The following is a 57,523-nucleotide window of genomic DNA, read 5'->3' on the forward strand; positions in this document are numbered from 1 at the left end:
CACGATACTCGCACTACCTGTCAGCTATACATTTCCGCCACAACGGCATGTTAGGGACTTTCACCCATTAGAGCGAGACGCTGCCAAGCGCACAAAAGAGTTTATCACTTTTGATGTGAAAAACTCTCCTGTTTCTTATGTTATTGTTTGACCTGCAAACTTTTTGTGCCCTGAAGTCCGATTTGTAATGAGGTCATTAGTCCTTCAAATGTTGCTTCTTCAAGTGTTCTTGGGGCTAGGCAATCGCCGATTTGCCATAATTCAGGAGCAGAGTCTTTAATTTGCTCATACAATTCCACGTTTGGAACGCGCCCAAGTGAAAGAATGATGGAGTTCACATTTTTAATGGTCTCCTTCTCATAAGAAAATAAATTTCGGATTACTACTTCATCCTCTTTAATTTCGCCTAAATCATAGTGAGGAATCATTTTAATATTTAACTGATAGAGTTTCTTTAAATATTCATTTCTTAAATATTGATGAACTTCCTCACCTATATATAGCCTTGAAGAAATTAATGTTACTTGGTGTCCTTTTTCTGCCAAATCAATGGCTGCCTCCATTCCCGGCCAATCTCCGCCGAAGTCGAAAACCAAGACATTATTTCCAATATTTTCGCTTTGTTTGTTAAATAATTGATCAACTGTACGAACGCTTGGATTATTTATCCCAGGGATTTGCGGAATATACGGGCGGGAGCCAACTGCACAAATAATTGCATCCGGGCCAAGTTCCTTAATATCTTCGGGTTCAATGTTCCAGCCAAGTTTTACACTTATATTGCTGATCGACACTTTTTTTATAAAGTTGTCAAGCATCGTTTCCGCAAGTTCTTGTCGCATTGGAGCACGCCTTAAGGTATGCAAAAGCCCACCGACCTCATCTGATTTATCTGCTAGTATAACTTCATGGCCAAACTCATCTAACGTTAAGGCAGCTTTTAACCCTGCAGGGCCAGCGCCAATAATAAGCACTTTCTTTTTCTTACGCTGTGTCTTCTGAAGTGCTTGCACCTCCAGTTCCTTCCCTGCTGTTGGATTTTGGACACAGCCAATGGCCAATCCTTTATGATAATGGCCAATACATGCTTGGAGACAGCCAATACATGCATCAATTAAATGATGATTCCCCTCTTTTGCTTTATTGGGCATTTCCGGGTCGACGATTAAGGAACGGGTCATCCCAACGACATCTGCTTTCCCAGTGGCAACAATCTGCTCCGCCTCGACAGGGTCGACAATCCTGGAGCCAACAAACACGGGAACTGCGCCTGCCATGCGGATTTTAAAAGCTTGCGGCGAATTATAGCCATGTTTGATTGGAGATGGCGGCACAATATGTGTTGACCCTGCAAAAGTACTGGAATCACCTGATGTAACATTGATGAAGTCTACACGAACTTGATTCACTAAATACTCAACAATTTCCACGGAACCCTTTACATCCAAACCGTCCATTGTCATTTCATCGGCACTCATTCGGATCCCCACCGTGAAATCTTCGTCGACTTCCTCCCAAACCCGCTGCATCACTTCCACAATAAACCTCATTCGGTTTTCAAATGAACCGCCATATTCATCGGTACGATGATTGGTTTGGCCGGACCAAAACTGTGCTGGCAGGTATCCATGAGAGCAGCAGATTTCTACCCCATCCAGACCACCTTCCTTCGCAAGTTTTGCTGATCGAGCAAAGCCTTCGATTACATCTTTAATTTCCTCGATACTCATCGGTCTTGGCATCGTTCCGAACCGGAGACTTGGCACTGCAGAAGGAGCCAATGCTGCAGTGCGATAATCGCTTGAAACAACCTCCCTTCCCCCGTGAAATAACTGACTGAAAACCTTCGTTCCAAATTGATGGACTTCATTTGCGAGCTCTAAATAGGCCGGTACAATCCTTGGATCAAACCCTGCAATTGTATGTGTCGTCAACATTCCTGATTCGTGTACAGCTGCTGCTTCTAAAACAATCAGCCCCACTCCACCTTTTGCACGGGCAGAGTGATAGGCAGTCATCTCCGGCGTGGGTATCCCGCAGGCAACATGATTTGTCTGATGTGCTGTACTAAGAATTCTATTTTTTAATTCTGTGTGACCAATTTCGATTGGGCTAAATAAATGCTTATAATTCGTCACGGATACTCACTCCTATTTGTTTGTATTTAACAAGTAACCTAGCAAAATTCATGCCAACCAATCTACCCGTGAAAAGTTTAGGATACTTTTTAAAAATTCGCAATAATCTGCAGAACTAATTGTATAATGAAAGAAATAAGTGAATCTTTTTTGCATCAATCGTTGCAAAAAAGATTCATCCCGATAATTTCCTCCTTTCTATTTGCTGAAACCATATTTTTAGGGGATCACCGCTTATTTCCGATGCAAAATGTGTTCAAATTTTATAAAAGGACGGGTGGATAGATGATCAATGAATGGAAATACCAACAAAAAATAATTGGACTAAAGAAATTAAATGATTCTCTAAAGGAACAGCTAGATATATCACTAAAAAAGATTAAAGAACTTACCCAAATATTGAACTCTTCTTACGATGAGATTTTTGTAACGGATTCTGAGGGAGATGTCTTATTTGTAAGTGAATCCTGTAAACATTTTACTGGACTTCCTCCAGAAGCCTTTATCCATAAAAGCATCTTTGAACTAGTAGAGAAAGGTATCATTAACGACTCTGTCACGATTAAAACAATGCAAACCCAGACTGTTCAATCAAATGAACAAAATTATCCTAATGGAAAAACGGTTCTCGCGACTGCCAAACCTGTTTTTGATGAAGAAGGAAAATTGTATCGGATTGTCACCAATTCTCGTGATATCTCAGAATTAGTAGAAATGAAAAGAAAATTGGCAGAAATACATATACTACAACAAGAAAATGAAGATGAAGCCATCATTGAAAAAGCGATTGGCACCCAAAAGTTTATTACGCAATCCAAAAACATGGTCAATACACTGCAATTAGCTGAAAGAGTGGCCCCTTTAGACTCCTCCATTTTCATTCATGGTGAATCGGGGGTTGGAAAGGGAGTTTTAGCCCGGATCATTCATGAAAATAGCCCAAGAAATGCACTGGCATTTGTTCAAGTGAATTGCGGGGCAATTCCCGAAAGCTTACTGGAATCAGAATTATTCGGTTATGAAGCCGGGGCATTTACCGGAGCAAACAAACGGGGAAAGCCCGGCCTTGTTGAGATGGCGGATGGCGGTACATTGTTTTTAGATGAAATCGGGGAAATGCCGCTCGAGCTACAAGTTAAAATCCTCCATTTAGTTCAGGACAAAACATTTAAAAAAGTGGGTGGAACCTCAGAAAAGCAGGTCGATATCCGCATCATTTCAGCCACCAATAAAGATTTATTACAAATGATTGAGGAAAAAAAGTTTCGTCAAGACCTATACTACCGCCTTCATGTGGTCCCACTAAGAATCCCGCCATTAAGAAAACGGAAGCAGGATATATTAGTATTAATAGATTATTTTCTAAATCATTTTAATCAAAAATACTCGCAGCGGATTGAATTAGATGAAAATGCTAAACTATTGCTGCAACTACAGGAATGGCGTGGGAATGTTAGAGAATTAGAAAATTTTATTGAACAAATTGTTGTCACGGCTAATAAACCTCTTATAAGGATTGAGGATTTACCATTTGCGATCGACCATCGAATTCACCATGAAAGCAACCTATCACTGCAGCAGCTCCCATTGAAAAGGGCCGTAGAAGAAACAGAGAAACAAGTCCTTACCTATGCATTAAAGAAATACAAATCCACAAGAAAAATGGCCAAAGCATTAGGAGTAAATCAGACAACTATTATGCGAAAACTACATAAATATCACTTATCCTCAAAAGAGACGACTTAATTGTTACAATTGACCGAATTTTTAGAAATTGGCACAAATATTGCATTATATTTCAGTGAACGATTAATTGACAAGGAGTGATGATAGTGGGAGAATTACTTTTTTGTTTCGGCTATGGAGGTTCACTTATTATTTTAGGTCTTATAACCAAATTTTTCGTCGGCAGAATGGAGAAAGATGTAGTAACTACCACAACTATATCGAAAGATGAAAAGGCAGGGATGTAAAAAATGATCTATACAATCGGTATTATTGTTTCCTTTCTTGTTTACATCCTTATCGGTGTTTTTCTTTCCAGACGAGTTAAAAATTCTGAGGAATATTATGTTTCCGGAAGAAAAGGCTCGACGCTGATGGTCACTGGTACACTGGTTGCTTCGTTTTTAAGTACTGTTTCCTTTATGGGTGAAGCTGGATTTTCATATGAAGGCTACCCGATCCTTTTACTCATCCTGGTTATTTTCAATGCAACCGGCTATGTAGTGGGTGTGTTCTTTTTCGGGCGGTATTTACGAAGAAGTAAATCCTTGACTGTGCCTGAATATTTCGGTAACCGCTTCCAATCTAATAAAGTAAGAATGGCTGCAGCAATTACAACAATTCTTGGTATTGCTGCCTATTTGGTTGCTGTTACACAGGGTGCAGCCGTATTGCTTTCGGAAATATCCGGGATTTCCTACACCTTTGCCTTACTGATTATGTGGGTCGTATATGCTTCTTTTACCGTTCTTTCCGGTGCAAAAGGAGTTATGGTCAATGATACCATCATGTTTTTCATCTTCTCGATTGCTACTTATTTAGCTTTCCCGTATATTATTCATTCTGCCGGAGGATTCCCGGATGCCATTATGAAAGCAGCAACGAACCCTGCTCGTCCTAATTTATTAAGCTGGCATGGTATAACTGGCCCGAATAACTATATGGGTGCACCGTGGGAAGCATTTATCTGGGCAGTCATCTTAGGTTTGGTATGGTCAGCGGTTATTTCCATCAGCCCTTGGCAGAGCAGCCGTTATTTAATGGCTAAAAATGAACATGTCGCGATTCGCTCTGGTGTATGGGCAACCATTTCTATCATTACGATCTACTTGTTCCTTCACATCAGCATTTCTACGATCACTACGATTAATCCAGATATTAAACCAACGGAAAAAGTGTTCATTTGGGCAGCAATGAATATCGTCCCTAAATGGCTCGGAATTATTATCGTGAGTGGAATCATGGCTGCAGCATTATCATCCTGTGCCAGCTTTCTGCAACTCATTGGCAGCAGTATTACACGTGATATCATGGAACAATCCCGCAACAAAAAGTACTCTGACAAACGCCTGCTTGTAACAAGCAGAATTTCGATGATTCTTGCTAGTATTGTCATTCTTCTTATCGGGCTTTGGCAGCCGCCATCCATCATGTGGATTGGCTATTTTGCGGCGACGTTATTTGCCGCTTCCTGGGGTCCTGTTGCGTTTGCAAGTGTCTTCTCAAAAAAGGTAACAAAAACAGGTGCTTTGTGGAGTATCATATTTGGATTTTTGGGAGTAATTCTTGGCGAATCCCTGAAAAAATACGGTGTTAAACTGCCAGTTTATTTAGATCCAGTTATTATCGGCGTCATTTTAAGTTTATTAGCTCTGTGGATTGGTTCTAAAGTTGGCGAAATCTCTAAGGAAGAACGAGAATTCCAAGCAAATATTTTAACACGGCCAATTGAAGCCGACGATAAAGAAGAGATGGCGATCACAAAAAGATATCCTGCCTATTTAATGATTAGCGGCGTTATTATCATCATTATTACTTTCATTTTCTACTACTACCCTTTGACATTGGCGATGTAGAAATAATAAATCTACTTTTTTGGGTATAAAATTATACTCAAACTCTTTTTAACAGCGATTTTTCAGGTTTTATCAGCGGTTCTACCTATTATATCAGCGAATCTATAACCTTTATCAGCGAATCAAAAAAAAGTTGACGCAGATTTTGAATTTGCGTCAACTTTTTTATTCTACAAAATCTATTATTGTCCTTCCGCCAGCTCAGCGAGATAGGTCCAACGTTCAATTAACTGCTCAAGCTTCTCATTTAATTCTGCTTCTTGTTTCATCAAATCCTGTGCCTTTGTAAAATCACTGCCAACCTTTTCGAGTTCCGCTGAAGTTTCTTCCAGTTTCTCCTCTGTTTTAGCAATCACGTCATCAATTTCTTCCCACTCTTTTTTCTCCATATAGCTCATTTTTTTCTTTTTTTCCTTTTCCGGAGATTTAACGGTTTGAGCAGAGACGCTTACAATTTTTTGTGCATCGGTTAACGATTCTTTTTCAAGATATTCGGTGTAATTACCAAAGAACGAATTAATGGAACCTTCCCCTTGTAGAACAAGCAGCTGATCGACCACCTTATCTAAGAAATAGCGGTCATGTGATACGGTAATAACAACCCCAGGGAATTCCTCTAAATAATCTTCAAGAACGGTTAATGTTTGTGTATCGAGATCATTTGTCGGCTCGTCCAAAAGTAGAACATTTGGTGCGGTCATTAATATTTTTAACAGGTATAAGCGGCGTTTCTCTCCACCGGAAAGCTTTCGAATGGGTGTTCCGTGACTAAACGGCGGAAATAGAAAACGCTCAAGCATTTGCGCTGCTGAAATTGTTTTTCCATCGGAAGTCTCGACAATTTGCGCCGTTTCCTTAATGTATTCAATCATCCGCATGTTTTCATCCATGTCTTCGCTTTCCTGTGTGTAGTAAGCGATTTTTACCGTTTGCCCCATCAAGAATTCACCTTCATCAAGTGGAATTCGTTTGGCAAGGATATTGAGCAGCGTGGATTTCCCTGTACCATTTCGTCCAATAATCCCGATTCGGTCACCAGGCTTCACCAATAGGTCAAAATGGTTAAGGATGGTTTTGGCCCCATACCGTTTTGAAGCATCCTTTAATTCAAAAACCTGCTTGCCCAGCCGGCTCCCGTTTAACGAAATATCAAGCTTCTCCCCAGATGGTTTCCCTCCGGCTATCTTATCGTCTAGCTCCTCAAAGCGCTGAATCCGTGCCTTTTGTTTTGTTGTTCTTGCCTTTGCACCTCTTCTAATCCATTCAAGTTCCCGGCGGAAGAGATTTTTTCTTTTTTCAAACGTGGCTGCCTCATTTTCTTCCCGGATGGCTTTGGATTCCAAAAAGGCTGCATAATTTCCTTTATAGCTGTAAAGATTGCCACCGTCTAATTCAAACATTCTGTTTGCAACACGGTCTAAAAAGTAACGATCATGTGTGACAAGCAAAATCGAGCCACTATATCTACTCAAATAATCCTCCAGCCATTTGACAGTATCAAAATCAAGATGGTTGGTCGGTTCGTCTAAAATGAGTAAATCAGGTTCAGCGATTAAAACCTGCGCCATTGCGACACGTTTTTTCTGCCCCCCAGAAAGCTCGCCAATCTTCTTTCCAAAATCCTCAATCCCTAATTTAGTTAAAATGGATTTGGCATTGGTGCTCGCATCCCAAGCATTTAGAGCATCCATTTGTTTTTGTAAGTGAAAAAGCTCGTCCTGAATTTTGGAGTCATTTGGAGAGGCGTTTAGCTTCTGAAGCGTTTTTTCATAATCACGCATTAATTTTAAAATCGGTGCTTCACCATGATAGACCTGCTCAAGAACCGTCCTGTCCGTATCAAATTCAGGCTGCTGCGCCAAAAAGGCAATGGAATAATCTTTCCCGGCAATAATCTTGCCCTCATCCGGTTGGTCCAATCCGGCCACAATTTTTAATAAAGAGGATTTCCCCGTTCCATTTACCCCGATTAGGCCAACACGCTCTTTTTCTCCGATTGTAAAAGAAATATCGTTAAAAAGTTGTTTTTCCCCGTAGGTTTTCGTGACGTTTTCCACTGTGAGCATTTTCATGATTGACCATTCCATTCTTGATAAAATTGTTCTAAAAATATCTCCATCATTTGATGACGGCTTACAGCCATTTTTTTTGCCGTTTCTGTATTTAACAAGTCTTTTAATTTTAGGAGTTTTTCATAGAAATGATGAATGCTGGTTGATTTCCCTTTTCGATATTCCTCTATCGTCATTTCTTCTCTTATTTGGTAGGAAGGGTCATAAATCTGCTGACCCTTTTTTCCCCCATAGGCAAAGACACGGGCAATCCCAATAGCACCAATTGCATCCAAACGGTCTGCGTCTTGGACAATTTTCGCCTCGACGGTTTCCAGCTCTATTTTCCTTCCACCCTTGAAAGAAATGGAAGCGATAATCTTTTTGATTTGCTGTATGTCTTCTTTTGATAATTCAATGATTCTTAAAAATCCATCCAGTTTTGCTTCGCCTTTTTCAGCAGTTTCATTTAGTTTTTCATCAGGTATATCATGAAGGAGCGCTGCCATTTCGATAATAAACGGGTCTCCTGATTTTTCCTGTTCGTATATAAATAATGCATTCCGTCGGACGCGATCCACATGGAACCAATCATGCCCTGTAGCATCTTCAGCTAATTCACTTTGCACAAACGTTTCTGCTTGTTCAATGATTTGTTTTTTCAATTAAAACACCTACCCTCATCCTTGCTATTCTATCATGAAAAAGAAGGATTGTTGAAAAAGATTGGTTAAATCCTCCCCCTTAAAAAGAAAAAATCCGCGGGAAGCCCACGGATCCAAACACTATTCCATACTATTAAACCAGCTAATCCCCAAGGTGTTCTCGCCTGCGTGAACACCGATTACCGCTCCTAGTGGGCAAGTAAGAATCGAGAGCTCCGGAAATATCACCCGTAACTCCTTCTGCCAATTCTCTGCCTGATCCTCATGCAAACCGTACAAAATATAAACTTCCTTTATTCGATATTTCTCATAGGATTGTCGCAAATAACCAACAATCTTCTCTTTCGCTTTCTTCTCGCTGCGGACTTTTTCCTTTACAGTTAAAGCGCCATCCTCAATCGAGATGATTGGTTTTACATTCAGCATACTGCCAAGAAAAAATTGCACGCCTGACATCCTCCCGCCGCGGTGGAGCTGTTCCAGGCTGCCGACCAATACAAAGGCTTCATTAGTTTCCCTAATCGTTTCCAGCCTGTTCACGACATAGTCCAAGCTTTTTCCTTCTGACAGCCACCCCATCCCCTTTTTAATCAAGGCTGCTAAAGGATAGGTTAGAATTTTTGAATCAATCGTCGTGACCGGGATCGATACAAGATTCGCCGCCTGACAGCTTGATGAAACCGTACCGCTTAATTTCCCGGAGATAAGGACCGTAATGACCTGATCATACTCTTTCTCTAATCGCTCATACATCGCTTGAAAGGCTCCCACAGAGGGCTGTGAGGTTTTTGGCGGTGTCTTTAAAGTTTTTAATTTTTCAAAAAGCTGTCCTGCCGTTAAGTCAATCCCATCTAAATATTCCTCGCCATCGAGAACAATCAAAAGCGGGACCGTATATAAATCCGGATGTTTTTTTAGTTCATCATCTAAAAATGCTGTGCTGTCGGTCACCCAAGCCGTTTTGACCAAAAATGATCACTCCTTATCCCAATAATCTATAGCTTTAGGAATATCATTACTTTAATGGTAACCTCTAACAATTGTATTGTAAATATTTAAAATTTTCAAAAATTACCTATAATAGACCTTCAATATCTTTAGCAATCTCAAACGGTTTTGTACTTGGAGCATAACGTTTATGGACATTCCCAGTTTGATCCACTAAAAATTTGGTGAAGTTCCATTTTATTGCTTTAGATCCCATGACCCCGGGAGCTTGTGAAGCTAAATAATTGAATAACGGATGTGCCTGACTGCCATTTACATCCACTTTTGCAAACATCGGAAAAGTAACACCATAATTTAATTCACAAAATGATTTGATTTCTTCTTCATTGGCGGGCTCCTGGTTCATAAATTGATTGCAGGGAAAACCTAAAACGGCAAATCCCTTGTCCTTATACTTTTCATAGATTTGCTGAAGTTCATTAAATTGCGGGGTAAATCCACACTTACTTGCCGTATTGACAACCAATAGTACTTTCCCTTTAAATTGCTCAAGTGAAACCTCAGCACCATCAATAGTTTTAGCATTAAATTCATAAATTGCCATTCTATTTCCCCCTATAAATGATCATTTCAAGCCGCTTTAACGATGAAATTACATATTCAATCATCTCAACCAAATCATCTAATTGTTCTTCCCGTACCATCCGATCGAATTCAACCGTAACGGTATGCAGCCCTTCTATTTCCATATGAAGTGGATTCATTAGTACCCTTTGCGTAATTTTTCTCGATGGCCCCCATATATCTGAAAATAGTTTCTCAACTTCATTATGATCTACATTGGGACTCTCGTAAAAGAATTCCAGTTTCAAGGAACATCCGGCTTTTGTTTCCGACCCCATAGAAGGAATAAGTTCAGCCGCTAAATTCATTAGACTAGAGTCTAGTTCAATTTTAACCGAAGCACTCTTTCCAGAAGATTCAGCTATTTTAAAAGAAATATCAAAATTCCGCGACATTTTAGCCATATTTATACTATCGTTGCGATCGGTAATCACGATTTCGCCGCCCAGGTCTAAGTCATATATTGCACCCTCGATGACGACTTTCATGTTATCGAAAGCAGTTGGATCAAACATAAATTTCACCCGCCTCTAATTCATTACTTTTATTTTATCAAAAATTATTTTCTTTTCTGTAAGAGAGATAATGTTTATAATGTTATTGACCAAATATTATAAATTTATATTTAATTAAGACATAATTTTGTTTAACAGAAAGAAGGAGATGGTCACTTGCCTATTAATATTCCAAGGCTTTTACCCGCACGGGAAATACTTGAACAAGAAAATATTTTTATCATGGATGATGAACGTGCGGTCAGCCAGGACATTCGTCCGTTGAATATTTTAATTTTAAATTTAATGCCCATAAAGGAAAAAGCTGAAACACAGCTATTAAGATTATTAGGAAATTCACCTCTGCAGGTGAATGTGAAGTTTTTAAAAACACGTTCCTATGAATCTACCCATACAAGTAGGCAGCATCTTGAACAGTTCTATACCACGTTTCCAGAAGTTAAGCCGCAGAAGTTTGATGGGATGATTATTACAGGTGCTCCAGTCGAACTTTTAGAGTTTGAGCAGGTAAAGTATTGGCAGGAGTTAACGGAGATAATGGACTGGTCAAAAACCAATGTGACTTCCACGTTACATATTTGCTGGGGAGCACAAGCTGCGCTTTACTACCATTTCGATATTGGTAAATTTGAGCTGCCGCGTAAATGTTCTGGTATCTATTCACATCAGATATTTGATACAAATGATATCTTATTGCGCGGATTTGATGACCTTTTCTACGCACCGCATTCAAGGTATACAGATGTATCCATCGAAGAGATAAAAGATCATCCTGAATTAAAGCTGTTAGCCGCATCAGAAAAAGCAGGGCCATTGTTAATTTCCTCCCGAGATAGAAAGCATGTAATGATCACAGGTCACTTAGAATATGAATCTGAATCATTAGCAGAAGAATATATGAGAGATGTTGACAAAGGGCTGGATATCCATATCCCAGAAAATTATTTTCCAAATAATGACCCAAGCAATCCACCGGTAAATCGTTGGCGCTCACATGGACATTTATTCTTTTCAAACTGGCTGAATTACTACGTCTACCAAGAAACTCCATTTTTATGGGATTAAACAAAGCATCGGTTCAAGCGAACCGATGCTTTCGTTTTATTTTATCTTGAACATAAATACCCACATAAAGGACAGGGACTGCCGCAACTCGAGTGGAAGATGTTCAACAGGAAGTTTTTCTGCCTCACGCTTGTACACTCCCATTTCGGCTATTTTTTTAAAGCCATTTTCCTCTGCAAGCTTTTCGAATTCCCATGGCATCATCGTATTACAAATGACCTTTTCTCCGTAAAGTCTTCGAAAGCTATTGATTCGCGGCATGGCAGTCGGTCCTAAAATGGCCATACAAGCAAAGCCATCATTTTTTACGATTCGCTTGATTTCAAAAAGAACCTTTAAGGGGCTTTCCGTCCATTCCAAAGAATTAATGGCCATAACGGCATCGAAAGAATTTTGCGCCTTTGGAACCTCTGAAATATCTGCCTTGATAAATTGAACGGAACTGCCCTTTGCCAGCACTGACGCCTTTTCAAGCATTTGCTCTGATAAATCGATCCCTGTTACATGATGCCCCAGTTTGGCAAGCTTAACGGAAGCATAGCCGTCCCCGCAGCCTAAATCGCAGATATCTGTCCCGGCCGGCAAATATTTTTTCAAAAACGGGATTATGTCTTTCCTGCTGCCTGATTCCCACATTGCCCTGCTGCTGGCATGCCAACTTCCTGCCCGATTATCCCATTGCTTTTCGGCTTCTTCAACCCATTTAATTTCCACAGTAAACCTCCATAAAAGAATTTATATCTATAATTCGTTTAAAATTTAAAATACCCTTCTTGATTATTATCTCTTCCATTTAGAAAGAATAATGGAAAAAGGAGGAATAAGAATGGAGACGATTGTCGGGCTTCACCGGAATCATCTTGGTGAAATCATTAGCTTCGTTACTTCGGAAGGGAGAGTCATCTCTTACCGCAAAGCGTTATTGGAGGCTGAACATGGCTTGTTGGAAGGCATACAAACTGAAGAGGATTCTGAAGGCAATTTGACCTTAAGCTCTGGACTGCAACAATCCTTTGACCACTATCCAAATTTATTTTAAAAAGCACCTGGCTTTGAACCAGGTGCTTCTCTTTTGTACTAACCGTTATTCCAATTCGGTTTCATTCTGCTTTTGAATATCTCTTAATGCATCGATTCTTGAAATGTCTTCCTCAAAAAACTGAACGAGATCACCAATCCGGTCAATTGAATCCCAGCTTAAATGATGTTCAATTCCTTCGACATCATTATAAATATTTTCGTCCTTAACACCGATTATTTTTAGCATTTGCTCAAGAAGTGCATGACGAAAAACTAACCGTTTTCCTATTTTTCGTCCTTTTATCGTTAAAGTCAGACCTCTATACTTTTCATAAACTAAATATCCATCTTTATCTAGCTTTTGAACCATTTTTGTTACTGAGGAGGGATGTACAGATAATGCTTCCGCAATATCAGAGACTCGAGCGTATGTTTTTTCTTCAATCAGTTTATAAATTTGTTCAATATAATCTTCCATACTAGGTGTTGGCATCCCGAAACCTCCAAAAAATTACTCCATTAAAAGTTTACTATAGATAAATTTGAGTGACAAGGTGCATTGTCACTTCATGGATTATCTTTGCGGCACTTTTTCAAATAAAAATTTCACTTTTTTATCCTGGTCATCTAAATAAAGCCGAGCATTAAAGGTTTTTTCATTTTTTGTAAACCCTTCAATCAGGTCTGTTTTTCCCTCAGAAAGCAGTAATTTAATATTTTTTTGAGTGATATTTTTCCCAAGAATTTTTTTTGATATCGTAAAATCACATTGATTTTTCCGAAAATTACTGCAGCCATAAAAGCTTCCTTTATCGATCACCGTACCATCACATTTTTTACATGATCCTAGTTTAGTCACCGTTTTTGTTTTTTTCTTTCCCGGCGAAAAATTGTCCCTCATCTCATCCGAAAAGCTCCAATTTGTTGATTGGTCAACACTTGAATTGATAAGATGTACAACCATTTTATTGGTTTGCTCCATAAAATGTTTGGGTAAAGCGGATCCTTCTGAGATTTCTTTTAATTTCTGCTCCCATTTTGCCGTCATTTCCGGTGAGGCCAAGATTTGCTGTCCAATTGCCTCAATTAAGATTTTTGCCTTTGCCGTAGCGTAAACCAAGTTTTTGGTCACTTGAATATAAAGACGATCCTTTAACATGGTGATAATTCCTGCTCTTGTTGCCTCAGTTCCAAGTCCTTCCGTTCTTGTCAAAACTTTTTCGAGCTCTTTATCCTCAATATGCTTACCTGCCGTTTTCATCAATGTAATTAATTGGCCCTCAGTATAACGCTTTGGAGGCTGGGTCTGACTTTCTTTTACATTTATCTTTTCCGTTTTACCCTTTTCGCCTTTTTCTAAAAATGGAAGTGACGGTTCATCCTCATGTTCCTTTGGCGGCTGTAAAACCTTTTTCCATCCCTCTTCAATTTGCACTTTCCCTTTTGATTGAAAAGAAGCACGCCCGTCCACTAAGGTCGTTACCGTTGTATATTCAGCAATTGCCTTGTTATAGTGAGCGGCAATTAAGCTTGTTACCACCAAATCGTAAATTTTTCGTTCATCCGCATCCAGTCTCTCAATATTGGGGATTTGTTCAGTCGGTATGATGGCATAGTGATCGGTTACTTTTTTTTCATTCACATACCGTTTGTTATCGATTAGAGAAGGATTAGGCAGAGGGAAGAATGCTTGATATGTTTTTATATGGCTTAATTTCCCCAAAATTTCCGGGAAAGTATTTGCCTCTTCTTTCGTAACATAGCGCGAATCGGAACGTGGATAGGATACATTTCCTTTTTGATAAAGCTTTTGAAGGACATCCAGTGTTTTTTTCGGTGAGAATTTATAACGTTTATTTGCCTCCGCTTGCAGAGCTGATAAATTATAAAGAAGAGGAGGGTAAAATTCTTTTCTTTCAGAAACTACCTCGGCAACTTCAGCTGGTTTTCCCTTACAAAATGCAGCTACTTTTTCGGCTAAGTCCTTTGTTTTTACTCGGGTTTCCCCATCATTCTGCCATTTACCGCTATAACGTTTGCCGTTAATTAAAAAATGAGCGATTACTTCCCAAAACGGTTCGGGTTTAAAATTCTCAATTTCCAGTTCTCTTTTCACAATTAGGGCTAAGGTTGGTGTCTGGACTCTTCCAACCGAAAATACATCTGAAAAGCCTTGTTTTTGCAGGAGAAGACTATAAAGTCGGGATGCGTTCATCCCTACTACCCAATCGGCACATGCCCTTGTATAGGCTTCAAAATACAGGCTTCGGGTATCATTTTCATCTAAAAGCTTGGTAAACCCCTCTTTTATTGCGTTTGCAGTCAAGGAAGAGATCCACAGTCTTTTCATCGGTTTTTTACATCTAGTTAACCGAAGAATATTCCGGATGATTAGTTCACCTTCCCTTCCGGCATCCCCGGCATGGATAATTTCATTAACTGCCTGATCGGAGATTAACTTTTTAATGACTGCAAATTGCTTTGCTTTATCTCTTGTCACTTCATATTCAAAGTGTTCAGGAATCATCGGCAGGGATTCCAGCGACCATTTTTTCCAACCCGGTTGATACTTTTCGGGTGAAACTAATTGGCATATATGACCGATAGCCCACGTCACGTAGGCACCATTTTTAAAAATTTCATTAGGAAATATTTCAATAAAGCCATTTTGTTTTTTATGTTTAAAAATTGAAGCAAGCGTTGAGCCCTGGTCCGGTTTTTCGGCAATAATTAATTTCATGCAGATTGCTCCCTTTTTACAAACTATCCGACATTCATTTTCCCACTTTGCCCCCGCAACGTAAAGAGTAAAAAATCACTCAAAAAATAAAATCCCTTCCAGTTACCGTAGTTTCTGGAAAGGATTTACCAAAGTTACAATTTTCTCTTCAATTTAATAGTGGTATCCTGAATATACCAATGGTCTTCATCGACAATATTGGAAACCGTCAAAATGAATGAGGGAAATCTTTCAACTTCAAATACAATCGCGCCAATTTTCTTGGAGAACATAATAAATGATTCACCATGTGAAAAATTGGATAAATGGTTACCGATATGGAGCAAAGACATCATAATTTCCTGTTTTTCATCTGTTTCGATTTGTAAATGCGGCGAGAATCTTAATATCCAATCCTCTCCGTCAATGGAAAATCGGAACATCCCCTCACCCTTTTTCATTAACTTTTTTATAAATATACATATGTTGAATCTTGAATTTTATGTTTAGACGCGCTGATGTTGTCCCTTCTATCTTCAGACCCTTGTAATTTGGATAAAAAACCGCTTTCATTCCTTGACTGTCCAATTCTGTTATTGTATATTTAAAGCATCATGTTACATAATTGCTTGGCAAAATTTTGCCCTATTAGCTGCATGATAATTATTTAACTTAGGCACTAAAGAAGGTGTCTTGATAGGCTTAGGAGGAAGAAGTACATGCAAAACGGTAAAGTAAAATGGTTCAACAATGAAAAAGGTTTTGGTTTTATCGAAGTTGAAGGCGGAGACGACGTATTCGTACACTTCAGCGCGATCACTGGTGAGGGCTTCAAATCTTTAGAAGAAGGTCAAGAAGTTTCTTTTGAAATCGTTGAAGGAAACCGTGGACCACAAGCAGCTAACGTGGTAAAACTTTAATCTCAAATAATCTAAGGCTGGTCATTTGCCAGCCTTTTTATTTTACCCTTTAGGAAAGCTTTTTCCCAAACTCCTTGATTTGTTGCCCGACAGTACATTGTGAAATACAAAATTGGTGCGCTTTCCTGCGTCCACCGTCTTTAATTAACTGGCGATGCAAAAAACACCCTTCACAGTATTGAGCCATTAAAGATTCTACAAAGGTTAATACTTCTTTTCTTGCTGGACTCTTCACTTGACTCTATCCTCCCTTTCTTAAAGAATTTGCGTTTTAGCGAAAATTTCTTTTCCTTCTAAGGCCTGTGTGGCTAATTTATCGGCTTCTTTATTTTCATTTCTTGATATAGCTGTGTATCTCGGCTGTATTCCTAGCGATTTAATTTTTTCCTCAATCCGGTCCAGCCAACGATTTAAGTTTTCTTCATAGCATGGCCATTCTCCCTCGAGCTGCTTTAATACAACCTGAGAATCACCTTTAAATTCACAAGGGAGGTGATGCACACCTAAGTCTTCTAAAATGTTCAATGTATAATAGAATGCTGCATATTCTGCCTCATTATTGGTATCCATTTGATCAATATGTTCATTTGCCCGGATACGATATTTCTTCTTTCCCTGCCGGAAGAAAATAACGGCACCAAGACCGGCCCGGTTCGTTTCTTTGTAAAATCCTCCATCAAAATAAACCGTCACTTCATGGGGATCTTCTTCGATTTCAACGGTTAGTTTCTTCATTTCCTTTAAAGTCCAAGATGTCCCCATCTCATCATAGTAGGTTAATTCTGAAACTTTTCCGGACTTATCAAGTTCCTCCCCTGTTTGAAGGGCTAATTCTCCTGAAATCCAGTCAGAGGTAAATTGGACTTTTTCATTTCCCTTAGGTTGATATTTCCACTCAATTCGATATTTCATTTTTTCCAGCCTTTCTTATACTATTTCGGTTTTAATGCAACAATTTATACGTTCTTAAATATTTATCCTTCATTTTACCTTATGTTGATATGTTCTTATCATACCCAGTTATTAATAGTTGTGATAGAAAAAACTTTTTCTCCAATATGGTCATTAATTATGATAAACTTTCATTAGCTTACAAATGGAGGAAATTATCTTGATTGAAGTTTATATTGATGGGGCGAGTGCCGGTAATCCTGGACCAAGCGGAGCCGGCATTTTTATAAAAGGACAGGGAACTGCAGATAAATATTCGATTCCGCTTGGGATTATGTCCAACCATGAAGCAGAATACCATGCCTTTATAAAAGCATTAGAAATTTGTTTAGAAAAAGGCTATACCAATACAGTCGTATCGTTTCGAACCGATTCGGAATTAGTCAATAAAGCTGTTGAAAAGGAGTTTGCGAAAAACAAACTTTATGCTCCATTGTTAGAAAAAGCAATGCAGCTATCGAAGGAATTCGATTTATTTTTTATGAAATGGATTCCAAGCATTGAAAATAAAGTTGCAGATGAACTTGCAAGGCTTGCAATCCGAAAAAATAACATGGAGGAACAATAATCATTATGAAAAAACCGATTATTGCTGATATAAGTTTGCTGCTCGTTACATTAGTATGGGGAACTACCTTTGTTTTAGTCCAAAATGCAATTGATTTGCTAGAACCCTTTTCCTTTAATGGCGTTCGTTTTTTAATTGCAGCCTTGTTACTTTTTATCTGTCTTATCCTTTTTGACAAAAAACAACTGAAACTGCTTAATGGTAAAATGTTATTATCGGGTGTTTTTATCGGATTTTGGTTATTTCTTGGATATGCAACCCAAACAATCGGACTTTTATATACAACCTCTTCCAAAGCAGGTTTTATTACAGGCTTAAGTGTTGTTTTAGTGCCATTATTCTCGATTTTTTTAGCAAAACAGTATCCAAGCCGTAATGCCATTTTTGGTGTGTGTACCGCAACTATTGGTTTATTTTTCCTGACAATGACGGATGTAACAGGCCTTAATATTGGCGATGGTTTTGTTTTGGTCTGTGCCATAAGTTTTGCCATGCATATCATCATGACCGGCAAATTTAGCAGTAAGTATCCAAGCCTTTTATTAACAGTCATTCAAATTACAACGGTTGCCGTCCTTTCCATCATTTCTTCGTTCTTTTTTGAAGATTGGAAGAGATCTTTAGACCCTGGTATTTTATTATCCAATGATGTACTAATCGCCATCATTATTACTAGTGTGTTTGCAACAGCTGCAGCGTTTTTGATTCAAACAAATTTCCAAAAATACACAACTGCAACAAGAGTTGCTCTAATTTTTGCCATGGAGCCCGTTTTTGCTGCAGTAGCTGGTTATTTTTGGGCACATGACCGATTATCCATCAGCGCTTTATTTGGCTGCATCCTTATTTTTGCGGGAATGATTATTGCAGAATTTCCTACGGATAAACTTTCTTTTCTAAGAAAAAGTAAAACCATTGAAGGCTAAGAAAAAAAACTCCCTGATAAAAGGGAGTTTTTTTTCTTTAAATAGCAAGAAGTTCTTTTTCCTTTACAAACCGAATTGCATCTTTTCTGTTTTTTACCTTGTTAACCATGAGTGTTTCAAGCAAAGAAATATAAAAACTTCCATCAAAGCTTTTTTGCGCTTTTAACGTTATTTCTACTGCTGTATTGATTATTTCATCGGAAGCATTCGTGTAACGTTTTCCGAAATAAATAAATCCAATCGCATCTTCGTGTAATTGGAAGCCCTTTCCCTGCAGATAATCCAAATAATCCTCCAACGACTGCACTGACTTTCCCCTCTCTATTCTAAAAAAATCCCCTCTAAAATCTTAACGTAAATTTCTTTGGTTTTCTATGATTTTTTGTACATAAATGGCCCGTAATCCCAATGAGTACACCTAAAAGCGCCCCTCCCACTACTTCTTCGGGTTGATGTCCTAACATTTCTTTCAGTCTTTTCGGCGTATTTTGTTTAAATTCCAGGCTTTCTTCTTTATGAATTTTTTCTATTAAATCATTCATGGAATTAACCTTTAAAGTGAGCTCGCCTGTTTGGCGGCGGATCCCCTGGGCATCATACATGACGATTAATCCATAGACAAGTGAGAGAGCAAAATCAAAGGTGGGCAGCCCTCTTTTCAATGCAATGTACGTCGTTAAAGTGGAAACCCCCGCTGAATGCGAGCTAGGCATCCCACCTGTTTGAAAGAATAGTTCAGGACGCCATTCCTTCTTTTTAACATAATGGATAGGAATTTTTAATCCTTGGGCTAACCCAATGCTAAATAGAGCTAAATAAACACCTTTATTCATTTCATCACCCCTTCCATTATTGTTAAGAAAGACGTGTTTTATTATTCTTGCTGGAAATACTAACAAAACAGGAGGTGATCGTTTTGAGTAAAAATAAAAATTCCGACCGTGGAACAAAGGCTCCAGGGGTTACACCCCAAGGATATGGGCAAGATGCTGAATTTGCTGAGGAACCAAAAAGCAAGTTAGAAAATGCAGCAAAAAAGTCTAACACGAAAATATAAAAAATGAGGCTGATTTACTCAGCCTCATCCTTCTTAGGAAACAATTGCCTCGTCAACAGGCAGCAAACGCTGCACACCGCGAAGTTCTAGTTCGGTTAATTTATTCAATGCTTTTTCTTTTACAATCTTTAAACCGGCATCTTCAAGTGCAATGTTGACCGGAACATCACATTTAATTTCTGCTAATCGTCTTGATAAATGGAGCATCTCTAAATCCTGCTCAATTTTGGCCTTAATTGATTTTGAAAGTCCGTCAAGGTTTGAAATAATTCCTTCAACATGGTTGTACTCTTTTAAAAGCTTGAGGGCCGTTTTTTCGCCGATCCCTTTTACTCCCGGATAATTATCACTAGGATCCCCCATTAATGCTTTTAAATCAATCATTTGACGAGGTGATATACCTTTCTCTTCGAAGAAAGTTTCAGGTGTATGAACAAGGTAATTGCCATAGCCTTTTTTCAACAAAATAACCGAAATACTATCATCTAATAACTGAAGGATATCTTGATCACCCGTTAAAATGGAAACATTTGCATGCCCACTTAATTGTCTGGCTATGGTACCGATACAATCATCTGCCTCAAATCCCACCATTCCAATATTAGGGATATCAAATGATTCAACTACTTCCTTTACTAAATCAAACTGAGGAATTAATTCCACCGGTGCTTCCCCACGATTGCCCTTATAAGCGTCGAATAGCTCTGTGCGGAAGGTTTTACTACCCATATCCCAACAAACAGCTACATGGCTTGGCTTAAAGGAAGATACAGCTGTGAATAAATGCTTGATGAAACCATGAATTCCGTTCGTGGGAATTCCTTTTGAATTTATCATAAACTGCCCGGTTACTGCCGTGGCATAAAAAGCACGAAATAATAGGGCCATACCATCAACGAGCATAAGTGAAGGCTTTTGATTTTCCAAACTAGAACCTCCTTAAAATTTAGGGTCATAAAAATAATACAAAATCCATTATAACATAGTTCGGCCCTAAATTTTACTCAATTTCGTTCTCTTCATAGGAGATCCAATCGCTAAAACTTCCTAAGTACAGCTTAACACTTGGAAAACCAGCTTTCTTTAAAGCGATAAAATTAGGAACTGCTGTTACACCTGAACCACAGTAAACGATTATCTCATTATTAGGATCAATATCTAAAAATCGCTTTTTTTGTTCAACCTCTGACTTATAAAAGCCGCTTTTTAGCCCCTCAAACCATGGTTTGTTAACTGCACCCGGAATATGTCCAGCTTTTTTGTCAATTGGTTCCTCAATCCCTAAATATCTTTTCTCTTCTCGCGAATCAATTAAAATGATATTGTCTGGCCGATTTTGAACTACAGTTTTTACCTCTTCCACTGAAGCCAGCCATTCAGACTTAATGGTTGGGATGAAGGTAGATTTGGCAAATGAAGGGACTTCAGCTGTTAGAGGGTAGTTGGCCTCGAGCCATCCTTTATACCCGCCTTCAAGAACATAAACATTTTCATGTCCAAGGTATTGCAGCATCCACCAAAAACGTGCAGCAAATGCACCTTCTCCCTGATCGTAAGCGACAACAATCGTATTTTGATTGATTCCCGCTTTTTCCAGTTTACCGATGAATTCAAAAATTTCCGGCATTGGATGCCGCCCGCCATGATGAGTAACAGGACTTGATAAATCTTTTTCAAGATGAAAATAAATAGCCTCAGGGAGATGATTGATCTGATAATCGAGACTGCCTTTATCAGGTTCCGCTAAAGAAAACCGGCAATCAATAATGCGAACATCTGAATTGTTTAATTTTTCCAACAGCCATTCCTTGTCCTTACCAAAGTTCAAAATAATCTCTCCCCTTAAATTAATTATTATTCACCTAGCTTTTGCTGTACATCGGTTAACACTTCAAGCGAGACTCCACCTTCTAATGCGGAAAGAAGGCTCAAATAAAATTCATTTGCTTGCTCTTCTATATGGCTTAACAGCTTGTTAAATTCGGCCATTAATACATTTGCATAATGATCATTAATACGGGTTAATTCATCGTTTAGGTATTCATCTGCAGGTATAGTTAATACATTCATTAACTCATCCAACATTAATTTTTTATCGTCTTTTTCAAAGAAGGCTCTTGGATTTTTAAAATAAGACATTGCCTTAACAAAACTTTGTTTATTCATGTCTTTAAAGGCATTTTGAAATTCTAATTCCACTCCCTGCTCTAATTCAAACCTGGAGAATGACAGGTCTTCATTTAAATCAATCAAGCTTCTTACAAAACTGATCTCGAAATCTGCCATAATCTTTTCAGCAAAACGGTCTAAACGGACTGTGGTTGCTCTCATTTCCTGAGCAAAATCAAATCCCAAGCTTTCAAGGAATTCATCAAGGGCTGCCTGCAATGCTTTTTTCAAATTACGTCCATCATCCCGTAATGTAGAAGGATTAAAGGCTTCTTTAAAGAAATCACTAAAACGAAGAAATACCCGCTGTTTTATATAATAGATTAATTCCTCTGCTTCTTGACGCATACGATTTTGCAACCCCTCAACGGATTGCCTGTTAAGTAATTCTTTGATTCTCGTCTTTTGATTTTCAATTGCTGAACGCTTCTGTTCTTTTACAGATTGATCCTCTTTTGCGCTTTGAATCAGCTTGTGGACCAATTCATGTACACGGCTAAGTTCGTTATCAGCTGAAGCAATTGCCATTTGTGTAAGGTCATTGGAAATAAATTGATAGAATGACCTTTCAAAATCAACCATATTGGAAGCAGGATTAGCAGAAGGCTCTTGTTTTTCCTTAATCGCTAATAAACTGGATAACGGATGAAGATGCGGATTTCTTATTCCATATTTTCCAAGTTGATCTTTTACATAATCGACTACTGTATTTTTCTCTTCCTCATTCTCGGCCAAGTCAATAGCATTAATGATAAAGAACATTTTATCGAGCTGGAACGAATCCTTTACCCGACCCAATTGAATTAAAAATTCACGGTCTGCCTTTGAAAAAGCGTGATTATAATACGTTACAAAAAGAATCGCATCTGAGTTCTTAATATAATCAAAGGCAACCCCGGTATGCCGTGCATTGATAGAATCTGCTCCAGGAGTATCCACAAGGGTAATTCCCTTTCTGGTTAGCTCACAATCATAGAACAATTCAATCCATTCAACATAACAGGATTTCTCCTCTTTTGCGACAAAGTCGGTAAATTCGCTTAAATCTGTTTTCAAGACTGTCCCTAAGAGACTATTGAATGAATCATACCCTTTCTTAAAGGCTTGCAAAAATGCAAAATGGGTTTTCTCCATTACTCCGTCTTGCTGATTTTGTAAAAGAACTTTGTCAATTTCCCCACAGGCTTCTGCTAAATTTCTAATCTGTAAATCAAATACCTTCAAGGAACGATTTACATCTTCAAGCATTGCTTCAGGCTCTTTAAATTTTACAAGAACCATTCCATGCGGATTTGATTCAGTCACAGGCTTTATTTTATTAATGGCCGCAGTGGTTGGGTTCGGTGAAACAGGAAGAACCTTTTCCCCCATTAAAGCATTGGCGAAAGAGGATTTCCCCGCACTGAAGGCACCAAATAGGGCAACCGTGAATCCCTTGTTCTCCAAGCGAGACGCCTTTTCTTCCAATTCCCTTGCAAGCTTTTTAAAACCTGGCAGATCATGTACAAGGCTGGAATTTTTCCGAAGTCTCTCCACCATTTTCTTTAGCTGGTTTGTTTCTTGTATAGATTCTTTTTGTACTGCAGGTGTAGTATTTAATTGCTTGTTTTCTTTAACTTTGCTTACACTTTCTGCCGGCTTAATATTCGTCACACCACTTTGAACCACTTCATATTCTTCATCCTCAAGATCAAATAAATGGTATGTGTCCAATCTCGCTTGATTTGAAAGGGTAATGATTTCATCAACTTTATCGGCTTTTAATCTTAGTTCCTGTTGATATTTCTCGATTTCTTCAATTGCCTGGACATAAGGCTCGATCCTATTGAATTCCTGTTGATACTGATGTTTCACCTTGTTGTTTCTTTCCAATAAAGCATGCAAAAATTCAGCTTTTAATTCTTCTACACGTTCTCTCGCTAATTTTTTAATTTTTGAGGCTACCTCTTCTGTGTAATTTAAGACGTATTCCCCTGATAAACGTGCACCAGGCTTAACTGAAGACTTTAACAAATCGACAGGAAAATCAATCTTAAGTGCCTGAGCAGAAGCGGTTAAATTAGGTTGATCAATTTCGTATTCTTTAAGAAATTTTAATAAAAATTCACGGAGGTGCCACTCAAGCTGTTCTTTTGATTTTTCCAGCATGTCCTGGTAAAAACGCTCAAGTCTCGAGTCTCGTTCCTCCTGTGTTTTTTGTTTTGAAAACAAGAAGCCAACTTTAAATTCCGATTGGCTTGATTCCAAATAGGCCTCTGCCAAAGATCTTGTTTGAAATGGCATTAGATAAGCATTCTTAATAATTTCAGTTAAATCTTCATCAAATTTCTTTTCAGATTGTTCTAGACTGCCTGCCGCATTGCCCATTTTCGATTGTAAAAGCTGATGTAGCTCAAGTAGTTCCTCTCTTTCAGCTTCCGATAACTCATTGAATTTTTCTAAAATGGATGAAAGTTTTTCTTCCTCCCCTTTTTTTGCTTGATTCAAATGGTCTTGGGCAATCTTTCTTAAAGAATGAAAAATAGATGGAAGCAATGCTTCATCTTTCGCAGCTAATTTTTCCGCAATAAATTGTTTTAGTTCGGCAAATTCATTGTAGCGGTGACTTTGGTTTTTTAATGATGTATAAAAAATCCGTTTCGGACGTACTCCCCATGTTGCAAAAGAATCAATAACACTTTTCTGGAAGTCAGCAAAGCTAAGTTCATCATCCTTATGTTTATCAATTTGATTGATAACTAGATATACTTCTTTCCCCGCCTCGGCCAGCTCTTTTGTGAATAAGAAATTTAATTCAGCTTGAACATGATTGTAGTCCATTACATAAAAAATCAAGTCAGCTAAATGCAATGCGGATTCCGTTGCGATTCGATGGGCATCATCGGCAGAGTCAATTCCCGGTGTATCCATAATCACCGTATTTGCCGGCAAACTCGATTCGCTGTGGCTGATTTCGATTTCCTCGATTTGATCGCCGTCTTTACAATAATTTTTTACCAAATCATAATCATATGGTGCTAAGTAAATCCGTGGTTTGTCATTTTTGAAAAAAACCTTTGCGTATTCCTCACCTGTTTTCACTTTTACAAGATTGGCACTGGTTGGAATTGGACTTGATGGCAGTAAATTCTCTCCGATTACCTTATTAATCATCGTCGACTTGCCTGCTGAAAAATGGCCGCAAAATGCAACAACAAATTCCTGAAGCTCCATTTTCTTAGCTAATTCCTTTAGCTTTCCGGCATTTTCAGCGTCTTTTTCGTTTAGCAAATAATCATAAATCCCAATTAATTTATTTCTTAATGATTGAGCAGTTTCCTGTTGTTTGGTTGTTTGAACCATGAATCTTATTCCCCTTAACTACATAGTAATAGTTTTATTCTATACGATTATTCACACTTTTCCTATCTTGACAATCGATTATCTTAGAAAAAAATAAAAGCCAAGGAGATTTCCTTGGCTTTTTAAGATGTTAATTAATGTGTTACATTTTTTAAAACGTGCTTCATGACAAATGCATAAATAATAATTGTACCGCCCACAAAAGCAAAAGTCATCATAACACCTTCCTTCTCCGTACTTGTTGAGAATGATTTTCATCGTTGATTAGATTTTAGCACAGGTGATAATGATTTTCAATAACACTTTTTTATTTGTCACATTTATTTAACAATTTAGGAAGAAAACGATTACAACTTTCGAAGGCTCCTTCATACGGGGTATGGTTCCTTAGCGCTTGTTCCTCGATTGGAATTCGAATCGAAAGCATACCGATATTTAAAATCGTGAATATGGCTGCTGTAAAGTAGGCATTAAATAACAGCGGAATGACAAGCAATTCTAATGATACAACCAGATAATTTGGGTGCTTGATCCACCGGTAAGGCCCTTTTCTAATCACCTTCGCATTTGGGAGAACAATGATTTTTGTATTCCAATACTTCCCCAATGAAAATAACGCCCATACTCTCACCAACTGAGCAAGAATGAAAACAAAAAGTAACCAGTGCCAAGCAAAAGACATTTCCCGATTAAGGAGGATTTTTTCACTGAAAAAAATGAGAAAAAAAAGTAAGTGCATCCAAACCATTAAACGGTAATGCTCCTGCCCATACACTATTGCTCCCCGCCCAAGCATCCATTTCTCATTTTTTCTGGCGATCATTAATTCAACGACACGCTGAACAATAAGGAGACACCAAAAGATAAGGAAAGGATAAAAATCCACCATTTTATTGCCACCTCAATAATAATAACTCTGAACTAAAGCCCGGACCCAGTGCCGTACACAGGCCATTCTCTCCTTTGTTTGTTTCCAGCTCCATAAACCTTTTCAGGACATACAAAATGGTTGCTGATGACATGTTTCCATAATCCTTCAAAACCTCGAAGGAAATACGGGTCATGGACGGTAAAATGCCCAAAGCAGAAACGTACGCATCTAAAACTTTTTTTCCGCCTGGGTGGGCAATAAAATAACCAAATTGACTTAGTTTCATACCGTGTTGTTCAAGAAAATCATTCACATTCGGCTTTAGCCAGCTTTCAATGATTTTGGGAATATCACGAGAAAAAACGACAAATAAGCCTTGGTTTCTTATATCCCAGCCCATTACATCCAAGGAATCGGGCATCAGTGTTGATTGAGTTGCGATGATAGCAGGCGAGGTTTTACGTGAACGATGGTCTTCAATATTGACATCATCCCCGCAAATAAGTGCACAAGCAATCCCGTCTGCAAAAAGAGTCGTCCCGATTAGATTACTTTTTGAAAGGTCGTTTTTCTGAAAGGTTAAACTGCAAAGTTCAACAGCCAGGACAAGAACCTTTGCCTTTGGAAATGCTAAACAGTATTCAAAAGCTCTAGAAATACCGGCAGCTCCCCCTGCACAGCCGAGCCCCCAAATGGGTATTCTCTTCGTATGCTGTGAAAATGGAAGTTGGTTCATAATTCTTGCTTCAATACTAGGAGTTGCAAGTCCGGTGGTGGAAATAAAAAAAATGGCATCAATTTCTTGATAGGGAATCGGTTTTTTCAAAAACAATTGGCTTGATAAACATTCCTTAATCGCTTGCGAACCAAATTCAACTGCATTTTCAATATACGCATGATTTTTTTCTTCGAAGGTATGTTCTTCCTCAAACCAATTGATATCTTTAACAAAATTCCTTTTCTCAATTTGTCCATTAGAAAATGCTTTTAATAATCGTTCAATATCTTTAAACGAATCAGAAAAAAGTTTCCGGGCAAATTCTTCAGCTTGATCCTGTTTTATTTCATATGGTGGAAGTGCTTCCGCAACTGAAATAATCGTCGGCATCTTCATCTCCTCCAATTCAATGAGGTTATTTTTACCAACTGCCGATGGATTATTCTTTTATGTACAAAAAATGAATTTTTTCACAAAAAAAAAGCTCCCCTTATGCTGGGAAGCCAATCGTTTTGAAGGTTGTTGTTGTGCACTTAAATTATAACGCGAAACGAGGCATTTGTTCATTATATAATCTTTTCCAATTGGGTAATTATTTATGGTTTATCAGGCTGTTTTTGAACATCAATCTTAATTTTATTGGTTGCCAGCGATCCGCATATTTTACAGTATTCCTGCTTGTTATATAAAAGACGGCATAATTCACAATAATATTTTTCCACTAAGGAACACACTCACTTTTTGAGATTATAAGCACTATATTTTCATGTTATTTTCAAAATCTTAGAGTGTGACAATATTTCATTTCCGCACTTACATACATCTATCTAACTCGTTAATCCGTTAGCTGCATCACAGGGGACGTGTGAGAATTCACAGTTTTTTCACATTTCCTCCCCCTTCATTGTGACTTTCCTCACTGTTACATCAACATTTTAACATTAACATGATACTTAACTAAGGAATGAACAATTTGTGAATTTACAAATTTTATCTTTTTCTTTCTAAATTGTTTTGTATTATGAAAGTGAACTTATTATTTTCCAATTATCCGAAGGGAGTGTAAGGGATGGCAAAGGCGGAAGTGAAAACAAATCAAAAAACAGAAATAGAGGACAGTTCCTCACTAAAAGGTACATTAGCGTCCGTTTTCTTTTTAGGACTTTTTATCGTGGTCACATGGGTAAGTGTCTATTATCTATTTGTAGAAAGATTTTAAAGATATAAGGGGGGAAAATTTATGCATATGCATAAATTTGAAAAAATTTGGCTTATTTTCGGTGTTGCAACATTGATTGTCTTCTTATCAACGATCGGTGTTAGTGCATTCTATCTCGGAAACAAGCCGCCTAGCTGCTTAACCACCATTAACCCGGATAAAGTAGATCAAACAAAACCATTTGATAAACCTGGTCTTCATAAGGTTGAAGGGAAAGAATGGGACTATGAACTCGTTTATGTCGCATCCACATTCTCTTATAATCCGACAGAAGTGAAGGTACCGCTTGGGGCAAAAGTAAGAGTAATTGCCACTACCAAAGATGTTGTTCATGGCTTTGAAGTTGCTGGAACCAATATTAATATGATGCTTGAACCTGGATATGTCAGCGAATACACAACAACATTTGACAAAGAAGGCGAATATTTGATTGTTTGTAATGAATATTGCGGTGCCGGGCACCATTTAATGAGTTCGAAGATTGAGGTGGTAAAATAATGGCTAGTGTTTCAGCAAATATAAAAGTAGACCCTAGGGATGCGAAGCTTTCAATGGCCCATTTTTATGTGGCTTTTACAGCACTTGCTCTTGGCGGACTAATGGGACTCTTGCAGACCCTTGTCCGTTCTGGAAAATTCGAGTTGCCTGCTGGGATTGGATACTATCAACTTTTAACCGTTCATGGTGTCATGATGGGACTTGTATTAACAACCTTCTTTATCATGGGCTTTCAATATGCAGCTGTCAGCCGTACAGCTGGTACACACTCACCTGCAGCAAGACGCGCTGGGTGGATTGGTTTTTGGGTAATGACCATTGGTACTGCGATGGCTGCAACAATGGTCCTATTAAATAAAGCATCCGTACTTTATACATTTTACGCACCACTGCAAGCACATTGGATCTTCTATCTTGGGATGACCTTCGTTGTGGTCGGAAGTTGGATTGATGGTGCAGCGCAAATTATGACCTATGCAAAATGGCGGAAAAACAATCCTGGTAAACCAAGCCCGCTGTTAAGCTTTATGGCAGTCATTAATACAGTTATGTGGATTGTTGCGACACTGGGTGTTGCTGCAACAGTATTGTTCCAATTACTACCTTGGTCTTTAGGATTAGTTGATACGGTAGATGTTCTTGTAAGCCGTACATTATTCTGGTATTTTGGCCACCCGCTTGTTTATTTCTGGCTGCTTCCTGCTTATATGTGCTGGTATGCAATTATTCCTAAAATTATTGGCGGCAAAATTTTCTCAGATTCTTTAGCACGGTTATCGTTTATTTTATTCCTGCTCTTCTCCATTCCTGTTGGCTTTCACCACCAATTAACGGAGCCGGGAATTGATCCAGCTTGGAAGTTTATTCAAGTTGTTTTAACCTTTATGGTTGTTATTCCTTCATTAATGACCGCCTTTTCTTTATTTGCAACTTTTGAAAGATACGGACGTTCTAAAGGCGCTATTGGTCTTTTCGGCTGGTTCCGGGTTCTTCCATGGAATGATGCACGTTTCACCGTACCTTTTATCGGAATGGCTTCATTTATTCCAGCCGGTGCGGGTGGGATTATTAACGCATCAAACCAAATGGACCAAGTGGTTCATAATACCATCTGGGTTACAGGACACTTCCATTTAACTGCGGCCACATCAGTAGTGTTAACATTCTTTGGAATTTCTTACTGGCTTGTTCCGCATTTAACCGGCCGTAAATTAACCAAGGCCATGAACAAATTAGCGATTATCCAAGGCTGGGTTTGGTTTATTGGAATGGTCTTTATGTCAGGTGCGATGCATATAGAAGGTCTTCTTGGCGGTCCAAGGCGTTCTGCGTTTTCAACCTACAATGGTGCCAAGCAGGCGGCTGAATGGATTCCATATCAAATCGCACAAGCTGTTGGTGGAACCATTCTTTTCTTAGGAATTATCTTAGTATTAATCATTTTCATTAATCTTGCCTTCTTTGCACCAAAAGGGGAAGAAGAATTCCCTGTTGGTGAAGCAGAAAATCTTAAAGAACAAGCACCAATGGTATTCGAAAACTGGAAATTATGGCTTGGAATGCTTGCCGTTCTCATTATTTTCGCTTATACAATTCCATTTATCGATATCATACAGAATGCACCGCCGGGATCGAAAGGATATAAAACCTGGTAAGCATTAAGGCTTCAATCTATGTGATTGAAGCCTTTTCATTTTGCGTTTTAACGAGCGGGTTTTTTGGCAGGTTCACCAATAATACAGATAAAAGGATAAAGAAAGAACCAATAAATTGAATGAACACAAAGCCTTCTTTATAAAGAAAAACGCCTAATAAGGTTGCCACGACCGGTTCTACGGTTGCAATAATGGATGCCTTGCTGCTATCTATTTTTTCCAACCCTTTTGTATACAATAAATACGCCACCACGGTAGGAAATAATCCTAACCCTAGTCCATAAAACATAACCTCTCCACTGAAAAGGATGCTTCCCTTATTCCAAAGGCCCGTAACCGGCACTAAAGCAATTGACGCAACAATAAAGGTATATAGAGTAACCGTGAACGGTGAATATTTATTTAACGCAAATTTTCCAAATATAGTGTATAAAGCATAGCCGAAACCTGCGCCAAGTCCGGTTAATAATCCTGCCGCACTAATAGATGTTGTTTCATTCAGGTTACTTCCTGCAACCAATATGCACCCCAAAATCGTCCCTGCTACTGAAAGAAGTTTAGCAGCATTCAATTTCTCCTTAAGAAATAACCAGGAAAGAACTGTGACAAATGCCGGGGCTGTATACAATAAGATAACCGCTAGAGAAAGATTCATTTGTTGAATCGATGAAAAATAACACCAATTAAAGAGTACGATACTGCAAACACCCGTCCCAACAAATAACCAAGTGTCCTTCCATTTAATTTTCATTTGCGCTGGATATTTTACTAATCCAGTAATTCCTAACAAAACCGCTGCTGTCACAACCCTGATTGTCACAATTTCCATGGATGTAAAACTGAAGGCATCTAATCCTCTTACAAAAATAGCTATAATTCCCCATAGTGCCGCACTGATCGCTACTAATAGAATCGGAAGAATTTTCTTCATGATAACTGATACACTGCTCCGTATTTTTGATAGAGATAATCAATTAAATAGGATGGATTAAGGCCTTCACCGGTCACATCTTTCAGGATTTCAAGCGGCTTTTTCAATTTACCATATTGATGAATATTTTTTGTCAGCCACTCTTGAATAGGCAATAACTCTCCATTTTCAAGCAGTTGATCGAAGTTTGGAAGGTCTTTGAGCATTTTATTTTTAAATTGTGCAGCATACATATACCCTAATGCATAAGAAGGAAAATAACCAAAGCTTCCCCCAGCCCAATGAACATCTTGCAGGACTCCCTCTGCATCATCTTCCGGCCTGATCCCTAAAAACTCTTCATATAAATCGTTCCATACTTTTGGCAAGTCACGAACCTTTATTTCATCATTAAATAATTTTTTTTCTATTTCATAGCGGATAATGATATGTAACGGATAGGTCAATTCATCCGCCTCGATTCGAATAAAGGAAGGCTTGGATTCATTAATGGCACGATAGAAATCCTCTATTGAGACATCATCAAACTGACCATCAGCATATTTTTTTAGCGGCTCGTATTGATACTTCCAGAATGGTAAACTTCTTCCGACAATATTTTCATAAAAAAGAGATTGTGATTCGTGAATTCCCATTGAAGTACCTGAACATAAAGGTGTTCCAATTAACTTTCTGGAGATATTTTGTTCATATAATGCATGACCGCCTTCATGAATCGTTCCGAAAACAGCGGTACGGAAATCGAATTCATCATACCTGGTTGTCACACGTACATCGCCGGGATTTAGTCCAATTGCAAATGGATGGATGGTTTCATCTAATCTCCCTGCCTCAAAGTTGTAGCCCATTTTTTTTAAAACCTCTAAACTAAACAGACGCTGATTTTCCTTATTAAAATGGTTAAAGAGAAAATCTGTTTGCGGCTTTTTTGACGTTTCCGAGATTTTTTTGACCAATGGGATAATTTTATTGCGGAGTTCGCCAAATACCCGGTCTAACACTTCCACAGTCACCCCAGGCTCATATAAATCTAACAGTTGATCATAGACCTTCTCTTTTGTTCCCCAATACCCAACAAACTTCTTTGTCATTGTGACGATCTTTTCCAAGTATGGGCTAAACATGGCGAAATCAGCATTTTCCCTCGCTTCTTCCCAAACACTTTCTGCCTTTGATTGAAGAATGACATACTCTTTATATTCTTCTGCAGGAATTTTCTTGTTCCGCTCATATTCTTTTTTGCATTCCTTGAGAATTTTTCTGGTTGAATCGGATAATTCGATCTTCGATAAATTTGCAATATATGCAGCCATTTCCTCCGAGATTGACATTTTAAACACTTCTGAGGAAAGCATTCCAATCACTTCTGACCTTTGCTCTACGGCTTGCTTCGGAGCTCCCGTACGCAAATCCCAATAGATTAATCCAAGTGCCTCATTATAAGCAGCTATTTTTTTTACATAATCTAAAAACTCTTTTTCAAGTTTTGCTGTCTGAATGCTCATTAAGTTCCCCCCTCTTTACAATGTTTAAATTTTATCATATTTTTCTGAAAAAAGATTTGGTTTCGCCCTCTTAAAATGGCAAAAAAAAACAACAGAAATAGAATTCTGTTGTAAAATAATCTATAGGGAAAAAAGAGATGTTTCATGAAAATAAATATAACTCAAGTAAAATGATTAAAGAGGGTGTGCTTTATGGGGCTGAAACCCTTTGGCACGAGAAATTATTTTTTACCGATAGCGACTCTCCAAGTATCGGGACCTTCTTCAAGGTATTCCCAAGTAAATTGGTCGGTTCTCTCCATCATAAATTGATATTGAAGCGGTCTTGGGTCATGGTCATTCACAATTTGCATAAATTCTCCTGATTTTAACTCATCAAATCCATTCAAAATCGTTGGATGTTTTTCACGTGGTGGATAATCAGGAACATGGATGACTTTAGCAAAAGTTTGCATCATTTTCACTCCTATTAATTTGTTAACTTCTCTTATATTATAAGAAATCTTTTTTAACAACCTAGTGAGTGGTATCACACCCTAAACATGATTTTTTAGTAAATAAATTTTTTAGGAGGAATTTAGAATGAGAGAATTGGTTGGAAGCTGTAAGTGCTGTAATAAGGAAATCTATTGCTTAGATGGATTTTTTAACGGGATCCATACAAAGGATAAAGAAATTTATTGTTTTGACTGCTATGAATCAGAAGAAAAAAAAGAAAAAGATCCGCAAGACTAAGCTTTACGAATCTTTCTCTTCCTTATTACTCTTCATCAAGCGTTAAATCTTTAACTGGAAGTTTTTCTTCTTCCTTGTGTGTAGGCTTGCGTAGATTGAATAGACATTTCACACAGAACGCCATCAGAATAACCACACCGATTAAGAAGATTGTATCTGGGACAGCACGCCAGGTTAAAAGTGTTTTAACTAGTTCATCTTTTAAGAAGGATGATGAACGGCTTGCTGCATATCCATGATAGAATGCTTTCTTGATTTGAATGAAACCTACTGGAAGTAGGGAGAAGAAGACCATTCCTGCCAATCCAATATTTAAAAGGATACAGCTGACTTTTAGCCACTTATCTTTCCAAACTTCTGGTTTTACGATATTTCTTAAGGAATATAGAAGTAATGCAATTGCAAACATTCCGTAAACGCCCATCATCGAAGCATGGCCATGAGTAGGTGTTAAGAACTGACCGTGTTCAAAATAGCTGACTGCTGGCAGGTTGATTAAGAACCCAAGAACACCTGCACCCACCAAGTTCCAAATCGCAACAGAGATTAAGAACCAGAAGGAAGATTTATATGGGAAGTCAACACCACCGGAACGCATCATTTTATATTGTTCATATGCTTCAAGAATTAACAAGGTTAATGGAATAACTTCCAATGCTGAGAATACAGCACCAAGTGCAAGCCAAACTTCTGCCGAACCATTATAATAGTAATGGTGGCCAATTCCAATTACACCACTGCCTAAGAGTAAGATTAATTGGAAATATAGTTGTCTGACTGTTGATTTTTTCGTTACTAATCCTACTTGAACTAATAAGAAACCAATGACGACTACTGCAAATACTTCAAAAATTGCCTCAACCCATAAATGGATAATCCACCAGCGCCAGTAATCAGCAAAGGTAAAGCTTGTATCCGGATTAATAAATAGTGCAAAGATATAGAATGCTGGTACCGCAATCGCGGAGTAGAATAATAGGTGGATTAAACCGCCTTTGTCCGTTTCTTTTTTAAGACCTGCTTTAATACCTCGATAAACAATAAATAACCAAATTAACATACCTACAATGAGGATCAGCTGCCATAAACGACCTAATTCAATATACTCCCAGCCTGCATGACCTAATAAGAACCACTCATTACCTAAGTATCCGTTTGCACCAAGCCATTCTCCGACCATACTTCCGCCAACAAGAACAACCAATGCCCAGAAAAGAATGTCTACCAAAAGACCTTGTTTTTTAGGCTCGTATCCACCTACAAGCGGCGCTACGTAAATCCCCATACCTAACCATGCAGTTGCAATCCAGAAGATCGCCAATTGTAAGTGATAGCCCTTCGAAATATTAAATGGCAGGATATCATGAATCCATTTTATACCGAAGAAACTGTCTGGTTCGATATAATAGTGAGCAAGCAATGCCCCAAACATACATTGTACAAAGAAAAGAATGGAAACAATAACAAAGTACTTCCCTGATTTTACTTGTGAGTTTGTTACCGGTATTTTTCGCAAATCAATTTTAGGGAAATTTCCTTCCTTATATGCCTCTTGCATACTAAATTGATAACGATAGAAAACAAATAGGATAATTCCAACCATCAAGACAAAGATTGTTACACTTGCGCCGCTCCACCAAACAGCCGAGAAAGATAAATGGTTACCGGCATCTTCATAATATGGCCAGTTGTTTGTATAAGTAATTTTATCCCCAGGACGAACCGTACTTGAAAGCCATGCTGTCCAGAAGAAGAAATCGGAAATCTGTTTAATTTGATCGCCTTTTGCAACATACGCACGATCATTTTTCGGCATATCACTATCTTTGATCAGATTTGCTTTTAATCCCCAATGATCGCCTTTTGTGAATATATTCTTATAGTAGGCTCTTACTCTTTCAAGTCCAAAAGCTTGTGCATCTGTTAATTTTAATGATTCTTTACTACTATCATAACGATTTTTACGCATTTCTTTTATTACAGCATTTTTAATCGCAGATTTTTCATCTACACTTAGACTGGCAAACTTTTTACCATACTGTTCATTTGCTTTAAAATCCTGCATTCCTTCTGTATAAATCTTTAAAGATTCAGCCGTATAGTCTGGACCCATATATGATCCGTGTCCTAATACTGTACCATAATCCATCAAACCATATTTTTGCCAAACTGCCTGACCACCCATGATTGTAGCCTTAGTAAAGAGAACATCACCCTTTTGATTGGTAACCTCCACTGGTCTTGGGGCTTGCTCTTTAAAAATCCAATACCCACCGCAAAGTAATACAGTAAAACTTACTAAAATAACTGTAATTAAAACGGATTTTAACATTCCGTTTTTATTTGTTTTTACCTTTGTAGGCGTTCCCCGCTGTATTTCCACTTTCGCTCATCCTCTCTTGTTTCAATTACATATCGAATTGTAATAGTTATGAAAAATTCATAGTGTGAAGGAAATCACACACATGGTGTTATTTCTCCCATTTGTGTGTTGTTTTCACAAAGTTGTCACATTGAGAATCATTTTCAATAAAATTTCACTTACCTATGATGGAGGTCACATATTTGTTGTGAAACCACTGTTAAAATGGGGCTATATCGAATTACTAATACGAAGGTGATGTTAATTGAAGCAAGAAGACATTATAAAGAGACTTTCTGCTGTCCCAATTTTTAAAGAGCTGACGGCAGTTGAGCTGGCACCTTTTGTTGAGATTGCCCAGACTCGTTTCTATAAGCATAAAATGTATGTATTTATGCAGGATGATCCGATGGACCGGGTATTCTTTATCCACAGCGGTAAAGTAAAAATTTATAAAACGGATTTTTCCGGTAGGGAACAAATCGTCTCCGTTCTTGAACCGGGAGAAATGTTCCCACACGCAGGCTTCTTTCGAAAGGGCACATTCCCGGCTCACGCAGAGGTCATGGAGGATGCTAACCTAATTGTCATCCCAATTGATAAATTCGAGGAGATTTTAATTTCTTATCCTGAGCTTTGTATTAAATTATTTAAAGTTCTTGGAGAGAAAATCGTTGACCTGCAAAATCGACTGGAAGAGCAAATACTTCATAATACCTATGAACAAATTGTTCTACTATTAATTAGGCTCTGTAAATCAAATGGTGAAAAGCTCGATGACCAATTTAAGCTGACAACTCAATTTACCAACCGTGAGCTTGCCAATATGATTGGAACCTCCAGAGAAACCGTCAGCAGAACCATCAATCAATTAAAAAAGAAAGAATTCATTTTTCTTGATGATGACGGTTATTATTTCATTGACCACGAATCTCTTAAACAGGAACTATTCTATTAATTACAGGCTTTCGTAAGTTTTTATTAAATATAATGAAGAGGAGTTGTTTCGTGATGGAACAAAGAATTGTTGAACTTGATGTACGTGAGGATTTAAAAAATAAACTGGAGCCCTTTCAAAAAATTATGGGGGCGATTAAGGATTTAAAGGAAAATGATATTTTCATCCTTCATGCAACCTTTAAACCAGTCCCATTATTCGCGGTATTAAAAACAAAAGGTTTTAACCATGAGGCAGAAGAAATTGCCGAAGATCACTGGAAGGTAACATTTATAAAGAATTCAAAGTAATAGGAATGAAGGGTGATATAAAATGATTTTAGACAACCGCGGTTTAGAACCGCCACAACCGATGATGCGAACTCTCGCTGCATTAGAGACACTACCTGATCATGAAGTATTGACGATCATTAATGACCGCAGACCCATGTTTTTATATGAGCAGTTAGAGGAACTTGGATACAATCAAAGAACAAAACAACAAGAAGACGGAAGTTTTAAAATTGAAATCTTCCGATAAGAAGGTGTAAATGATGCTTCCACAAAATATGGGGAGTGAGACCAATGTTAAGCTTCCCTTTTCATTTATTTTCTTTAGTTTAATTGCCTTAGTATTATCACAAATTGTCCTTTTATTTAATGGAGATTTACTTATAGGCGGCAGTTTTCGGATCCCTGCCATCTGGTCTGCAGCACATATACTAGTTTTAGGCTGGGCATTAATGGTAGCAATGGGTGCAATGTATCAGCTTGTACCGGTTGCTTTCTTAACAAATATCTGGAATGAAAAATTTGGATTCTTGCAGTTTTTTGTTACGGCTTTTGGAATTATTGGCTTTGCCAGTTTGCTCTATGCATCACCCCAAAATGCTATTATTCCCGGAGTACTTACCCTGATTGGAATATTAATGTTTTTATTTCAAATGATGATGACTCTAAAAAAACAAACTAAGCCAAACATCTTGACGGCTTTTGTTGGCACAGCATTATTTTGTTTATTCATTACTATTTCCATGGGTATTACATTAATTTATTTCCTTAAGACCGGCAGTGGCGCAGGAACCTATCAAGCTGTATTTAAAAGTCATTTGTTAATGGGGGTTACAGGCTGGTTTACCCTATTGATTATTGGTTTTTCCTATAAAATGGTGCCAATGTTTTCTTTATCCCATGGTTTTCCAATGATCCAGGCTAGATATGTTTATGGATTTTACGCAGCCGGTCTTCTTGTTACATTGATCGCATTTTTGAGCGGTTCGGGCCTCCTTGTAAAGCTAGGTCTATTCTTGCTGCTGGTGGGCTTTTCCATCTTTAGCTGGCATATACGAATCATTGTCAAAAAAAGATTAAAGAAAAAATTAGATAAACCATTCTCATTTGCGTTAGCTGCGATTCTGTTCGGCAATATCATCCATTTAGCTGCATTCATTCTAGTCTGGACTCATTGCTTCAGCTCGGTTATTGGTCCACTCATCTATGCTTATATCATGCTCTGGATTGTATTGAGTATTGTTGGTTATCTATTTAAGATTGTTCCATTCCTTTGGTGGACTTTTAAATACAGCAAGGAAATGGGCAAACAATCGGTTCCAACATTGAAAGAAATGATGAATGAAAAACTTGTTCCGCCGCTATTTTCATTATTTATTCTTGGAGTTTTGATTGTTTTTTCTGCACTAACCTTTAAAATTACGCTTCTCTTTACGATTGGACAATTAATTTTATCCGTAGTTTTAATTATGATTGCAATCAGTATTATTAGCGTTCTAAAAAAATAGTGAGGTGTTTATCATGAATTTAAAAGAAAAAATCCTTAACGAGTTAAAAAGTGTTTATGATCCAGAACTTAATATTAATGTTGTTGATCTTGGCTTAATCTATGATTTAGATGTTTCAGGTGAAGGGGATGTTAAAATTACCATGACCTTAACAACACCGGGATGCCCACTGCATGACAGTATTACAACGGGTGTTCGTTATTGTGTGGAAGGAATCGAGGAAACAAGGAATGTTGACGTAGACCTCGTTTGGACACCAGCCTGGAGCCCGGAAAAAATGACACCGGAAGGTCTTAGACTGCTAGGAAGATAATTTAAAAAGGGTCACGTTTTTAGCGTGACCCTTTTCGTTTACATTTCTTTTGCCTCTACAGGCAGTATCTCTTTTATTTTTTCTAAAATATTGGATCCCATATCATTTTCAAGCAAAATATGAACAGTTCCCCGGTCATTTTCACTACGAATTAACCTTCCAATTCCCTGACGGAGCCTGAGAAGCATATAAGGTAAATCAATTTCTTCAAATGCCTTTTGCACACCATCCCGCTTCGCAATAAAGACGGGGTCATTCGGCGGAAACGGCAGAGAAAAAATTATAACATTCTCTAAGGATCTTCCAGGTATATCCAGCCCTTCCCATAGATGGAGGGAGCAAAGGATGGAATTTTCCTCATTTTGAAATTTCGATACAAGTGTGCTGATTTCTTCATCACCTTCGAAATATATAGGATATGGAAGAGTCTCTGCCAATTTTTCCTTAAGAAATACCAACTCATTTTTATTGTTCAAGAGAATAAGTGTACGACCCTCTGACTCAATCATTTTCTTTGTTAAGTACTCAACTTTATCTGTAATTCTTTCTTTTTCAAACCTCGGAAGATAAATCTCCATCAATTCCTCATAGTTGAAAGGAGAAGAAACAGAAAAGGATAGAAAATCATGAATCCCAAGACTATTAGCTATATAGTCAAATGACTTTTGATTGGATAAGGTTGCGGATGAAAAAACAAATGGAAGTTTTTGTGAAAATACTTCATCCCTTAATACTTCTTCCACCATTTTCGGCATAATCACAAGTGTCCGTTCACCCATATTTTCTTCAAACCATGTAATCCCGTTCATTTCCTTAAGAAATAGTGAAAGGGAATAAGTGATTTGCTCAAGGTATTCCTCAACTATCTTTAAATCGTATTCATTAATAACAAACAATTCGCTTTCAAACACAAGTTCTTCTTCAAGCTTTTGCAAGGTATCGAGCAACTTTCTTCCCTGTTTAATTAGGGTTGGATGCTTAGAAATGATTTGTTTTTCAGAACCTAGTGAGACTTGGGAAAACTGGGCGATTGCGTTGAAAAATACATCATTTTCGAATAAAGCCTCTTCAATCGTGTACAGTGTATTTTCACGAACTTCATTTTCCATCAATCTGGTCAGCAGCGACTCAAGCAGAGTGTCTGTAAAGCGATAGCTAAGTGCCTTCTGCGCCGCAAATTCTAATAGGTGACCTTCATCAAATACAACGGAAGAATACTCTGGTAAGAGCGGCAGCTGCCCTTCTCTTTTCCTTGATTCCTTTGTCCATACATGTTCCATATAAAAGTCATGAGAACAAATGATAAGATCCTTTGCGTGACGGTAGTAATCTCTGTGTAATGTAAGACCGCAGCGATGACGTTTTTCGCAGGAAAAACAATCCTGAACAGGGTCCCAGCTTATCTTTTCCCAAGTTTCATCGGAAATGACCGGATAATCCTTGCGGTCACCATATCTTTCAAATGTCTGCATCGAACCATCCGTATGAAGAAATTCAGGTAATTTTTCATAAATATCGCCTAGTTCATCGGAAAGGTCTAAATCTTTTACTTGATCCAGCTTTTTTATACATAAATATTGATCCCTCGATTTTGCAAGCCGGACATCCATATTTAACCCTAAAACGGATTCAAGTTTTGAGATATCTCCTTCTTTTTTTACTAACTGTTCAATTAATGTTTCATCTGCACAGGCGATAATAGCCGGGCGATTGGTGTAACGTGCATACATAATTGAATAAAGCAAATAAACAATTGTCTTCCCTGTTCCAACTCCTGCTTCAGCAAACATTATTTTTTTATCCTTAAAAGCCTTTTCGAGCTGAAAGGCCATATAAATTTGCTCATCTCTTAATTCGAAACCAGCGTCAGGGAGAATCTCATAAAATAAATCACCAATCCATTCGCCTAGTTTGTCATAAAAAGATTCAGTTTTTGACACAGTAAATGGAAACCCGCTTTGCATAAAATCCTCCTCTATAAAATGCAGCGCTCGGAAAAGAGCGCTACACATTGAATTGCAATATATTATCTAGAATTCCTGCTGCCTTGGCGGCCGCTTTCCCCAATATTGATATAGGTCTGTACGAATAAACCCATTAAAAAGCTTTCTTTTTTTCGTTGCAGGCTTTCCATATAATTGTTCAAAGTTTTCATTTGAAGTCATTATATAAATGGACCAGGTATCAAGCTTGCTAAAAGCTAATCCCATTTCTTTGTACATTTGCTCTACTGCATTTTTTTCCCCTAGTCGTTCACCGTAGGGTGGGTTCCCACAGATAACACCATATTCCTTTTTAGTCGAAATATCTTTTACCTGCATTTGTTTGAAATTAATTAATTCACCAAACCCTGCTTCAAAAGCATTCTCCTGAGCAATTTTCACCATACGGTGGTCAATATCTGAACCTGTAATATCAAGGGGCTGATCGTAATTTGCCAAATCCTCCGCCTCTGTTCGAACATCATCCCAAACCTTGGAAGGAATCCAATTCCAACTTTCAGACACAAACTCTCGATTAAATCCAGGAGCAATATTTTGACCAATTAAAGCAGCTTCAATTGGAATCGTTCCAGAACCACAAAAGGGGTCAATAAACGGACGATCAGGCTTCCAATTCGTAAGCATGATCAGAGCAGCAGCAGTAGTTTCCTTTAACGGAGCCAATCCTTGATCAGCACGATAGCCGCGTTTATGAAGTCCTTCACCGCTGGTATCAATCGTAATCGTAGCAATATCCTTTAACATAGCCACTTCAATACGGTATAATCCACCTGTTTCCTCGAACCAGGAATTCCTTTTATAATGAGTTTTCATTCTTTCAACAACGGCCTTTTTTACAATCGATTGGCAATCTGAAATACTAAAAAGCTTGGATTTCACTGACTTGCCGATTACAGGAAACTCTGCATCTTCCGGTAGATATTTTTCCCAAGGCAATGCCTTTGTTTTTTCAAATAATTCATCAAAAGTATAAGCTTTAAATTCTCCAACCTTTATCTTTACCCTTGCAGCCGTCCGCAGCCATAAATTCGTACGGGCGATTGCATACTCGTCTCCAGTAAATGTTATTTTCCCATTATCCACTTCGCATTCATAACCAAGTGAACGAACTTCTTTCGCAACAAGAGCTTCTAGACCCATCGCTGCCGTTGCGATTAATTGATATTTTCCCATTATTTCACCCTTAACAAAATATGTATGTTCTCATTATAGACCAAACGCAAAGCTTGAATGCACTCGACAATTGAAAATAAAAAAGCCCTCCCGATTAGGAGAGCCGTTCAATTCTTCATACTTTCCCATTAAAAACGTTCTGTAAGCCATGTTCTGTACCATTGTACTACAAACGACTTTGGAGTCTCGTACTTAGGTGGTAATCATCTATCTACAGAATCTTAATGACTCTGTCCTTCTCCTTGTTCAATTCCTCAGAGAAAGTGCCCCTACCATAATTTGGGTTTCTCGCTCGTGGGGTTTACCGCGTTCCACCCTTTCCATTTCTAGAAAGGCTCCGTCACTGTGGCACTTTTATAGGTATTCATACCATATCCCAAGGGACTTAGGTATTTTCCCGGCCGTCAACTGGATAACCCAGCTGCCCTAGCTTATGAATTCGCTAGGCACGAACACTACGAGCATCGCAGCTCGTGCGAGCATGGACTTTCCTCTACAATTCGCCAATGCGATTGTAGCGATTACCCGAACGTAATTAATGAAGACAATTTTTATTATATGTATTTCATGGTGTTAATTCAATGGTTTTTATTAGGAAATCCGGGTATTTTCTGTTAATCGTATAATTTGCTGCCAAATACATGCTTTTCAAGATTGGATAATCGTTTTAAAATATCAAAATTCGTTGTACCGGCTGGCTGGGAAATCGGCTGCCTTCTTGATGTTTCTTCAAGCTGCTTACGTAAGCGAAGATTTTCCTGTTGCAGATCATCAATTTCTTGATGAAAGACTTCGTAATCCTTAATAATTAAATCCAAAAATTTATCCACATCTTCTTGTTTATACCCTCTAACTGCTGTTTTAAACTCTTTTTCCAATATATCCTTTGCCGTTAATTTCACTTTATCAGACAGCATTCAAATCACCTCAAAATTCGCCAATCATTACCTATTATTTTTTCAAAAATATACGCTTTTGTCAATTTATCTTTCCTAAATGATTAAAAATCAGATCTTTTTAATTGTTCCTCTTCAACAATCAACTGTAAATCATAAAAGGTAATCAGTTGGATAGGATAGGACCTCAGACTTTGGTATTGAAGGGCTAGTTCATATAGGTATTTGGGACTTCCCTCTTTATCCTGATCGTAAAGAAGTAATAGCGCATCACTTTTCTCAAGAAAAAATTGATTTTTAAGCCGGAATTGCCATGGCTTTTCATAACCTTTTTTTGTAACGGAGTCTACAAAATCTGCTTGCATCAGAACTGATTCATACCACTCTCTATTTTTTTCACTCCAGTTTGCCTCTTGTTCCAAAAATGGTGTAATGACAGCTAGTCTTAATTCAGGAAATTCTTCTTGCAGTTCAAAAACGGCCTCCCCTGCCCAAAGTTCAACTCCTAATTGGCCGCTGATTAATACCCATTCGAGTCCTTCCTCGAGCAAACGAAGCAATTCTTTTTTGATGGCAGCCTTTATGAAAATGACAGAAGGGTGATCATTTTGAAAAATCCCTAATTCAAAGGCCTTATAACCGGAAATCGTAAGTACCTTCGGCATAACTACTCCCTCTAAAAAAATTTTTATAAATAGGACAAACACATTTTAAAAGATAGCATATTATGTAGTAAACCAAAAAGAAACAAGGGCTAAAAAGCCCTTGTAAAATTCGCTTTATTCTTAGTAAAAACCAGGTCCCATTGGTCCAGGTCCCATCGGTCCAGGTCCCATCGGTCCTGCTCCCATCGGTCCTGCTCCCATTGGTCCTGGGCCAAAGCCTGGTCCGCCTGCACCTGGCATTCCACAAGGTGAGCAACAGTTGATGTGTTGATTGCAAACCTCTTCACAGCAAGAAGCGGACTGCGGACAATAGTGTTTATGTTGATACATATGATGGTTCACAGTTGTTGTGTGAACGGGATGAATGTGTGGCACCACCGTTGATGAAAACGTATGGTTCACAATGTTAGTTGTCGGATGAATGACTGGCGGCGTAACATTAGTACCTAAATACATATTGATTTCTCCTTTCAGATAGTTATTCTATTTACACTAATAGGCTATGTTGAAAGAAGGATTCTTGTACTAAGGAAAATACCTAATTTTAAGCCGGACAGATTTTATTTTTGAAAAACCTAAAAGATTGAATAAAAGCTATCTTTTAAGCTTGTAAAAAGGACAGCAGTCAAACAAACGACAGCAAAAAATAAAAACAAAATTGCCTTATACATATTACCAGCTCCATATTTATTCTTGAGTCGTTTTTACTCACACAGTTTTACATTTTACCTTGTTTAACAAGGATAAACAATATAGAATTGCTGGTTTTTGCGTGAAAAAAATATGAAATTTTTATTACAAAAAATCGAAATACGGCGAAATAGCGTTTAAGAAGAAGTTTTATAGCGAATTTTGCGCTTACCCAGGAAATTTACCGAGTTTTTTCTCCAATCGTTTTAGTCTTACCTCAAGTTGATAAAGAGAAAGCGGATGGTTATCCTTTTTTTTCCTTTGCAATTGACTGACAGTGTCCATCGCTTTTATACAGTATTTTCTTGCAATCTCCACATCTTTTATTCTATGTTCATATATCTTTGTCAATTCAAGGCATGATTCTTGAACAATCCCTAGGTCTTCTGATTGAACTGTTTCACTTAAAAGGTTCACAACCTTTTCCCATTCCCGTTCCTTTTTTAATTGAAAGGCAAGAGCCAGTTTCGCGTGATCTGAAGGAAGATCATTCCCGCTTGTTAGCTTCGTTAACACCTTTTTTGCTTCGTTTTCTTCACCGAGTGCAGCAAACCATCTTCCAACTTCAAAAGTTTCCATCCTAGACCGATTCGGATCAAAACCGCAAATTTGAAAGGTTAAATGAGTATATAGGGTGACAAGGGAAAGGATATCCACTTCATTGTGTTTTAAGATGCCAATCATTCCGTCAGGCTGTTTACTCTCGATAAAATCAAAATAAATCATCGGAGCCAAAAAACCCGGAATATCATCAATCCTTTCAACACCTAATACCTCTTTTTCAACAACTGCCAATTTTAAACGGTCTAACCTATGTTTCCAGAGTCTTCTTGCAGAATGGAACAAATCAAAATGTCCAAAGGATGGCAGTTTTGGAACATGGTCCCTGACAAGAGTATGCCTCGTTTTTACCTGCGGCCAGTCAAACGATTTTCCATTATAGGTGACAAGCGTCTTATAGTTTACTTTTTCCAAAAAACTGTGATATAAAGGGACCTCCGCACCCGGATTAGGCAAAATATGCTGTCGTAAAACTAATTCATTTCCTGATACACTGGCATAACCAAGTAAAAAAATAGTATTGCCGACTCCACCGCCAAGACCTGTTGTTTCTGTGTCAAAAAAGAATAATTCTTCGGCTCGATGTCCTGCAGCAGATAATGGATGGCTAATAGATTGTTTGTTCCATATTTCAACGGCTGTAAGAAAATCTTGAAAATGATAATGCCCATGCATCTGCGATAATGGATATTTCACCTCGCGGATGAGACAGTAGTTTTGATCCAGCGCGTATGGAAAAACATTTTCACTTTCCCATTGCTCCCGAAATGGAATCTCCAACACGGAAGACTTAGGAACACTTAAGTCTTTTTCTATTTGAACTCCTGTTGAAATATGTGGTTTTAACCGATTTAGTTTATTTTTTAAGGACACTTTTTACACTTCCCTTATTGACCCAGAAAACTTTACAAATACATTTATAATTTTAATTGCATCTTTTTTGGACTGCTCATTAATCGTTTCAGCGCCAATACAGGATGGACAACCGGATTCACATTGGCAATGCTCAATCATTTTTTTAGTTTCTTCAAAGACCTCTGGCATCCCTTGATAGATTTTTTCACTTAGGCCAATCCCACCAGGATAGCGGTCATAAAAGAATATCGTTGGTTTTTCGTTATGATCTGCTTTAACCTGCGGGACAACATGGATATCTTGTGGGTCTGCCATCACAAACAATGGGGCTATATGGTTTAGAGCATGGGCGGCTCCAATCAATCCTTGTTCTAACCTTTCCTGATCCATTTCAGCAAAAGACTGATCCAATGAAATCCACGCTGCATTTGTATGCAGTTCTTCTTCGGGCAGATGGATTGGACCGGAACCGATATTTTCATGAGTTTCAAATTTGATTTTTTTAAAAATCGTTGCCATAGCGCGGACACTTACATCGCCAAAACCGATTTCAGCTTGAGTTTGCAAGGTAAGCTTATCGACCTCAAGGACCTTTAATTGGACAGCTAGATTTGCATCAGTAAAATAGTCAACGTCTACTTCTCGAACAAATGCCTTTTTTTCATCCCAATCCAGCTTTTCAACTTGGTATTGACGGCCTTGATGCAAATAAATGGCTTCATCATGAAGTAATGTCATGGCGGAAAAACGATCCATTTCGCCTATCACCTTTACATTCGCAGTCTCTGATTGATCCACAATTACAATATTTTCCTGAGAAGCAGACCGAAGGCTAATATTGTGGGCAGGAAAGGAATCATTCATCCAATACCATTTATCCCCATTTCGATAGAGAATGCGCTCCTCTGTTAAATATTCTAACAGCTCCTCTGTATCCACAGACCCGAATTTCTCCTCCTTCTTAAAAGGAAGCTCATATGCAGCACATTTCATGTGGTCAATTAAAATGATCAAATTATCGGGATTGATTCTCGCTGTTTCCGGACTTTTACTGAAAAAGTATCCCGGGTTCTGGATAATATATTGGTCAAGAGGGCTTGAACTGGCAACCATAATAACCAGGGCCTCTCCGTGCCTTCTTCCGGCTCTTCCTGCCTGCTGCCATGCACTCGAAATGGTCCCCGGATAGCCGGTCATAATACAAACCTGAAGCTGTCCAATATCCACTCCAAGCTCCAGAGCATTGGTGCTTATAACCCCATAAATATCTCCTGAACGCAGACCCTTCTCAATTTTTCTTCTTTCCGTCGGAAGATATCCGCCTCGATATCCCATAATTGACTTAGCTCCTAATTGGTTTTTCACCAATTCCTGAAGATAGGTTAAAATGATTTCAACCCTTACCCTGCTTCTCGCAAATACAATCGTTTGAATTTTATTTTTTAATAATTCTCCGGCAATTTTCCTTACCTCGAGTGTGGCACTTCGCCGAATATTTAGCGGTTTGTTCACAATTGGCGGATTATAGAATAAAAAGTGTTTCTTGCCGCTGGGGGCACCATTATTATCAATTAAACACATCTTTTCTTCCGTTAACGCTTCTGCCAGCTCAAGAGGATTTGCAATCGTTGCGGATGTACAAATAAAAACAGGATTGCTGCCGTAATACCGGCAAATCCGTTTTAACCTTCGAATTACATTGGCAACATGACTGCCAAACACCCCCCGATAGGTATGGAGTTCATCAATCACAACAAATTTAAGATTTTCAAAAAGGGATACCCATTTTGTATGATGGGGCAATATTGCAGAATGGAGCATATCTGGATTGGTAATGACGACATGTCCCGCCTTCCTCACTCTTTGCCGAATAGTCGCAGGTGTATCTCCGTCATATGTATAGCTGTTTATATCCACACCCGCTGCCTGAATGATTTCGTTAATTTCACTTTTTTGATCCTGTGCCAGTGCTTTTGTCGGAAACATATATAAAGCCCGCGCATTTGGATTTTGGAGAATCGTTTGCAAAACGGGCAGGTTATAACAAAGGGTCTTACCTGAAGCAGTTGGTGTTACTGCAACAATGCTTCTCCCATCCATAACGGTTTTATAGGCAGTGCTCTGATGCGAATAAAGTTCTTTTATTCCCTTATTATTCAATGCCTGACTTAAAACAGGATGTAAGGATTTAGGCATTGAAACGGTTTGGGCCGGTTTTTCTTCAATTGTCTCCCATGTCACGATATTTTCTTTAAATTGTTCATTTGTCTTTAACTCAGATATAATTTCCTGCAGGTTTTTTTTCAACTTCATAAACCTCACCTCAATACTTCTATTTTATCGAATAAACGTTCGTAATTAAAGAGTTAAACGGATATTTTTCCTTATTTATAGTCTGGATAATTATCCCAACCGGCCTTTCTTTAGCCACAATTTTGTAACATTTAAAACATCTTTTTTAAGTGAATACAGGTAATGATTAAAAAAAGGCTTGTTTTTTTGATACAATAGATTAAAACTAATTTAATGTGGTGAAAGAATGAAAATAGAAGAAATTAAAAAGGTACTTTCAGAATTCACTCTTTTTCGAGACTTAAATGACTATGAATTAACAAAAGTAACCGATATCGCGATTGTGAGGGAATGGAAAAAGCATAGCCACGTTTTTTTACAGGGAGACCCGCTTGAAAATGTCTACTTTATTAAAACTGGGAAAGTAAAAATCTATAAAAGCGATATTAGCGGGAAAGAACAACTTGTTAACATTATGAAAAAAGGTGAAATGTTTCCGCATGTCGGCTTTTTTAGAAAAGGAGACTACCCTGCCTATGCTGAAATCCTCGAGCCATCAACCTTAATTGCAATCCCCATACTAAAGTTTGAATCTGTGCTAATTGAAAACCCTGAGTTATGTATAAAAGTATTTCGTGTCCTTGGGGAAAAAATTGTTGATCTGCAAAACCGGTTGGAGGAACAAATTCTTAATAATACGTATGAACAAATTATTAAATTACTCATCCGCCTTGCACAAAAGTATGGCAAAAAGCTTGAAAATAGCACCATCCTCTTAAAAGCGGAATTTACCAATAAGGATCTTGCCAACATGATTGGAACAACCCGCGAAACGATAAGCCGGACACTGACAAAAATGAAAAAAGAGGAATTAATTGAAGTTGACGATGAAGGCAATATGATGCTTGATATCGATACTCTGATGGAAGAGATTCATTTAATCTAAGGAAAGTTTAACCGCTGTCTCACTTGGCAGCGGTTTTCATTTATTCTGTTCCTATCCGAGGCCAGGCCGGCTCTGTTATTCAGGCACATACCTAGTACCGTTAGCATATGATGTTGTGTGAAATTCTTGAAAGTGAGGGAATTGCAATGTCATCCATGCTTCCGGGCGATCAAAATAACAAAAAAAAATCAAAAACCGAGCCGTTCAGCGATCTATTCAAATCTATGAATGACTTGTTTCATGAACAGCCTATCAGAGGTTTTTTACAATCGATTGATGAATTTTTTAAAACCCCCTTTCCACTCAGTGCGGCTTTTCCCGTTGAAACGGTTGAAACCAAGGAGGAATATATTATTACGGCAGAACTTCCGGGAATTAAAAGAGAGCAGATTCATTTAAATATTTCCGGCCATTACGTAACGATTTCCATTGATAACAATGAAATGATCACCGAGGAAGATGAAAAAAATCAGCTTTATCATAAAAGGCAATTGCGTCAGCACTCCTCTAGAACCATTTCACTTCCCTACCAAATTAATGAAAAAAAAGTTAAAGCCTCCTACCGTGATGGCTTACTTCAAATCCGAATTCCTCAGGAAAAAGGAAAAGTCATCAGAATTGAAGAATAACATACATGAACAAAAAAGACGGCTTAAGCGAAGCCGTCTTTTTTATGGTTTGAACATGCCGCCAAGCCCCTTTACCAGTGTAGATACTTGATTTACTGCATTCATCATTGTACCGGCAGTATTCATCATTTTATTAAGATCTACTGTCCCATCCTGGGACTTAAATGAATTCATAATCGATTTCATTCCCCCAGGTTGTTTGGGGATCATGTTTTGTTTTGGATAGGGATTCATCATTGGATACCCGTTCATGGGCATATACTGGTTAGAAACCTTTTTCTCTTGTGGCTGAAGCGGGTTTTGGAAAAGAAATTGCGAATCCTTCTGTGAAAACTGCTGATTTGGATAGGGCATTGGCTGTTGAAACATTCCTTGTTGATAGGTTTGGCCAACCATTTTCGGTAAGTATGGGTTTTGCTGTTGGTACTGGTTCCAATCGTAATTTTGTGTTTGGGACGGATACGGAAAGGGCTGATTTAAAACAAACCCTTGATGATTTCTTTCATAATCAACTGGCCACCCTTGCTTCCTTTGCCCTGGTAATCCATGATTAAAGAAGGGATTTGGCCTATAGTTACCATACATGGGCAAACATCTCCTCCACACTTTCATTACTTCACTTTATGATAAAAACCTAGGAAAGGTGATTATTTTTAAAAGCACAGCGATTTGTCAAAACGAAGCGAATTTTGTCTGAAGTTTAAATATTTCAAAAACAAAAAATCTTTTTTTTTCGTGATACGATAGATAAAAGGTGAAGGAGGAGAAATCTATGGATATTCATGAATTAAAAAGCAAATTTATTCAAAGTCGAGATTACAGCACAAATGATGTTAATACACTAATGGATTTTGCCAAGAAAGCCTATATTCACAATGAAATTAGCATTAAAGAATATCGCCTTCTTGTCCGTGAACTTGAATCTCAAGGCGCGGTTATTCCTGAAAATTATACGGAAAACTCCCTCATCGAAAATTCTAACTAAATCACTTTAAAGAGATGCCATTTGGCATCTTTTTTCTATTTTTCTAACTCCATTAATAGACTTGTTAAAAAATATTCTACCGTTCGATTTGTATTCGTGAACCTTGTTCGGCTTGTTTCTGGGAAAAAGGCTTGGATGGATAGATCAGAAATATGTTCGGCGGTAAGATCTATTTGCTTTTCATGAATATGCTTACGAGCGTTTTCTCTTAGCCATTTTTTCATTAACTCCTTCCATTCATCCGTTACCATCTTTACTTCATCGGCAAAAGGTTTTATCACCTGATGAAAATCCTGTTTTATCCCTGTTTCACGTACTTCTTGATAATATTTCAAAAATAATTGATTGTTTTGAAGTAATTTTTGCGTTAGTTCTTTATGTCGCTCTTTCATATGCTACCTTCCTTTTTTGGCAAAATAAAAAGTAGCTGTGAATGACAAAGCTACCTTAAAAAGATATTCTCTATTTTACTGTTTATTAAAAGCCAAGTTCAAGCTTTAGCCTTCCAGAGACATGATTTTGCTTTAGATCTGTATGATTACAGGTATCAGGGAAGAGATTCCCCATTTCCTCTTCTATTGCTGATAATTTTTGTTTAGGCATTGTCAATTTATTGTGTTCATCTTCCACTAAACTGTTTCGAAGGTCTGAGAATGATGCCTCTAGAACCGACTCTAATTCTTCCAACTGATCGTATATATCTGTTAGCATCGTAAGCAGCATTTCTTTTTCAGACATTGGCTTATTCATTATTAACAGCCTCCTCAAGTTTTCTCTAAGATAGTAATTCTCCCTCTTTTTCCTGCTTCCTTCTACCCTGACAAAACTAGAAGTTATTCGTCAAACAAAGTGTAATTTTGGCATTTTAAGCTTATGTTTTCGACAAATCGGATTCCGAATGAAATTAGTAAAAACGTACAAGCTAGAAGTGGAGGTGTTTTCGATGACAAATAAAAAACAGCAAAATAAAAATCCTAGACAATCAGAGACTGAAAAAAGGGCTGGCTATGGTGACAAAAAACTAGAAGGCCCAAATCGGCCAGCAGAATAACGAAAAAAAGCAAGGAACTCCTTGCTCAGGCTATTGAAAATCTTTCGATAGCCTTTTATTTTATTTGCTCTCTTAAATGATTAATTACGTTATATTATTGTAAAACTAAAGATTTTGGTCTTTGCAATAAGTGTTGATTTCCGCTCCAGGCACTTCGCTCCAATCAACAGGTGCATCAATAAAGCCCACAACATTTTTGTGAGGATTATAGAGAATACAAGTCTGTTCCAAAGAAGTGTGGGAACTCAATTGGGCAATGAATCCACTTTTCTTTTCCCTTTTAACAGTAATTTCATATAGCAAGGTTTGAAAAAGTGTGTGCGATACTTTAGGTTGATTGTCCCCTGTTGATTGGAGTGGAGGGCACTCGACTCCTGCGGGATAGAGAGGGCACTGGAGACCCCACAGGCGCAAGCGCCGAGGAGGCTCCAGGACCTCCCCGCGGAAAGCGAGTGACCGGAGCGGAAATCAACAGGCCCTTTTGCAGGGACAATCTGTAAATTGGTATTTAGATTTGCAATCTAAGCAAGGTCTCCATGCATTTTTTCGTTTATAAAAAGGAATTTTTTAGAGCAAGCATGAGTTCCAGTTGACTTAATTTCTTGAAATACCAATCTGTTAGGTGAATTGAATGTTTATGACTGACTGGTCCATGGAGCCATATTGGGGATACACGTTGGTGTTTATTCCAATCCTCATAGGTATGTTGATGATGTTTGATAACAGGAAAAGATGCTCTTAGTATGGGTGTTTTTCTTACAATCTTCGTTTTAAAGTACTGTTCATAATCATACCTTGAACCTGTATGAGGTGTACGATTGGCAAATTCAAAAAAATAAGGAAATAAACGTGGATGAAAAAGAATATTTGCAAGCCGTTTCCCCAAATGAATTCTTTTTGAAACCGATCGGAATCCACTCACACAGGACCCATATACTTCTCCCCCACAGGTCGGAAACAATACACAACTGAAATGAAGCCAATCTTGAAAAGTGAAAATCATCGAACGAAACACTTTCTTCTTATAAATTGGATGCTCAATAATTGGTTGTTGAATGACATTTTGTTCATTAATAATTAAAGCCGTCATCATTCTGAACTTATCTTTTTCATTCCAATAGTGAACCCATTCTTTTTGAATAAATGAAGAAACATTGAAATATGGAAGTAAATGAAACATCGGACGGTCTAATCTCGTCGAATATTGATAGAGCAACAGCTGGGGGAAAACATCGTGGAAAATTAACCAATTAGCCCGCTCATAGGTTAGGAAAAGCTGCTTTCTTATTTTCGGCTCCAATAAATGCGGGAATATAGATCCTTCAAGGTCACACATATTCCATCCCCCATTCCTTGAAACCATATGGGCAAGAAAGGACCAAATAATATCAGGATTTTTCTTGAAATACCGAAAATAGGCATTTGTTCTTGAAATATTATCGAGATTTTTCTTTTCCGTTTCAGTTATTATTTGACGGATAATCTCCTGTTCCTGTATTGTAAAATGATTCATTATTCTCTTCCCTTGTTAAAATAAAAGTTGTAATGATTAGAATACGGAACTTGCAAATTTTTATGCACTCAACTCGGCTTTGATTTGTTATGATAAATAATAGTTTGAGAGGTGCAAAATATGAGTGTGAATTATCCAAACGGAAAACAGTATATTCCTAATGCAGCAGCAAACACCACAATTGCTAATAAGAAAAAAAATGAATCTTACAGTAATCGTGGAATGACTCTTGAAGAAGACTTAAATATAACAAATGAATTTTACAGAGAAAAAAAAATTGCGGTTGTACATAAAAAACCTACACCTGTTCAAATTGTTCAGGTAGATTACCCGATGCGAAGTGCAGCTGTAATAAAGGAAGCTTATTTCAAGCAAGCCTCTACTACAGATTATAACGGGGTATATAAAGGTAAATATATTGATTTTGAAGCAAAAGAAACACAGAATTCTAGTTCATTTCCCTTAAAGAATTTCCATGAGCACCAAATCCGACATATGGAAGAAGTACTGCTTCAGGGAGGAATATGTTTTGTCATTTTAAGATTTACAAAACAGGAACAGGTTTATTTGCTTGAAGCGAAAAACTTATTACAATTTTGGGATAGAATGAAAACAGGAGGAAGAAAATCAATTACCAAGGAGGAAATTGAACAACTTGGGTATTATATTCCGCTTGGATTCCAAGCAAGAATTGACTATATTGGAATAATAGATACGCTTTATCAATTGTCTTAAATAACCTTGAGTGAAGTTGGAAAGGATGGACTTTAAAATGGCTGATCAATATCAATCAAGAGAGGAGCGCCGAAAACAGCAGCAAGCAAAGGGCAACCCAAAAACAAAAACAAAAACAAACAAAAAACCTAAAGGGATTATAAAAAAAATATTTTTAACCCTTGTCGCCCTTGGAATTGTCGTGATTTTGGCCGGGGTTGGAACTTTTGCCTACATGGTGAAAGACGCTCCAAAACTTGATCCAAAGGTTTTAAAAGATCCCATTTCATCGAAGATTTTAGATATGAATGGCCACCTGCTGACTGAAGTCGGCGCTGTTAACAGGGAATATGTCGACTATAAGGATATACCAAAGCTTTTGGAGAATGCCGTCCTGGCTACGGAGGATTATCGCTTTTATAAGCACCATGGAATTGATCCTATCCGTCTTGGCGGTGCTGTGCTGGCTAATATTAAGCATGGATTTGGGGCTGAAGGTGGAAGTACCATTACCCAGCAGGTAATTAAAAATTCATTTTTAACACCTGAAAAAACAATAAAAAGAAAAGTAGAAGAAGCGTGGCTTTCCTATCAGCTAGAACAGAAATATACAAAACACCAAATTTTTGAAATGTATGTCAATAAGGTAAATATGTCAGAAGGCAGCTACGGGATGGCAACGGCTGCTGAAACTTATTACGGAAAGAAACTAAAGGATTTGACATTGCCTGAAGCTGCCTTGCTAGCGGGAATGCCACAAAGTCCTAATAATTACAATCCATTTACAAATCCTGACTTGGCAGAAAAAAGACGTAATATCGTATTATCCTTAATGCATCAACACGGTTTTATTTCAAAGCAAACGATGGAAGAAGCCATGAAAGTTCCGATTAAAAAAGGATTAGTAAAAGAAGACAAGCGCAAGATTGATGAAAAACCTTTCGATTCTTTTGTTGATGCGGTAATTGATGAAGTGAAACAGCAAGGAGATTTTGATATTTTCTCCGATGGTTTAACTATTTATACAACAGTGGATCCAAAGGCACAAAAATATGTTTATAAAATGCTGAACACTCAGGATGTTATTAACTATCCTGATAAAAAATTCCAAGCTGGTGTTTCACTTCTTGATACGAAAACTGGAGCGATCCGGGCAATCGGGGGCGGTCGAAACCAGCAAGTAAAACGCGGTTTCAATTATGCAATTGATACGAGACGCCAGCCGGGTTCAACCATCAAGCCTGTCTTGGATTACGGCCCTGCCATTGAATATTTAAAATGGGGAACATATCAGACGATTGATGATAAACCGGTAAAATATTCAACTGGCCAAACCTTTGGAAACTGGGATGGTCGCTACATGGGGAGAATGACCATTCGAACTGCATTGCAATTATCTAGAAATACCCCAGCTGTTCAAACCTTACAGCAGGTAGGATTGGATCGTGCCAAAAAGTTTGCTAATAATTTAGGGATTCCTTTGAAAGAAATTTATGAATCCTATGCAATCGGTGGATTAAGGGACGGTGTATCTCCTCTTCAAATGGCCGGTGCATATAGTGCTTTTGGCAATAATGGTTTATATACAAAACCATATGCAGTGATAAAAATTAAACTACGTGATGGAACTGTCATTAACACCACACCAGAAACACAAGTTGTGATGAAAGATTACACAGCCTTTATGATTACCGATATGCTTAAAAGTGTCCTCCAATATCCGGGTACAGGGACGAGGGCTAACGTCCCAGGTCTTCATATTGCAGGGAAGACAGGAACAACTAATTATACGGATGAGGAAAGAGCCCAATGGAATATCCCGAGCAGCTCTTATATTCCGGATGCCTGGTTCTCCGGTTATACACCAAATTACACAGCATCGATTTGGACCGGATATAAAGACAGGTCCACCCCAATTGCACCTGGGGAGGGTCAAAAAATTGCTCAAGATATGTTTAGGAATTTGATTTCCTATGTATCTGAAGGGAAACAAACATCCGATTTCCCTGTTCCAAATAGTGTTCAAAGGGTAAGAATTGAAAAAGGCTCAATGCCGCCGGTACTTGCGAGTCAATATACACCATCCAATTTAGTCATTACAGAATATGCTGTTAAAGGGAACGCACCTAGCAGGGTATCAACTAGATATGATAAATTGAATGCACCTGGAAGTGCATCTGTAAAATACGACGAGAAAAATAATCAGCTTGTTCTTAAATGGAGCTATAAAAATAAATCATCAGCAAATATTCAATTCGCTATCTCTGTCGATAATGGTTCTGGACAAACAAGTTTAACAACGGGCAAAAAGTCAATTACAATTCCAAATGTTACACCAGGAGCAACTTATAAATTTACCATTGTTGCAACCGACGGTAGCCGGAAGAGTGATTCGGCTGCTGCAAGCTTCACCGTACCAAAAGCACCTGAAGAAACACCCCCTGGAAATGAAAACAATGGTGATAACGGCACTGAGAACGGCACACCATCTGATACGAATCCAGGACAGGATACCGGTCAGGACCAGGGCAACGGTACTGGCACTGGTACTGGTACTGGCACTGATACTGGTACTGATACTGGCACTGATACTGGCACTGGCACAGACACTGAACAAGGACAGGGTCAAAATCAGGGTACTGGGACCGAACAAGGAAATGAACAAGGTAATAAGGATCAAGGAACTGGTGACACTAATACCGGCACAACAGACGACGGTACCAATACGCAAGACACTGAACAGCCCGGTACCTAATAAGTCCACGAAAAAAGCGTCTAGCCCTTTGGCTTTGACGCTTTTTCTTTAATATTCTTTTTAACAAACTGTTTTTCTTGTTCAAGAAAAAGTTCAGAAAGCTGACGATAGGAATGAAAAAGGTTGGGTCTTTTGAGGATAAAGCCAATCCTCTCACCAATGTTAACAGGTCTGTATGGTAATGAATCAAGTGGCAGTGGTTCTTTATCAACCACTTGCAATTCATTCGACCAAAATAAGAATTTAAGAAATAAGTTAATCCCTTTTTTCATTCCCAGATTCGTATTCTCTTGATCACGATTGCGATAAAATTTTTCAAGATCTGTTTTGATCTGTCCCCATTCCAAAAGAAGACTTGGGATTACTTCGGAAGGGTTCTCCCAAGGTTTTTCAGTATCAACTCGATTTTCCATTAGGAAACATCCTTTGCCTTCATCCGCTTCTTTCCTTCCCTGCATAGCTCTAATAAAGGACAAGAAGGACATTGCGGGTTTTGTGCCTTACAATGGTATCTTCCAAAGAAAATCAGGCGATGATGGGTTACTGACCATTCCTCGGCTGGTATTTTCCTCATTAGCGTCTTTTCCACCTCAAGAACAGAATCTTTCCAGCGGCAAATGCCTAACCGTTTACTCACTCTTTCGACATGGGTATCAACGGCAATAGCCGGTATATTATACGCAACAGAAACCACGACATTTGCAGTTTTTCTTCCAACTCCAGGGAGCTTTGTGAGTTCATCACGATTCATTGGAATTTCTCCATTATACTCTTCTAGTACCATTCGGCACAGGCTCTGAATATTTTTAGCTTTGTTGCGATACAGACCAATCGAACGGATATCCTTTTGAAGCTCTTCAAGCGAAACGCTTAAATAGTCTTCAGGTGTTTTGTACTTTTGAAATAAGGTTTTCGTTACTTTATTGACGAGTGCGTCTGTACATTGGGCTGATAAAGAAACTGCGATGATTAATTCAAAGGGATTAGAATGATT

59 protein-coding genes and 1 other RNA gene (1 of these 60 cut by a window edge) are annotated in these 57,523 nt (G+C 38.1%); 23 read left to right on the forward strand and 37 right to left on the reverse strand.

The features are described 5' to 3' along the window. Positions 1-140: 140 nt before the first annotated feature. Complete coding sequence (locus M028_RS29550; RefSeq protein WP_051590956.1) at positions 141-2,138, reverse strand: oxidoreductase; 1,998 nt, start codon at positions 2,136-2,138, stop codon at positions 141-143. A gap of 285 nt (positions 2,139-2,423) precedes the next feature. Between M028_RS29550 and M028_RS29555 the strand changes: the two genes are divergently transcribed. From M028_RS29555 to M028_RS29560, 3 genes are all read left to right on the forward strand, one after another. Then, positions 2,424-3,884, forward strand: a complete 1,461-nt coding sequence (locus M028_RS29555; RefSeq protein WP_051590957.1) for a sigma-54 interaction domain-containing protein — start codon at positions 2,424-2,426, stop codon at positions 3,882-3,884. 86 nt (positions 3,885-3,970) lie between these two features. Next, a complete protein-coding gene (locus M028_RS32690; RefSeq protein ID WP_155925500.1) occupies positions 3,971-4,111 on the forward strand; it encodes a hypothetical protein in 141 nt (46 codons plus the stop codon). 3 nt (positions 4,112-4,114) lie between these two features. Beyond that, positions 4,115-5,719, forward strand: a complete 1,605-nt coding sequence (locus tag M028_RS29560) for a sodium:solute symporter family protein (RefSeq protein WP_035423881.1) — start codon at positions 4,115-4,117, stop codon at positions 5,717-5,719. Positions 5,720-5,901: 182 nt separating this feature from the next. On the opposite strand, the gene M028_RS0106600 is transcribed toward M028_RS29560, so the two are convergent. The 5 genes from M028_RS0106600 to M028_RS0106620 all read right to left on the reverse strand — a co-directional run bounded on the left by M028_RS0106600 (position 5,902) and on the right by M028_RS0106620 (position 10,522). Next, positions 5,902-7,791: an ABC-F family ATP-binding cassette domain-containing protein gene (locus tag M028_RS0106600; protein WP_026573194.1), complete on the reverse strand. Its 1,890-nt coding sequence runs from the start codon at positions 7,789-7,791 to the stop codon at positions 5,902-5,904. Beyond that, positions 7,788-8,435: an HD domain-containing protein gene (locus M028_RS0106605; RefSeq protein WP_026573195.1), complete on the reverse strand. Its 648-nt coding sequence runs from the start codon at positions 8,433-8,435 to the stop codon at positions 7,788-7,790. The genes M028_RS0106600 and M028_RS0106605 overlap by 4 nt, the downstream gene beginning before the upstream one ends. Before the next feature lie 120 nt (positions 8,436-8,555). Continuing rightward, the gene (locus M028_RS0106610) at positions 8,556-9,404 is read right to left on the reverse strand and encodes a DegV family protein (protein WP_026573196.1); all 849 of its coding nucleotides are present in this window, start codon (positions 9,402-9,404) and stop codon (positions 8,556-8,558) included. A 106-nt stretch (positions 9,405-9,510) separates the two neighbouring features. Continuing rightward, the gene (locus M028_RS0106615) at positions 9,511-9,987 is read right to left on the reverse strand and encodes a glutathione peroxidase (protein WP_026573197.1); all 477 of its coding nucleotides are present in this window, start codon (positions 9,985-9,987) and stop codon (positions 9,511-9,513) included. 1 nt (position 9,988) lies between these two features. Continuing rightward, a complete protein-coding gene (locus M028_RS0106620; RefSeq protein WP_026573198.1) occupies positions 9,989-10,522 on the reverse strand; it encodes a hypothetical protein in 534 nt (177 codons plus the stop codon). A gap of 156 nt (positions 10,523-10,678) precedes the next feature. On the opposite strand from M028_RS0106620, the gene metA reads away from it, so the two are divergent. After that, a complete protein-coding gene (gene metA / locus M028_RS0106625; RefSeq protein WP_026573199.1) occupies positions 10,679-11,587 on the forward strand; it encodes a homoserine O-acetyltransferase MetA in 909 nt (302 codons plus the stop codon). A gap of 36 nt (positions 11,588-11,623) precedes the next feature. Here the strand turns inward: metA and M028_RS0106630 are convergent, their stop codons facing one another. Next, on the reverse strand, positions 11,624-12,301 hold the full coding sequence (locus M028_RS0106630; protein ID WP_026573200.1) for a class I SAM-dependent methyltransferase: 678 nt from the start codon (positions 12,299-12,301) through the stop codon (positions 11,624-11,626). Positions 12,302-12,413: 112 nt separating this feature from the next. On the opposite strand from M028_RS0106630, the gene M028_RS0106635 reads away from it, so the two are divergent. Next, positions 12,414-12,626: a hypothetical protein gene (locus tag M028_RS0106635; protein ID WP_035423883.1), complete on the forward strand. Its 213-nt coding sequence runs from the start codon at positions 12,414-12,416 to the stop codon at positions 12,624-12,626. Between the two features lie 45 nt (positions 12,627-12,671). Here the strand turns inward: M028_RS0106635 and mntR are convergent, their stop codons facing one another. From mntR to M028_RS0106650, 3 genes are all read right to left on the reverse strand, one after another. Then, positions 12,672-13,100, reverse strand: coding sequence for a transcriptional regulator MntR (gene mntR / locus M028_RS0106640; RefSeq protein WP_026573202.1), 429 nt, complete (start codon positions 13,098-13,100; stop codon positions 12,672-12,674). An 81-nt stretch (positions 13,101-13,181) separates the two neighbouring features. Then, positions 13,182-15,347: a DNA topoisomerase III gene (locus tag M028_RS0106645; RefSeq protein WP_026573203.1), complete on the reverse strand. Its 2,166-nt coding sequence runs from the start codon at positions 15,345-15,347 to the stop codon at positions 13,182-13,184. Between the two features lie 134 nt (positions 15,348-15,481). Then, positions 15,482-15,769 (reverse strand): hypothetical protein, encoded by a 288-nt coding sequence (locus M028_RS0106650; RefSeq protein WP_026573204.1) that lies wholly within the window; start codon positions 15,767-15,769, stop codon positions 15,482-15,484. Between the two features lie 276 nt (positions 15,770-16,045). Between M028_RS0106650 and cspD the strand changes: the two genes are divergently transcribed. Further along, the gene (gene cspD, locus M028_RS0106655; RefSeq protein ID WP_026563856.1) at positions 16,046-16,246 is read left to right on the forward strand and encodes a cold-shock protein CspD; all 201 of its coding nucleotides are present in this window, start codon (positions 16,046-16,048) and stop codon (positions 16,244-16,246) included. Positions 16,247-16,295: 49 nt separating this feature from the next. Here cspD and M028_RS0106660 read toward each other — a convergent pair whose 3' ends face one another. Continuing rightward, entirely contained in the window at positions 16,296-16,481 is a 186-nt protein-coding gene (locus M028_RS0106660; RefSeq protein ID WP_026573205.1) for a zinc-finger domain-containing protein, read from the reverse strand. Positions 16,482-16,501: 20 nt separating this feature from the next. Continuing rightward, complete coding sequence (locus M028_RS0106665; protein WP_026573206.1) at positions 16,502-17,158, reverse strand: ribonuclease H family protein; 657 nt, start codon at positions 17,156-17,158, stop codon at positions 16,502-16,504. Between the two features lie 199 nt (positions 17,159-17,357). Here M028_RS0106665 and M028_RS0106670 point away from each other — a divergent pair, with 199 nt between their 5' ends. Together M028_RS0106670 and M028_RS0106675 are read left to right on the forward strand one after the other, a co-directional pair. After that, the gene (locus M028_RS0106670) at positions 17,358-17,765 is read left to right on the forward strand and encodes a reverse transcriptase-like protein (RefSeq protein WP_026573207.1); all 408 of its coding nucleotides are present in this window, start codon (positions 17,358-17,360) and stop codon (positions 17,763-17,765) included. Positions 17,766-17,770: 5 nt separating this feature from the next. Beyond that, the gene (locus M028_RS0106675) at positions 17,771-18,691 is read left to right on the forward strand and encodes a DMT family transporter (RefSeq protein WP_026573208.1); all 921 of its coding nucleotides are present in this window, start codon (positions 17,771-17,773) and stop codon (positions 18,689-18,691) included. Positions 18,692-18,728: 37 nt separating this feature from the next. On the opposite strand, the gene M028_RS0106680 is transcribed toward M028_RS0106675, so the two are convergent. Together M028_RS0106680 and M028_RS0106685 are read right to left on the reverse strand one after the other, a co-directional pair. Further along, a complete protein-coding gene (locus M028_RS0106680) occupies positions 18,729-18,998 on the reverse strand; it encodes a DUF6123 family protein (protein ID WP_026573209.1) in 270 nt (89 codons plus the stop codon). 34 nt (positions 18,999-19,032) lie between these two features. Then, positions 19,033-19,524: a divergent PAP2 family protein gene (locus tag M028_RS0106685; RefSeq protein ID WP_026573210.1), complete on the reverse strand. Its 492-nt coding sequence runs from the start codon at positions 19,522-19,524 to the stop codon at positions 19,033-19,035. Positions 19,525-19,607: 83 nt separating this feature from the next. On the opposite strand from M028_RS0106685, the gene sspL reads away from it, so the two are divergent. Beyond that, positions 19,608-19,748 (forward strand): small, acid-soluble spore protein L, encoded by a 141-nt coding sequence (sspL, locus tag M028_RS0106690; RefSeq protein WP_026573211.1) that lies wholly within the window; start codon positions 19,608-19,610, stop codon positions 19,746-19,748. A gap of 33 nt (positions 19,749-19,781) precedes the next feature. Here the strand turns inward: sspL and M028_RS0106695 are convergent, their stop codons facing one another. The 5 genes from M028_RS0106695 to M028_RS0106720 form a co-directional block, all read right to left on the reverse strand. Next, positions 19,782-20,675: a 5'-3' exonuclease gene (locus M028_RS0106695; RefSeq protein WP_026573212.1), complete on the reverse strand. Its 894-nt coding sequence runs from the start codon at positions 20,673-20,675 to the stop codon at positions 19,782-19,784. Positions 20,676-20,748: 73 nt separating this feature from the next. Continuing rightward, entirely contained in the window at positions 20,749-21,576 is an 828-nt protein-coding gene (locus M028_RS0106700; RefSeq protein WP_026573213.1) for a sulfurtransferase, read from the reverse strand. Between the two features lie 26 nt (positions 21,577-21,602). Beyond that, entirely contained in the window at positions 21,603-25,259 is a 3,657-nt protein-coding gene (locus M028_RS0106705) for a dynamin family protein (RefSeq protein ID WP_026573214.1), read from the reverse strand. A gap of 307 nt (positions 25,260-25,566) precedes the next feature. Next, positions 25,567-26,148, reverse strand: a complete 582-nt coding sequence (locus tag M028_RS0106715; protein ID WP_035423885.1) for an isoprenylcysteine carboxyl methyltransferase family protein — start codon at positions 26,146-26,148, stop codon at positions 25,567-25,569. A 1-nt stretch (position 26,149) separates the two neighbouring features. Then, the gene (locus M028_RS0106720; RefSeq protein WP_026573216.1) at positions 26,150-27,238 is read right to left on the reverse strand and encodes a type III polyketide synthase; all 1,089 of its coding nucleotides are present in this window, start codon (positions 27,236-27,238) and stop codon (positions 26,150-26,152) included. A 679-nt stretch (positions 27,239-27,917) separates the two neighbouring features. On the opposite strand from M028_RS0106720, the gene M028_RS0106725 reads away from it, so the two are divergent. From M028_RS0106725 to M028_RS0106735, 3 genes are read left to right on the forward strand one after another with little or no spacing between them, the layout of a single operon-like run. After that, on the forward strand, positions 27,918-28,067 hold the full coding sequence (locus M028_RS0106725; RefSeq protein WP_026573217.1) for a cytochrome c oxidase subunit 2A: 150 nt from the start codon (positions 27,918-27,920) through the stop codon (positions 28,065-28,067). A gap of 21 nt (positions 28,068-28,088) precedes the next feature. Beyond that, a complete protein-coding gene (locus tag M028_RS0106730) occupies positions 28,089-28,565 on the forward strand; it encodes a cytochrome c oxidase subunit II (RefSeq protein WP_026573218.1) in 477 nt (158 codons plus the stop codon). Beyond that, the gene (locus M028_RS0106735; protein WP_026573219.1) at positions 28,565-30,220 is read left to right on the forward strand and encodes a b(o/a)3-type cytochrome-c oxidase subunit 1; all 1,656 of its coding nucleotides are present in this window, start codon (positions 28,565-28,567) and stop codon (positions 30,218-30,220) included. Before M028_RS0106730 ends, M028_RS0106735 begins: the two co-directional genes overlap by 1 nt. Positions 30,221-30,236: 16 nt before the next feature. Here M028_RS0106735 and M028_RS0106740 read toward each other — a convergent pair whose 3' ends face one another. The 3 genes from M028_RS0106740 to M028_RS0106750 all read right to left on the reverse strand — a co-directional run bounded on the left by M028_RS0106740 (position 30,237) and on the right by M028_RS0106750 (position 33,111). Beyond that, entirely contained in the window at positions 30,237-31,151 is a 915-nt protein-coding gene (locus M028_RS0106740) for a DMT family transporter (RefSeq protein ID WP_026573220.1), read from the reverse strand. Further along, entirely contained in the window at positions 31,148-32,656 is a 1,509-nt protein-coding gene (locus tag M028_RS0106745) for a carboxypeptidase M32 (protein WP_026573221.1), read from the reverse strand. Before M028_RS0106745 ends, M028_RS0106740 begins: the two co-directional genes overlap by 4 nt. Positions 32,657-32,877: 221 nt before the next feature. Further along, positions 32,878-33,111 carry a DUF2249 domain-containing protein gene (locus tag M028_RS0106750; RefSeq protein ID WP_026573222.1) on the reverse strand — a complete coding sequence of 78 codons (234 nt, stop codon included), beginning with the start codon at positions 33,109-33,111 and terminating at the stop codon, positions 32,878-32,880. 127 nt (positions 33,112-33,238) lie between these two features. Here M028_RS0106750 and M028_RS33300 point away from each other — a divergent pair, with 127 nt between their 5' ends. After that, positions 33,239-33,391: a hypothetical protein gene (locus M028_RS33300; RefSeq protein ID WP_197031385.1), complete on the forward strand. Its 153-nt coding sequence runs from the start codon at positions 33,239-33,241 to the stop codon at positions 33,389-33,391. Positions 33,392-33,416: 25 nt separating this feature from the next. Here the strand turns inward: M028_RS33300 and M028_RS0106760 are convergent, their stop codons facing one another. Beyond that, positions 33,417-35,723 (reverse strand): nitric-oxide reductase large subunit, encoded by a 2,307-nt coding sequence (locus tag M028_RS0106760; RefSeq protein WP_081810682.1) that lies wholly within the window; start codon positions 35,721-35,723, stop codon positions 33,417-33,419. A gap of 295 nt (positions 35,724-36,018) precedes the next feature. On the opposite strand from M028_RS0106760, the gene M028_RS0106765 reads away from it, so the two are divergent. The 5 genes from M028_RS0106765 to M028_RS0106785 are packed head-to-tail and all read left to right on the forward strand — an operon-like array spanning position 36,019 to position 38,801. Beyond that, positions 36,019-36,711 (forward strand): Crp/Fnr family transcriptional regulator, encoded by a 693-nt coding sequence (locus tag M028_RS0106765; RefSeq protein WP_026573224.1) that lies wholly within the window; start codon positions 36,019-36,021, stop codon positions 36,709-36,711. 53 nt (positions 36,712-36,764) lie between these two features. Further along, complete coding sequence (locus tag M028_RS0106770; protein WP_026573225.1) at positions 36,765-37,001, forward strand: DUF2249 domain-containing protein; 237 nt, start codon at positions 36,765-36,767, stop codon at positions 36,999-37,001. Between the two features lie 22 nt (positions 37,002-37,023). Then, positions 37,024-37,230, forward strand: a complete 207-nt coding sequence (locus tag M028_RS0106775) for a DUF2249 domain-containing protein (protein ID WP_026573226.1) — start codon at positions 37,024-37,026, stop codon at positions 37,228-37,230. Positions 37,231-37,243: 13 nt separating this feature from the next. Next, entirely contained in the window at positions 37,244-38,488 is a 1,245-nt protein-coding gene (locus M028_RS0106780) for a hypothetical protein (protein ID WP_026573227.1), read from the forward strand. Between the two features lie 13 nt (positions 38,489-38,501). After that, a complete protein-coding gene (locus M028_RS0106785) occupies positions 38,502-38,801 on the forward strand; it encodes a metal-sulfur cluster assembly factor (protein ID WP_026573228.1) in 300 nt (99 codons plus the stop codon). A gap of 38 nt (positions 38,802-38,839) precedes the next feature. Here the strand turns inward: M028_RS0106785 and M028_RS0106790 are convergent, their stop codons facing one another. The 8 genes from M028_RS0106790 to M028_RS0106825 all read right to left on the reverse strand — a co-directional run bounded on the left by M028_RS0106790 (position 38,840) and on the right by M028_RS0106825 (position 47,957). Then, positions 38,840-40,765, reverse strand: a complete 1,926-nt coding sequence (locus M028_RS0106790; protein ID WP_026573229.1) for an ATP-dependent DNA helicase — start codon at positions 40,763-40,765, stop codon at positions 38,840-38,842. Between the two features lie 66 nt (positions 40,766-40,831). After that, complete coding sequence (locus M028_RS0106795) at positions 40,832-41,977, reverse strand: THUMP domain-containing class I SAM-dependent RNA methyltransferase (RefSeq protein WP_026573230.1); 1,146 nt, start codon at positions 41,975-41,977, stop codon at positions 40,832-40,834. A gap of 137 nt (positions 41,978-42,114) precedes the next feature. Continuing rightward, positions 42,115-42,510: RNase P RNA component class B (rnpB, locus tag M028_RS31975), an RNA gene on the reverse strand. An 81-nt stretch (positions 42,511-42,591) separates the two neighbouring features. Continuing rightward, on the reverse strand, positions 42,592-42,894 hold the full coding sequence (gene gpsB, locus M028_RS0106800; RefSeq protein WP_026573231.1) for a cell division regulator GpsB: 303 nt from the start codon (positions 42,892-42,894) through the stop codon (positions 42,592-42,594). A gap of 83 nt (positions 42,895-42,977) precedes the next feature. After that, positions 42,978-43,538: a DUF1273 domain-containing protein gene (locus tag M028_RS0106805; protein ID WP_026573232.1), complete on the reverse strand. Its 561-nt coding sequence runs from the start codon at positions 43,536-43,538 to the stop codon at positions 42,978-42,980. A 120-nt stretch (positions 43,539-43,658) separates the two neighbouring features. Continuing rightward, positions 43,659-43,994, reverse strand: coding sequence for a CotD family spore coat protein (locus tag M028_RS29565; protein WP_035423888.1), 336 nt, complete (start codon positions 43,992-43,994; stop codon positions 43,659-43,661). A 402-nt stretch (positions 43,995-44,396) separates the two neighbouring features. Then, positions 44,397-45,662 carry a ribonuclease H-like domain-containing protein gene (locus M028_RS0106820; RefSeq protein WP_026573233.1) on the reverse strand — a complete coding sequence of 422 codons (1,266 nt, stop codon included), beginning with the start codon at positions 45,660-45,662 and terminating at the stop codon, positions 44,397-44,399. A 3-nt stretch (positions 45,663-45,665) separates the two neighbouring features. Then, on the reverse strand, positions 45,666-47,957 hold the full coding sequence (locus M028_RS0106825) for a DEAD/DEAH box helicase (protein WP_026573234.1): 2,292 nt from the start codon (positions 47,955-47,957) through the stop codon (positions 45,666-45,668). Between the two features lie 226 nt (positions 47,958-48,183). Between M028_RS0106825 and M028_RS0106830 the strand changes: the two genes are divergently transcribed. Together M028_RS0106830 and M028_RS0106835 are read left to right on the forward strand one after the other, a co-directional pair. Beyond that, on the forward strand, positions 48,184-48,882 hold the full coding sequence (locus tag M028_RS0106830) for a Crp/Fnr family transcriptional regulator (RefSeq protein WP_026573235.1): 699 nt from the start codon (positions 48,184-48,186) through the stop codon (positions 48,880-48,882). 146 nt (positions 48,883-49,028) lie between these two features. Next, entirely contained in the window at positions 49,029-49,511 is a 483-nt protein-coding gene (locus M028_RS0106835) for an Hsp20/alpha crystallin family protein (RefSeq protein ID WP_026573236.1), read from the forward strand. Positions 49,512-49,553: 42 nt separating this feature from the next. Here the strand turns inward: M028_RS0106835 and M028_RS31445 are convergent, their stop codons facing one another. Next, entirely contained in the window at positions 49,554-50,096 is a 543-nt protein-coding gene (locus M028_RS31445; protein ID WP_051590958.1) for a YppG family protein, read from the reverse strand. A gap of 187 nt (positions 50,097-50,283) precedes the next feature. On the opposite strand from M028_RS31445, the gene M028_RS0106845 reads away from it, so the two are divergent. Next, the gene (locus tag M028_RS0106845; RefSeq protein WP_026573237.1) at positions 50,284-50,496 is read left to right on the forward strand and encodes a YppF family protein; all 213 of its coding nucleotides are present in this window, start codon (positions 50,284-50,286) and stop codon (positions 50,494-50,496) included. Positions 50,497-50,531: 35 nt separating this feature from the next. On the opposite strand, the gene M028_RS0106850 is transcribed toward M028_RS0106845, so the two are convergent. From M028_RS0106850 to M028_RS0106870, 3 genes are all read right to left on the reverse strand, one after another. Further along, a complete protein-coding gene (locus M028_RS0106850) occupies positions 50,532-50,888 on the reverse strand; it encodes a DUF1798 family protein (protein WP_026573238.1) in 357 nt (118 codons plus the stop codon). Between the two features lie 85 nt (positions 50,889-50,973). Then, entirely contained in the window at positions 50,974-51,246 is a 273-nt protein-coding gene (locus M028_RS0106855) for a hypothetical protein (protein WP_026573239.1), read from the reverse strand. Between the two features lie 851 nt (positions 51,247-52,097). Then, complete coding sequence (locus M028_RS0106870) at positions 52,098-53,060, reverse strand: DUF2515 domain-containing protein (protein ID WP_026573241.1); 963 nt, start codon at positions 53,058-53,060, stop codon at positions 52,098-52,100. A 120-nt stretch (positions 53,061-53,180) separates the two neighbouring features. Here M028_RS0106870 and recU point away from each other — a divergent pair, with 120 nt between their 5' ends. Together recU and M028_RS0106880 are read left to right on the forward strand one after the other, a co-directional pair. Further along, positions 53,181-53,795 carry a Holliday junction resolvase RecU gene (recU, locus tag M028_RS0106875; RefSeq protein ID WP_026573242.1) on the forward strand — a complete coding sequence of 205 codons (615 nt, stop codon included), beginning with the start codon at positions 53,181-53,183 and terminating at the stop codon, positions 53,793-53,795. A gap of 37 nt (positions 53,796-53,832) precedes the next feature. Continuing rightward, on the forward strand, positions 53,833-56,529 hold the full coding sequence (locus tag M028_RS0106880; RefSeq protein ID WP_026573243.1) for a PBP1A family penicillin-binding protein: 2,697 nt from the start codon (positions 53,833-53,835) through the stop codon (positions 56,527-56,529). Positions 56,530-56,549: 20 nt separating this feature from the next. Here M028_RS0106880 and M028_RS29575 read toward each other — a convergent pair whose 3' ends face one another. Together M028_RS29575 and nth are read right to left on the reverse strand one after the other, a co-directional pair. Continuing rightward, positions 56,550-56,942 (reverse strand): YpoC family protein, encoded by a 393-nt coding sequence (locus M028_RS29575; protein ID WP_051590959.1) that lies wholly within the window; start codon positions 56,940-56,942, stop codon positions 56,550-56,552. Then, positions 56,942-57,523, reverse strand: partial view of an endonuclease III gene (gene nth / locus M028_RS0106890; protein WP_026573244.1) — the 3' portion only. Its footprint extends 75 nt past the window's final position; the window shows 582 of its 657 coding nt (coding positions 76-657); the start codon falls outside the window, past its right edge; its stop codon occupies positions 56,942-56,944. Before nth ends, M028_RS29575 begins: the two co-directional genes overlap by 1 nt.

The organism is Bacillus sp. UNC438CL73TsuS30 (assembly GCF_000482325.1).
Lineage (GTDB): Bacteria > Bacillota > Bacilli > Bacillales > Cytobacillaceae > Neobacillus.

Bases quoted from the DNA above. Each gene is read 5' to 3' on its own strand.
- M028_RS0106770 (WP_026573225.1), top strand. From the start codon at position 36,765: ATGGAACAAAGAATTGTTGAACTTGATGTACGTGAGGATTTAAAAAAT.
- M028_RS29565 (WP_035423888.1), bottom strand. From the start codon at position 43,994: ATGTATTTAGGTACTAATGTTACGCCGCCAGTCATTCATCCGACAACT.
- M028_RS0106730 (WP_026573218.1), top strand. From the start codon at position 28,089: ATGCATATGCATAAATTTGAAAAAATTTGGCTTATTTTCGGTGTTGCA.
- M028_RS0106835 (WP_026573236.1), top strand. From the start codon at position 49,029: ATGTCATCCATGCTTCCGGGCGATCAAAATAACAAAAAAAAATCAAAA.
- M028_RS31445 (WP_051590958.1), bottom strand. From the start codon at position 50,096: ATGTATGGTAACTATAGGCCAAATCCCTTCTTTAATCATGGATTACCA.
- M028_RS0106850 (WP_026573238.1), bottom strand. From the start codon at position 50,888: ATGAAAGAGCGACATAAAGAACTAACGCAAAAATTACTTCAAAACAAT.
- M028_RS0106615 (WP_026573197.1), bottom strand. From the start codon at position 9,987: ATGGCAATTTATGAATTTAATGCTAAAACTATTGATGGTGCTGAGGTT.
- M028_RS0106635 (WP_035423883.1), top strand. From the start codon at position 12,414: ATGGAGACGATTGTCGGGCTTCACCGGAATCATCTTGGTGAAATCATT.
- M028_RS0106645 (WP_026573203.1), bottom strand. From the start codon at position 15,347: ATGAAATTAATTATTGCCGAAAAACCGGACCAGGGCTCAACGCTTGCT.
- M028_RS0106760 (WP_081810682.1), bottom strand. From the start codon at position 35,723: ATGTTAAAATCCGTTTTAATTACAGTTATTTTAGTAAGTTTTACTGTA.
- M028_RS0106620 (WP_026573198.1), bottom strand. From the start codon at position 10,522: ATGTTTGATCCAACTGCTTTCGATAACATGAAAGTCGTCATCGAGGGT.
- M028_RS0106795 (WP_026573230.1), bottom strand. From the start codon at position 41,977: ATGGGAAAATATCAATTAATCGCAACGGCAGCGATGGGTCTAGAAGCT.
- M028_RS0106725 (WP_026573217.1), top strand. From the start codon at position 27,918: ATGGCAAAGGCGGAAGTGAAAACAAATCAAAAAACAGAAATAGAGGAC.
- M028_RS0106735 (WP_026573219.1), top strand. From the start codon at position 28,565: ATGGCTAGTGTTTCAGCAAATATAAAAGTAGACCCTAGGGATGCGAAG.
- M028_RS0106785 (WP_026573228.1), top strand. From the start codon at position 38,502: ATGAATTTAAAAGAAAAAATCCTTAACGAGTTAAAAAGTGTTTATGAT.
- M028_RS0106880 (WP_026573243.1), top strand. From the start codon at position 53,833: ATGGCTGATCAATATCAATCAAGAGAGGAGCGCCGAAAACAGCAGCAA.
- M028_RS0106830 (WP_026573235.1), top strand. From the start codon at position 48,184: ATGAAAATAGAAGAAATTAAAAAGGTACTTTCAGAATTCACTCTTTTT.
- M028_RS0106750 (WP_026573222.1), bottom strand. From the start codon at position 33,111: ATGCAAACTTTTGCTAAAGTCATCCATGTTCCTGATTATCCACCACGT.
- M028_RS0106775 (WP_026573226.1), top strand. From the start codon at position 37,024: ATGATTTTAGACAACCGCGGTTTAGAACCGCCACAACCGATGATGCGA.
- cspD (WP_026563856.1), top strand. From the start codon at position 16,046: ATGCAAAACGGTAAAGTAAAATGGTTCAACAATGAAAAAGGTTTTGGT.
- M028_RS0106675 (WP_026573208.1), top strand. From the start codon at position 17,771: ATGAAAAAACCGATTATTGCTGATATAAGTTTGCTGCTCGTTACATTA.
- M028_RS0106650 (WP_026573204.1), bottom strand. From the start codon at position 15,769: ATGTTCCGATTTTCCATTGACGGAGAGGATTGGATATTAAGATTCTCG.
- mntR (WP_026573202.1), bottom strand. From the start codon at position 13,100: ATGCCAACACCTAGTATGGAAGATTATATTGAACAAATTTATAAACTG.
- M028_RS29560 (WP_035423881.1), top strand. From the start codon at position 4,115: ATGATCTATACAATCGGTATTATTGTTTCCTTTCTTGTTTACATCCTT.
- M028_RS0106720 (WP_026573216.1), bottom strand. From the start codon at position 27,238: ATGCCGACGATTATTTCAGTTGCGGAAGCACTTCCACCATATGAAATA.
- M028_RS33300 (WP_197031385.1), top strand. From the start codon at position 33,239: ATGAGAGAATTGGTTGGAAGCTGTAAGTGCTGTAATAAGGAAATCTAT.
- M028_RS0106780 (WP_026573227.1), top strand. From the start codon at position 37,244: ATGCTTCCACAAAATATGGGGAGTGAGACCAATGTTAAGCTTCCCTTT.
- M028_RS29575 (WP_051590959.1), bottom strand. From the start codon at position 56,942: ATGGAAAATCGAGTTGATACTGAAAAACCTTGGGAGAACCCTTCCGAA.
- M028_RS0106665 (WP_026573206.1), bottom strand. From the start codon at position 17,158: ATGAAATATCGAATTGAGTGGAAATATCAACCTAAGGGAAATGAAAAA.
- M028_RS0106715 (WP_035423885.1), bottom strand. From the start codon at position 26,148: ATGGTGGATTTTTATCCTTTCCTTATCTTTTGGTGTCTCCTTATTGTT.
- M028_RS0106870 (WP_026573241.1), bottom strand. From the start codon at position 53,060: ATGAATCATTTTACAATACAGGAACAGGAGATTATCCGTCAAATAATA.
- M028_RS0106825 (WP_026573234.1), bottom strand. From the start codon at position 47,957: ATGAAGTTGAAAAAAAACCTGCAGGAAATTATATCTGAGTTAAAGACA.
- M028_RS0106855 (WP_026573239.1), bottom strand. From the start codon at position 51,246: ATGAATAAGCCAATGTCTGAAAAAGAAATGCTGCTTACGATGCTAACA.
- M028_RS0106705 (WP_026573214.1), bottom strand. From the start codon at position 25,259: ATGGTTCAAACAACCAAACAACAGGAAACTGCTCAATCATTAAGAAAT.
- M028_RS0106600 (WP_026573194.1), bottom strand. From the start codon at position 7,791: ATGAAAATGCTCACAGTGGAAAACGTCACGAAAACCTACGGGGAAAAA.
- M028_RS0106745 (WP_026573221.1), bottom strand. From the start codon at position 32,656: ATGAGCATTCAGACAGCAAAACTTGAAAAAGAGTTTTTAGATTATGTA.
- M028_RS0106805 (WP_026573232.1), bottom strand. From the start codon at position 43,538: ATGCCGAAGGTACTTACGATTTCCGGTTATAAGGCCTTTGAATTAGGG.
- M028_RS0106740 (WP_026573220.1), bottom strand. From the start codon at position 31,151: ATGAAGAAAATTCTTCCGATTCTATTAGTAGCGATCAGTGCGGCACTA.
- M028_RS0106790 (WP_026573229.1), bottom strand. From the start codon at position 40,765: ATGCAAAGCGGGTTTCCATTTACTGTGTCAAAAACTGAATCTTTTTAT.
- gpsB (WP_026573231.1), bottom strand. From the start codon at position 42,894: ATGCTGTCTGATAAAGTGAAATTAACGGCAAAGGATATATTGGAAAAA.
- recU (WP_026573242.1), top strand. From the start codon at position 53,181: ATGAGTGTGAATTATCCAAACGGAAAACAGTATATTCCTAATGCAGCA.
- M028_RS0106685 (WP_026573210.1), bottom strand. From the start codon at position 19,524: ATGAATAAAGGTGTTTATTTAGCTCTATTTAGCATTGGGTTAGCCCAA.
- M028_RS29555 (WP_051590957.1), top strand. From the start codon at position 2,424: ATGATCAATGAATGGAAATACCAACAAAAAATAATTGGACTAAAGAAA.
- M028_RS0106845 (WP_026573237.1), top strand. From the start codon at position 50,284: ATGGATATTCATGAATTAAAAAGCAAATTTATTCAAAGTCGAGATTAC.